Raw genomic sequence first — 57,254 nt, forward strand, 5'->3', positions numbered from 1 at the left:
CGCTGGGAGAAGAAGGTCGCCAATTATAAAGCCTTGCTATTTCTGGCCTGTGCCCACATCGTTTGGAAACGCTCAATCATTTTCGGATAGGCTCTAAGTTCGTTCCCACTCATTCTCAGCGTTATCCATGAAAAATACCTGTCTTCATCTAGCTCTACTAGCCTCGCTCATCAGCGTACCGTTCCTAACGCAGGGTCAGGATTCGCTGGCTGTACCCACTCCGTTTCGGCCCGTTCATACGGTGTTCGCCGGCGTTCAGATTCCGCTCAACTACACCCTCGGCTATCGGTATCAGTTCAGCCGACGGTTGTCGGTTCAGGCGCAGGGCGGATTGATTGCAGCGCCTTTCGAGCGATACACACTCAAGTTGCTCGAAGGATTTGGCCTGGACCCGAATCTAAGTCGGGTCATCGATCGCTCCTTTGAGCAGGGTAGTTCGGTAAGCCTGGGTATCTCTGTACACGCCAACTCGCCCTGGTACGGGACGCTGTATGGCCAGTACATTCATTTCGCAGCGGGACCAATCACACCGGCAGATGGCCTGGGAATTTATTTCAACCGGGATTTCTCCGGTTTCAACCTGCTCAATTCGCCAGCTTTTGTCTTCAACCTACAGTCGAACGTCTGGGTAGCCGGCCTGCGGGTAGGGCGCTCGTTCCAGTTTACGGATTCTCGTTTTGGCTTGAACACGGAATTGGGGCTGGGTAAAATCCTGACCACGAAAAACACGTTTTCGTCTAACCAGCCAGCCGTCGATGCCCTCGGCGTCACCCAACGGCTGTACGGCAATCTGGACAACGAGATCGACACCAAACTCCGGCAGTATGGCTATTTACCGACGCTTAACGTACTCCTCACCTATCGCTTGAACCAGTAAACACAACACTCACGTACAACTATGCGACACGTTATCACCTCAATTCTGTTCGTTACGACATCGCTGCTCTTTTCCCAGTGCGGCATCAACCGGCAGGTTCAGCAGGCTAAAGGCTTGAGCAAAAGCAAATACGCTATCCGCTCGGCCGACAACATGACAATTGCCGGGTATGACATCCGGGAGTTCAAAGACATGCGGGGACTGGAAGACGTCAACCCACTCAACTACCCCCGAATTGCCGCTGGCCTGGTCAGTCACGATGTTCCCTTCCGGACAAACCTCAACGTAGAGATTACGAACCCGGCCAACGACGTAGCCGCCATCAATCAGTTCGATTACAAGCTGTTACTGGCGGGCAATGAGCTGGCTTCGGGTACGGTCGATCAGCGGGTCGAAGTACCGGCGGGTGGCAAAACGATCGTACCTATACCCGTAAACGCGAACGCGTACAGCCTGATTAGCAGTTCATCGACGCGGAACGCATTTGTCGACCTCGTTCGTAGTCTGGCCGGCAGCGATCAGGTTTCTCCATCGCGCGTTACGCTCAAAATAAGGCCAACACTGATGCTTGGCAACAAGGAAGTCAAATACCCCGGCTACATCGATATCGACAAGGAGATTACCCGCGATATACTGTCGCCGAACAACAAACCGGCACCGTAAGCGACACACAAATGACCGGAGGATTTCTAGCCATAACCCGACAAGCGACACCAAAACGGCGCGAGTCGGGTTATGATTGCAGATGACGAATGACAACAAACTTGTCCGGATTGCGCTGTCGGGGCCGAACGCGAAGCCACTGTCGAAAGCGCAGAAGGAGTTCAACCGGTTGTCGGCCCGCGTGGCGGAACTGGAGAAACTGCTGACCGACTACCAGTCCAGCGTCGATGCAGTTCAGCAACGTATCCAGGCCGACTACATTCCGCTACTGACCGCCTACAACCAGGCCCGCGCCGATCTGGTGCGGTTGTTCGACCGCTTCTACGACAACCCCGAGGCCACCCGCTCCGAACGCCGTAAAATCGCCCGGCTGATCGTTGACATGGGCGAAGACTTACTCTTCCGGCATGGGTTCGCCGACCTGCGCGCGATCGTCGGTAAATACAGTCAGCAGGACCTGGACGAAGCCGATGATGCCGCCCAGCAGTTGGAGCAAATGAAGCAAACCGCTGCGGCCACCTACGGCCTCGATCTGGATGATATTGATTTTCAATCGCCCGATGAGTTGATGGCCTACATCGAGCAGCAGGTGCGCGAACGACAGGCGGAGCAGGAACGACGCAACGCACGAACCGAACAGTCAAAATCGAATCAGCAACAGGCCGATGAAGCCAAGCAGGCGGCCAAACTGCAACAGACCACGAAGACGATCCGAACGCTGTACCGCGAACTGGTAAAAGCCTACCACCCCGACCGCGAGCTTGACGAAGCGGAAAAGGGCCGCAAAACGGCGATCATGCAGCAGGTAACGGAAGCGTATGAGAAAGGCGATCTGATGGCACTGCTCCGGCTACAGCTTACGCTCAACGAACTCGATCAGGCGCGTGTCAATACGCTGGCTGATGAGCCGTTGCGTCATTACAATAAGTTGCTGAAACAACAGATCGACCGGCTGACGGACGAACTGACGGAGCGGCAGCAGTACATGGCATCGCTGCTGGGTCGTCCACTGACGAGTGTACAGTCGACATTCGGGCTGGAAGTCAGCATTGGCGAAGCAGTCAATTCACTGAAACGCGACGTAAAAGCCATCAAACAGCAACTCAAAAGCCTGACCCAGCCCGCCTTTCTGAAAGCGTGGCTACAGGCATACTATGGGTAGAAGACGAAAGAGGATAGAGGAAAGAAGAAAGACCGTTTCCCCGAGGTCTGTGCCTTCATAGACCCGTTCGCGTCAGCAAATGGGTTTTGCAGCGTTCAACCGTTGTAGGTCTTAGCTGACGCAAAAAGGGCTGTCACCGTAGCACGGTGATAGCCCTTGGAGTGACGTTATACGGCGAGACAAAGCGTAGACGCAAGAGAAAAGACCGTTCACTGACTAGTCTTTTCTCTTGCGTCTATCCTCTTTCTTCTACTTCCTACCCCAGAATTTTCATCTTGACCGGGTCCCAGCCGACGATTTTCTTCTGGAAGTAGCTGATATTGCCGCACTGCGTCGGACCGCAGGCGCGCAGGCCGAAGGTTGCGTCTTCCACGTTCGGCGTCTTATTACGGATCGAACTGAAGAAGTTGGCGAAGTGCTCGTAGCGGTCGCCTTTGTAATCCTTCGGAAAGGTGTACTTAAATTCTTTCGGACCGTCCAGTTCGGGATGCGACGGATATTTAGCCGCGTACTCCTTCAGGTACAGCTCTTTCTGATCTTTCGGGAAATTGTCGATCGACAGACCGGGTGCTTTCGGAAATTTGTTCCGGCGCACGGTCAGCGAGTCGAAACCCAGCGACAGATCACCTTCCGTACCAACGATCCGAACCAGGTAACCCCCGCCCCCACCGTCAACAAAATTCGAGCGGGTTGTCAGGTTGAACTCCGGGTGTTCAGCCGTTTTGGGGTAATCGTAAATACTCAGCTGAATGTCCGGCACGTCGCGGCCGTCTTTCCAGTAACGGGTACCACCGCTCGAATACACACGGGTTGGCCCCTTCGAACCGGTAATCGAGTGCAGCGAGGTCAGCAGGTGAACATACAGATCACCGGCGATACCGGTACCGTAGTCCTGATAGTTACGCCAGCGGAAAAAGCGAAGCGGGTCCCACGCCCGCTTGGGGGCCGTTCCCAGATACGTGTCCCAGTCGACGGTTTGGGGCGATGCGTCGGGCGGAATCGAGTATTGCCAGGCTCCCATCGCACTGTGCCGGTCGTACTGTGCCTCGGCAAACACCAGCTCACCAATGTCACCGGCTTTCAGCAGTTCGCGCGCTTTGGCGACGATAATCGAACTACCGAACTGACTACCTACCTGGAACACTTTGCCGGTTTCCTGCGACACCTTGATCAGCGTATGCCCGTCCTCGACCTTCTGCACCATCGGCTTTTCGCAGTATACGTGCTTGCCTTTGCGCATGGCATCCGACGAGATTTTCTCGTGCCAATGGTCGGTCGTCGCGTTGATAACGGCATCGACGTCCTGCCGGTCGATGATCTCGCGGTAGTCGCGGGTAACGGTCAGGCCATCGCCCCACAGTTCTTTAGCCCGGCGCAGGCGACCATCGTATAAATCACAGGCCGCGACCATTTCGATGCCGTCGAGCATCAGCGCAGTCTGCGTATCGCCGATTCCCATACCGCCGGTACCGATCAGGGCGATGCGAATTTTGTCGTTGGCGGCCGTACTGGCGTGGTTACGAATCAGATTGAGGTACTGGGGTGCGGCCACGGGCGGGCCAGCCAACGCGGCCGGAGCGGCAGCGGCAGCCGTTCCGGCGATACCCAGCGTCTTGAGGAATGATCGACGCGAGGAGTTGCCAGTCGGCTGTTCGGAATGTGTTTCGTTCATGCGGTTCGAGTAAGGAAACCTAAATATACGAAACTGTGTGTGACAGGATTACAGGATAAACAGGATTTTGAGTAGCGCCTGTATGCAGCCAGCATCTTAGACAGGATTACAGGATGGGCAGGATTACAACAAAAAGCAAATCCTGCCCATCCTGTAATCTTGTCTAAAAATACTGTCTAAAATCCTTACTCGACCGTAAAGCGGAGAATCCACTGCCCAACGGTGCTGTTGGTGACGTTGAAAATAAGGTTGGGATACAGGCCCAGCACCAGCGACAACAGCGCCAGTGGAATGAGCAGCAACTGCTCACGCGTTGTTAGATCAGTCAGGATATGATGCGCATCGGTCGTCGTCGTTTCGTGGCGCGACCAGAACCGGCCGAAAAACATGCGCTGCATGGTCCAGAGGAAGTACGCAGCTGCCAGGCCGATACCCAGCACCGACACCGCCGTGATCCAGCCCGGTAGCCATACCGACTGGAAACTACCCATCAGCGTAAACAACTCGCCGACGAAGCCGGAGAAACCCGGCAAGCCCAGCGACCCAAAAAACGCGATGGCCGTCAGCACCGCATACCGGGGCATAGGCTCGATCAGACCCCGGTACGAATCGATACGGCGGTCGTGCGTACGGTCGTAAACCACTCCGGTCAGGAGAAAGAGCATGGCCGACAAAACGCCGTGGCTCACCATCTGGTAAATAGCGCCGTTGACCCCTTCGGCGGTCAGCGACGCGACTCCCAGCAGGACGAAGCCCATGTGCGACACCGACGAGTAGGCAATCATCTTCTTGAGGTCGTACTGTGCCAGCGCGTTTAACCCACCGTATACAATCGATACAGCGCCCAGTCCGGCCAGTAGGGGCGCGTACTGTGCCGCTCCATCTGGGAAAAACGACCAGGCAATCCGCAGAAATCCGTACCCACCGATTTTGAGCAACACCCCTGCCAGCACGACCGATACCGGCGTCGGTGCTTCGACGTGCGCGTCGGGCAACCACGTATGCAAGGGTACGATGGGTAACTTGATGGCAAAGCCGATAAAAATGGCCCAGAACGCCAGCATCCGGGCGGGTAGTCCCAGCACAATCGGTTCAGCAGCCGGGTTTAAGAAGGCATCCGGCAGGTAATTGGCCCCGTCGGCAAGGTAGCGCATGTCGAACGTATGGACGATCTGCGCCGGATTGAGCTGCCCATTCTGCATATGGCCTTGCACGATTCGCACAACCTCCGGCGTCACCTCCGACGCGTCAGTGACGAAGCCAGCCAGCACTGCCGTACTGACCGGGTCCATAGCCGATAGGTACAGACCGATCATAACCAGCAGGATCAGCAGCGATCCCGCCAGCGTGTACAGAAAAAACTTGATCGATGCGTATTCCCGCCGTGGACCACCCCACAAGCCGATCAGGAAGTACATCGGCAGGAGCATAAACTCGAAAAACAGGAAGAACAGAAAGAAATCGAGCGCCACGAAGCAGCCCATAATCGTTCCGGTCAGTAACAGATAGAGCGCGTAATAGGCTTTGAGCCGCTGCGTCATGTGCCAGGACGACACGACGCCCACCAGCATGACCACCGCCGACAGGACGACCAGGGGCAGGTTCATACCGTCGACACCAACCAGGTAGTCGATGGAGGCAACACCCAGGTTCCCCAGCGGCAGCGTGATCCAGTCGGCCTGTTCAAGCCATTGGTAATCAGACCGGGTCGTGTCGAAGCCAGCCGCCAGCAGTCCGGCCAGTACCACCTCGACCAGTGTTACGCCCAGTGCAATCCAGCGAAACCGCTCCGCCTGCGACTCAGGCAACAGCGCGATCAGCAAGGCGCTCAACAACGGTATGAATATCAGTAACGAAAGCAGCATTTTCTTTTCGGTTTTCGGTAGTCGGTTTACAGTCTACGGTAAGTTCACTACGGCAGTGGTTCCTAAATCAACCCGCCGAAAACCGTATACCGCTACAACACCCACCACAGCACCAGCAGCAGGCCAACGACGGCGGCCGTGATGTACGACTGCACGCGACCGTTCTGCACGGAACGTAGCAGCTGACCAGTTCGTCCGGCCAGCCAGGCGACCCCATTGACGATTCCGTCGACACCGAAGCGATCGGTCAGACTCATCAGATGGGCCAGCACAACCGTACCGACGCCCGCCCCGTTGACGACGCCATCGACCGCCCGCTGATCCGTCCGGTTCAGCAAAGCCGCCAGTTTAAGCAGTGGGTTGATAACTATGTATTTGTAAATCGTATCGAGAAAGCCGTATTCCACCGACAACGGCACGTAGCCTTTGTCGTGTCTCGGCTCCTTCAACCGGAATCCCAGCCAACCACCTGTCAGTACCAGCCCAATCGATACGGGTGCCAGCCAGACCAGCGTCGGTTCTTCCATCGGCGGCAGAATCGACCAGAACCAGCTGTGGTGCGCGCTGAGTGGGTTGACCGAAAACCAGACAAACACCGACAAACCGGCCAGCAACAGCATCGGTCCGCGCATGAGCCAGTCCGCATCGTGTACGGCCGACAGCGGTACGGTTGACTGACGATAGTCGCCGAAGAATACGAGTCGCAATTGCCGGGCCATGTACAGTGCCGTCAAGCCAGACGACAATAGCAGCAGCACCGGTATTAGCCCGGCTAGGCCACCCTGTTGGATTGCCCAACCAAACGCCCCACCGATGAGTGCTTCCTTCGACAGGAATCCGGAGAAGAACGGTAAGCCCGCCAGTGCCGCCGTGCAGATCGTGTAAACAGCAAACGTAACCGGCATGGCCCGACGCAGCCCACCCATCTGTCGCATATCCTGCGTGTGAACGGCGTGAATCACGGCTCCGGCGCTCAGAAACAAACCAGCCTTGAAAAACGCGTGAGTCAGCAAATGAAACATCGCCCCACCGACATTGCCCGTACCCATACCAGCCACCATCAGGCCCAGTTGCGAGACGGTCGAGAACGCCAGGACCTTTTTGATGTCGGTCTGAAACAGGGCCGCATAGCCGCCCCAGAGCGTCGTGATGGTGCCGACCAGCGTGATAACGACCAGTGCGTCGGGGTTGAGCAGCGGATGAATGCGAGCCAGCAGAAAAATGCCAGCCGCAACCATCGTGGCCGCGTGCAGCAACGCCGAAACAGGCGTCGGACCTTCCATCGCGTCGGGGAGCCAGGTCAGCAACGGGAACTGCGCCGACTTACCGACACAGCCCATGAACAGACAAAGCCCCGCCACCGCCGGTAGCGGACCAGCCGCCGTCGCCAGGTCAAGGTCGAGCGAGCCCGTCCAGATATAAGTCAGGAAAATGCCAAGCAGAAAACCCATATCGCCAACGCGGTTCATCAGAAACGCTTTCATGGCTGCCTTACTAGCCGATGGTCGGTCGTTATAAAAACCGATGAGCAGGAACGACGCCAGCCCGACAAGTTCCCAGAAAATGTACAGTACCAGCAGGTTACCGGCCAGCACGATACCCAGCATAGCCCCGACGAACAGTTGTAGATAAGCGAAATAGCGGGCTTGGTGGGGTTCGTCGTGCAGGTACGACAGCGAGTAAATCTGTACGAGCAGCGCGACGAAATGCACCAGGCCCAGCATCAGCAGACCCAGTCTGTCCAGCCGAAACGATAGATTGAACGGTGTCTGACCAAACTTTGCCCAGTCGAACCGGATCATCAGCGGCTCGGCGAGGGCGTCCATAGCCAGCCAGCCGGTCGTAACCAGACCGATTGCCGTCAGACCGATTGCCAGTCCGCCCGCTACCCGCCGACTTGCCATACTCGTCGCCAGCGCGCCCGCGAAGGGCAACAACAGAAGGAGCAGCAAGGGCGTAGCAAACGGCATGAGTGGTGGCAACTGTGGCCGCAAATATCCCTATTCCGGCGTGGGGAAACAAACCAACGCTGGAACAAGTCTAGATAACACGCTTCCTACCCGTAGGAAATAATCAGCGTGTCTTCAGCCAGCCCGTGAGGCTGAGTCGCTCGCGGGTGGCGGGACGGACTTCATGTTCAAGCCGGTCACTCTCAAAACAGACCAGCCGACCGCCGATTGGGGCGACCAGCTCGGTACGTTCGGAACCATCGTCCTGGGGGAGAAACAGGGCCAACTGACCGCCGTCGCTGTCCTGCCAGTCGGTGTTCAGGTAACAGATCACCGACAGTTTCCGGCGGGAGTCGCTCCGGAACCGGTCGAGGTGGCGTTTGTAGCCCGTACCGGCGGGGTAGAGCGCGTAGTGAAACTCGCCCTCCTGTAAACCAAGGTAACAGGTGCGGTTTACGTAGGCGATAAACTGGTCGATCCGGTCGAGGAAAGCAGCTTCGTCGGACGTGGCGGTGGCCTCATCAATCCAACGAATTTCGTCGCCCCGGATACTTGTCTCGACCACGACCGACTGATTACCGATGGCAGCCTGCCGGAACTGACCGGCTTCGTGCCGGCTGCGTAACTGACGAGCCAGTGCAGCGGTTTCGTCGGCCGATAAAAACAAATCGACGATACCATAGCCGTTGGCCAGGATACCGTCGATGATAGGATCAAAGTCAGGAGTCATACGCCTGACGAACGCGGCCATTACTGCTTGAGTTCGTTCAGATCGTCGAGTTGCGCAGTTCGGAAATGCCGGTATACCTGCAACACGATCGCCAGCGCCACCGCCGACTCTGCGGCCGCGACAACCATGACGAATAAACTCAGCATCTGCCCCTGCAACCGGTTCGGGTCGTACTGACTAAACGCTACCAGATTGATATTGACCGCGTTGAGCATCAGCTCGATACCCATCAGTACGACAATCGCGTGCCGCTTGACCAGCACGACGGCCAGCCCGATACTGAACAGGGCGGCCCCGACGATCAGAAACAAATGGCTATCTACAGGCTGCATAACGGTTTACGGTTTACAGTGTTCGGTTTACGGTTTGCCGTACTAACGCGCGTCAGCTACTGAAAACTGAGTACCGTAAACCGAATACTTTGCTCCCGTAAAGTTACACATCACAAAGCAGAACGGCTTCTTTCAGGCTTTTGAGTGGATCGCGTTTGGGAATAAACTCCTGCGACACGTAGCCTTTGTAGCCCGTGTCGACAATGGCGCGCATGACGGCCGGGTAGTAGATCTCCTGCGTTTCGTCGATTTCATTCCGGCCCGGATTACCGCCCGTATGGTAGTGGCCGATGTACTGATTGTACTTGCGGATCGTGCGGATGATGTCGCCCTCCATGATCTGCATGTGGTAGATGTCGTACAGCAATTTGAAGTTGTTCGACCCAACCCGCTGACATAGATCGGCTCCCCAGGCAGTATGGTCGCACATGTAATCTTTGTGGTCGACCTTGCTGTTGAGCAATTCCATAATCATCGTGATACCGTATTTCTCGGCACTTGGCATCAACCGTTTCAGTCCGACAGCACAGTTTTTCAGCCCCTCTTCGTCGCTCATACCCCGGCGGTTGCCCGAAAAGCAGATGATCGTGCTGTAACCAGCTTCTTTCAGCTTCGGAAAAATCGCTTCGTAGCTGGCAACCAGCTCGTCATGGTATTTGGGGTCGTTGAATCCTTCCGTGATCCCTTTTCCGGCACCCTGCGGCAAAGCCGATGTCAGGCCGTGCTTTTTCAGAATCGGCCAATCCTGCGGATCGACCAGTTCAATCGACTTGATACCCATACCTTTAGCCGCTACGCACAATTCTTCGAAGGGAATTTTGCTGTAGCACCAGCGGCAGAACGAGTGATTGATGTTTCCTTTCAGTTTTGGCGCAGCGTCCATCGGATTTGCGGTAGCCAGTGTCGTTGTCAGGGCGGGCAGTGCGAGGGCGCTACCCGTAAGCGTTTTCAGGGCCGAACGGCGGGAGGGTTTCATATACGTGTTGAAGGATGGAATGATTGAGTGATTGAATGACAGAACAATTGCGTAAAAGGCTGACGCCCGTGCATTCAATCATTCTGTCACTCGATCATTCAAACTTTATAATTCGCGGATGCGGATGTTGCGGAACCACACTTTGTCGCCGTGGTCCTGGAGTGCAATATGACCGACCGGGTATTTGCCAAAGCCTTCCCAGGTTTTGAACTTACTGTCGGCTACCATTTTGTCCCACTCGGGGCCGCTGGTCGGATAATCGGCAATTTTCTTACCGTTCAGGTAGTGCTCGGCGTGTCCCTTGCTGATAATCAGCCGGGCTTTGTTCCATTCACCGGCAGGCTTGGCTGCGTTGGGCGTAATGGGCTTTTGCAGATCATACAGTGCACCGGCGGTACGGTTTCCGTCTTTACCCTGCTTGGCATCAGGATGGCGCTCATTATCAAGTACCTGCATCTCCGGACCAGTCCGGTAGGTAGCGGGGTACTTCGGATCTTCGTTGACGTGGAAGATAACGCCACTGTTGGCTCCTTCGGCAACCTTCCATTCCAGTTCGAGTTCGAAATCACCGTACTCCTTGTCGGTAACCAGATCACCGCCACCACGACCTCCGGTATAGTGAATCGCACCATCGTTGACAGCCCACTGGTCGGATACGGGCTGACCCGCTTTCAGGTAGGTGTGCCATCCTTTCAGGTCTTTGCCGTCAAACAGATTTTCCCATTTGCCTTTGGGTGGTTTTACGGTTGTAGTAGCCTGCGTCGTTTGGCTAAACGTAAGTGCCAGCGCCAACAGGCCAGCGGCAGATAAACGGAAGTAGTTCATGGTAGTTTAACGGTTGAGATTGACGGTTTATGGTTTTCGACAGTCGGTGTTTCAGCTAGCACACCGAAAACCGTGAACTGTAAACCGAAAACCCAATAAGGTTTATTCGGCTAAAATCTCCTTTAGGAAGGTGCGAAACTTGTCGGCGAACTCCGGTCGTTTGAGGGCAAATTCGACGGTTGTTTTCAGGAAGTCGAGTTTGTTTCCAATGTCATGGCGCTTGCCTTCGATACGGTGCGCGTACAGGTTTTCGCGCCGGAGCAACAACAGCATGGCGTCGGTAAGCTGAATTTCATTGTTCTTGCCAGCGGGCGTCTGATCGAGCATGTCGAAAATGTCCGGCGTCAGGATATAACGGCCGGCAATAGCCAGATTCGAGGGCGCTTCACTGAGGGCCGGCTTTTCAACCAGCGTGTCGAGTTGAAGAATACGATCGCTCAGCGTCTTCCCCCCAACAATGCCGTAACGGTTGACTTTGTCGTGCGGCACCTCTTCCACGGCAATCACCGACCCGCCGTACTGCGCGTACGTATCGATCAGCTGTTGCGTAACGGGAATTACCGCATCCATGATCGTGTCGCCCAGCAGCACCGCAAACGGTTCGTTGCCGACGTGGTGGCGCGCGTACCGGATCGCATCGCCCAGGCCGTTGAGTTCACGCTGCCGAACGTAATGCAGGTTCGCCATGTCCGACAGGCGACGCATCTCGTCGAGTAGCAATTGATCTTCCTTTTCTTCGAGTCGGGTTTCGAGTTCGTGGTTCCGGTCGAAGTGGTCTTCGATGGCCCGCTTGCCTTTTCCCGTGATAATCAGGATGTCTTCGATACCCGAATCAACCGCTTCCTGCACCACATACTGAATGGTCGGTCGGTCGATGATCGGTAGCATTTCTTTCGGCTGCGCCTTGGTAGCGGGCAGAAACCGGGTGCCAAACCCAGCGGCAGGTATAACGGCTTTTTTTATCATTGTTGAATGATGGAATTATCGAATGATGGAGTGATAGAATGATTGAATAGGCTGGCGCAGCACTCATTCAGTCATTCCATCACTCCGTCATTCAACATTAAACTACATATGGCTTTATAACGCGGGCGTTTATTTTTTTGAGGCTGACAAACAGGCGGTTCAGCATCGCATCGTCGCGGTAGATACCGATAATCGTACCACCCGATCCGGCAAACGAAGCCGATGCACCACAGGCGCGCGCCGTATCAATCAGGCTACGGTTGCGTTCATTGATGGTATAGATGCGCGTGCGCAGGTCGAAATTATGGTTGACGAGCTCGTTCAGCAGCGGGATATTTTGTTCGGCGATAGCTTCGCGTCCCTGGCGGGCCAGATCGGCGATTTCAGCCAGTGTATCCACGACGAGTTTTTCGCCTTTCAGCCACCGCGCCCGCACGTCGTTGTGAATCCGGCCCGACTGTTTGCTCAGGTCGGTGTTGTAGGCGATATACAGTTTGGGTAGCAGTCGTGAATCGAGCGACTCATAGGTACCGTACCCCTGCTGGTCCATAATCGATCGATCAAAATTCATGTACACGCAGCCTTCGTAGCACTGGATGACACGGTCCTGCAAGCCCGCCGTAATACCCAATTCCTCTGACTCCGTGGCTAACACCAGGTTTGGCAGGATAGGCAGTGGAATCTCGACCTGATAAAACTGCATCAGCGCCCGGAAAGTCGCGACGATAATCGCACTGGACCCCGACAGGCCAACCTGACGCGGAATCGAGGTATTGTATCGGATGGAAAAGTTGTGATTAGGTAGCCGGATGTGCTCCGCTTCGCAATACTCCGCGAATTTTTTGATAGCGGCCTTAACCAGTGGTACACCACCATGATACCCCAGCGTACTGACAGCGTCGCGCAGGTGGTGCAAACTGCGGAATACGCTGCCGTCCTGCGGCTGCGGTTCGATGTGCAGTTCGGGCGATGGATAGAGCGTAACCGACGCGCCGAAGTTGCGCACCGAGACAGCAATGGTTTTACCAAAAAAACCGTCGGACGGGTTGCCTAACAGCCCGGCACGGGCATAGGCACGAGTTTCAATCAGCACTGGCGAAGCAGAAAAGCGGGGTTATCCGCGCGAAGAACGGGTCAAGTTTACGAACAAAGACGGACAGGATGGGTAGCTTACTCAAAAAATAAGCGACCGGAACATAGGGCTCCGGTCGCTTTCTCTAGTAGCTGGATGGTAATGCTATTGTACTTCTTCTTTGTCTTTGCCGTCGTACCCTTTGTGGTGGGGGTCGTAGCCTTCGTTCGGATTATCGCCCTGCTCCAGGTACGTTGCGTCGGCCCGATGCAACAGCGCGTCATCCGATGGGTTTTCCGCTACAGAACCGAGCTTTTCGGCTGCTTCGTCGCTCATCATGTGCCCTTCCGAGCGGGGTTTCACGGTTTCGGGAACGTCCCACTCCTGCGATACAACTGACCCCGTCGAACTCACCGCGTTACCGGTGCTGCTTCCATAGTCCGGTGCGCCTGTAACATCACCGCTATTGGAATCGGGGGTAGCTGCGTTGGGCTGGGATATAGTCGCTTGATCGGGATCGGCTATACTGGCACTCACACCGGCCGATTCATGCCCGTAGTCGGAACTACCGTGCTGATTCGGGTCGCGCGAGTAAAATTCGGAATCTATTTTATCGGGGTCGAATGGTGATGTCGTTGCCATAGTTGTCAGGATTCGTTTCAGCTAGTAACCGGAAAAGCGGGCCGGTTGTTTTTCGCGACCCACTACTACCCTTGCTGCCGCAATTGCTCGATTTCGGCCCGCAGCAGGTCGTTGGTCTCCTGCAACAGCGCCATTCGTTCGTTAAGCTGAAACAGCAAAAACTCCATGTTTCGCAGGCGCTCCTCCACCGTGATCGCGGCCGAAGGCGAGTCGAGCACTTTGAACATCATACCCTCGCCACGCAGCAACCAGTCGCCGTTGATCTGTGGGTACGCCAGCAGAATTTTTTCCAGCGTATCGTAGCGGGGTTTTAGCCGTCCGTGCAGAATGTGGTACACTTTTTCGCCCCGATGTTCACCCAGTTTGCGGGCGAATTCGAGCACACTCACGTTGAGTGCATCGATCAATTGTTGAATGCGGCTTTCAATCATAACGGACAGACCCAAACGCAACATCATAGTAGCCGACCAGGCACGGATCGGGCTAAAATAGGATCATAAATTCCTGTTTGAGTGCTCAATAGCGACGCCATCGAAATAGTCGCTATTTTACATAATAATGCGTAAAAAGGGACTTATTTGAGCCGCTAAAACATTTTGTTTTTACGCGAAACTGTGTAATTTTAAGACAGTAAACAGCACCCCTTTAAAAGGCAAAAGGGACCGCAAAACGGACCCCCTGCTTGAACAGTAAACAACAAATACTAATGAACACACAAAACAAAAGCCAACTTTCGACAAATCAAAGCGGGAGCGCGTCGAATGCGGAGCAATTGCCCCAGGTGATCGAGGCAAATCAGCCCGTTATGACTCGGCGATACAAGTATCTCGAAGGTCACCCCCGGCAATATCGGTTCGATGCCAAGGAAGGCGTGTTCAATATCAATGGTTCAGAAAAGTTGGGGCGCACGCTTACCTTTCAACCCATTGCCTGGCGTATTTTCACCGACAATATCCTGAACATGGGTACCAAAAACTGGGCGGAGCTTTTCTTTATTGACGAGAAAAACTGCGTGTCGGCGGTGCTCTTCCACGGTTATTCGGTCGACAATATTTTCCGGCTGATCGAACCGCTCTACTACGACGATCAAACGCTGGCCGACGTCGTCATCACGGCGGTGGCCGAGAAGAAAGAAAACACCAAGATTCAGCCCAAGGGCGTCTACTACATCGCCAACTTCTCGTACAAACCCAGCGACCCGGCAAAGACCGCCGAGCTGAAGCGATTCGCGCAGGAAGTAAAGATCTTCCGGCAGGAAACCCTGACCGATATCGCGAATATCAAAACGGCGATGAACTATTACAATCCGTTTGCGCAGGTAGCCGACGAAGCGCAACTGCTGACGGCCAATACGGTGCTGGTCTGATGCGGTAGCCGCTTCGCCCGGACAGATCGTCGTGCGGAGCAGTTGCATCGCTGCTTGTGTTTTTCTGACTTTATCCCCCTTTCCATGCTGACTACTGCCGACGAACTGTACCGGTCGTTACCCCGCGTGTCAAATTCTGATCTGACCCGGTTGAAAGAAGAACAGTTAGGGTATGGCGACGCCAACACGACGGGCCGCGCTACTACCGAACGGGCAAAGGTTTTTGGCCGGGCGTTTCACCAGCACCTGCTCGAACCGGAGTCGATCGGGATGGTGATGCATCAGTTACTGCCCGATCTGACGTCAACGTCACTGGAGCCAACCCAGGCCAGCGAACTGGCTATGCTGATGGCCACCATTCGTAAAGACCCGTTTTGTCGCCGGTATCTCCGTCAGTCGGAGCGTGAGCGTGTCGTGCTATTCACCGATCCGGCGACGGGTGTACCCTGCAAGACCCGGCTCGATATGGTTCACACCAGCCCGAAGCGACGCAACGCGCTGATTATCGATGTCAAGATGACATCGGCCTGCACGCCAGCGCAGTTTCTGGAATCGTGCTATACCTACGATTACGACCGGCAGGCTGCGTTTTATCTCGACAGCCTGCGGTTTTCGGACTCAGGCGAGTGGACTGATACAAAGCAGTTCAACGTTGTTTTCATTGGTATGATGAAACAGCAACCACACCGCCTGTTTGCGATCGATACCACGTCGATTCCGGGCTTCATCGACTATGGCCGGAAAAAGTACCGCTTCTGGCTGCGCAAGTGGCGGGAAGAGCAGGAAGGCCACCGGTTAGTGCCGACACCCGCCTGGCAACTCAGCGCCTGAGCGCTTTATTACCGGGGTTATCACCCTATGATTAAACCAACCTAGTATCCACGTATGAACGCTTCTTTGATAACGCTCACCCCCAGTGAGCTGCATTTTGACTGGGGCACCGACGGGCTGGTACTCTGGATTGAAGAACTCGATGGGGCAAACAGCCTGGCCAGTCAGCTAAACGAAGTTATGGACCGCATCGCGTTTGCCATCGAACTTCAAACAGGCTGGGATCACCGTTCCGACGGGCATACCTTACATCCGCTGTATGGCTATCGCCTGCTACTGCGCGATGCGACGGGACTATGGCACGCCGTCCGGACGAATCAGACGGGTCATTTTGATAGTCTGGTGCCCCTCGAAGAGATGGATTATGAAGTTGCCTACGAAAAAGTAATGTGGCTCGACTGAGCTACGATTCGCGATAACTCACCACAGGAGTCTGGTGTGCGTATACAGCGCGCGCGCCGGACTCCTTTTGTATATACAACTGATAATCAGTTCATCACTTTTTAAGACGGACAATTTGCAACATTCCAGAATAAAGTTGCATCTTTATACACGTTAGCCTGTCTGCTCTATGAAAGCCTACTTTTTTAGCCTGCTCCTTGCCTTCGTCAGCACTGCTCCAGCCTGGGCCCAGTCGACCACCATCAATGCCAATGATCTGGTAGCCCGGATCAATAAGGGCGAATCGATTTCCTACAAGAACGCTACCATCGTTGGCGACCTGGACTTAACCGAACTGGCCAACAAGCAAAAGATCAAGAATTGTAACTGGGGCAGCACCGAGCAATTCGAATCAAAGGTGACGATGCCCCTTCTCTTCGACAACTGCCGGTTTACGGGTAAGTTTATTGCCTGCAAATACGACGAGAAGATAGGCCGTAATGGCACGACGTTTACCGCCAACTTTCAGGAGCCAGTAACGTTCACCAATTGCACGTTCGACGGCGACGCCGGGTTTAAATACACCAAGTTCCAGCAGTTGGCAGTTTTCAACGGCAGTCGTTTCAACGGTGAAGTCGTATTCAAATACACCAAGTTCCTGGCGGCTGTTGATTTCAGCAACACGCAGTTCAAGAAATACGCTGATTTCAAGTACGCGCGTATTAGCGAATCATCCTCGTTTCAACAGGTGATGTTTGCCCAGTACGCCGATTTCAAGTATACTCAATTCGACGAGCCAACCGATTTTCAGGGAACGCGCTTTGTGAACACGGCTGACTTTAAATACACACATTTTCCGCGCGGCTCGCGCTTCGACAACGCCCGCTTCGACGGTGGTACGGAATTTAAATACACCACCCTCGACGGTCAGCAGTTTGCACCGGCTAAACGCTAAACCCGTACGGTATCGACCCGGGTAGCCCCACCCCGGCGTAATGAATCTACTGAGGCAGGCCGGTTTGGTCTGCCTTTTTTCGTGTCGGTCGTATCAGGGGCGGTTTTTTCCTGCGTAGACCGGTTTGGCCGACGAGGTTTTGGCTGCTGCATCAGCGGAACGGTATAGATTGATGTATTGGTAGTTGGCGCGTTCCAATCTAACTCGACGGAGAGCAGCGACAGCACGGTTGTTAACAGGATAGTAAGCATATGACAGAGTGCTAGGTAAGCGTTGTTCCATTGGTCCAATACGCTATCAACCAACAGGTCTGTTCGTTGTTTGGATACATAGACGGGTGGATTAAGTTTTAATTAAAGCCAGTGAATAGATAAGCTTGCTCTACGGCTGGGATCACTCTTGTAATACGGGTAGGCCTGCTTTACTTTTGATTATTCTGTCTTATCCATTATAATGAAACGTCGTCTTCTGCTTTACGCCTGGTGTACCGTCGTCAGCCTGCTGGCTTTCACCTGCTCGCGCGAGTATCCGGCAACAGCGCCTTATGTGCCGCCCGTTCAGCCGACCAACCCGGGTTCCCTGCCGCCCCAGACACAGCCTACGCCCCCGCAGAAACGACTTTTCTTGGCAAACGATAAAATACGGGTTGGCATCGACCTGAACATGGGCGGGGCTATCAACTACCTGGCTGAAGCCGGCACGAGCGAGAATATGATCAATAACAACGACCTGGGGCGTCAACTGCAAACATCGCTCTATGCCGGACCTTATCCGTATTCTGTCAATGGTAAAAACCCGGTTGAACAGTGGAAATATCTGGGCTGGAACCCAGTGCAGACGGGCGACTTTTACAACAATCCAGCCCAGGTCGTTAGTTACCAGCAAAGTGACAATCAGCTGTATGTCAAGACTGTACCACTCATCTGGCCGCTTCTAAACGAACCCGCCGACTGCGTGATGGAGCATTGGCTCAGTACGCAGGACAACACGGTCCACGTACGCTGTCGCATTACCGTTAACAGACGGGATACGACACATTACGAAGCTCGTACCCAGGAAACGCCCTGCGTCTATGTCAACAGCCCCTGGTATCGCATGGTACTTTACACGGGCATGCAACCGTTTACAAATGGCACTGTCTCAGAATATACCGATCAGAATATCGTAACACGGTATGCAACCGAAAACTGGGTAGCCCTGCTTAATAAGGAAGGCCGGGGGGTTGGCTTATATCGCTCTGGTGAGTTCCGGTACCGCACGGCTGGTTTCGGACAACCGGGCGTTGGGGGTGAGTTCGACGTTACCAGCACGTATACGAATAGTGACAGCTTTATTCAGATTGACCACAACGGCGTTTACGAGTACGAATACACGCTGATTCTGGGTACGGTATCCGACATTCGCCAGTTTGTCTACGCCCAGCCACGTCCGGCGACAGGACCGAACTTCCGTTTCACACAAGACCGACAGGGTTGGTATTACTCTAATGTCCGGGACCGGGGCTGGCCCATCAGCAATGAATTGGCAATAAACTGGCAACGGACAGATACAACACGATCTGATTTTCGGGTTGTCAGCCCAATGGTGTACTGGCGGGCAGCTGACGTATCGACTATCTACATTCAGGGGGCTTTTACAACGAAGGCGACCTCTATCCGGCTGACGTGGCGCAAACCAGAAGATCCGGACTTTTACGGCATTGATACCCGCTACGTCGACGTACCGATAACCGGCGACGGCCAGTTTCGTACGTATAGCGTCAATCTGACTGGCCGACCGGGTTGGGATGGGGTTATTACGCAAATTAGTTTAAACACCGCTCCGGATCAGCGACAATTTGAAAAGGGGTCATTAGCCCGCATTCGAAGTATTACCGCTACCCGCCCATAACAGAAAAGGCAACCCACACGGGTTGCCTTTTCTAATTGCAAGCTATAAACTACCGATTCAGTGACTTGATGAACGGACCAGCAATGGCAAGTACCTGCGACATGGTCAGTGGCTCGTCGAACGCTTCAGTGATGCGGTTTCCGCCAGGGTACTGTGGGAACGCTACTGACAGGTTTACACCACCCTGGATAACGTTGTCTTCGCCAGCATAAATCGCTGCTGGCAGACCCGACGCTTCGGATTTGGATATCCAGCCGTTCTGTCCACGCAGGAAACGAATCCGTGCTGCGTGGCGCGCTTCTACCGAGTGGATTTGCAGGGCTACCGTCAGAATGGCCGGTGCCGACATCAAAGCCGTTGCCTGACCTTTGTAGGCCCGTACCCCGGTGTCTTCAAACGCCTGAGCCAGCGCATAGTTGGTCTCTGTGCTTGAAAACACCGTTCCGAACATACCACCAGCGGTGAAGTCGAACGTTGGCTTAGGTACGGCAGCACTACCAAGTGCTGACTTCAGCAGGGCAACGTGTGCATTTTCGTGGTTAGCAATCTGCTGATAGTAAGCCCGTGCAGCACTTGGGATCAAACCCGGTGTAGCCAGACTCATGTTGTAGAACTCTGCTTCCAGATATTCGAGCGTCAGTGCGTAGTTGAGAACGTCAGCAACTGAACTGTTTTGCGCATATGTTTGATTAAGAACGCCTGCAAATGCTGCAGCGCCTGCGCCAGCGACGGTCTTTTTCAGAAGGCTCTGAAAGATGCTGCGACGCGACATGTGTTCGATACGCGCGAGGGCATCACCGTCCACTTTTTCAATTTCACTAAGGATATTTTGGAGATTCATTGCCGTTGTGGTTTAAGGGGTGATTACCGACGTCCGCTACCGTTTCTACCGTTCAGGAACTCGGCAACATACGGCCGAACGAGCGACAGCACTTCTTCTGGGTTCCGGATTTCCTCCAGTCCAGAGTTGGCATACACCACTGTGTCGGGAGCGAACAGCGTAGTCATCGGCTCAAGCAGTGTGGCGATGATAGATGCGTGGCGCGCTTCTACCGACACGATTTTACCCGCCAGCAGCAGATAGTCGGCGCTACGGATGTACTGACCGGCTCCATTGTAGGCCGATACACCAATGTTTTCAAAAACGCGGGCTGTACCCAGTACACTAGCCCGGCTGCTGAAGTTGATGCTGCTGAAATTAGGTGTCAGCCCAGGAATGGCAGCACTACCCAGCGCGGTTTTGAACAGATCACGGTGAATGATTTCGTGGTCCCGGATTTCGGTCAGAATACGACGCTCTTCTTCCGTAATGCCCGAGTAAGGGGTCATAACAGCCTGCATGTAGAAAGCAGCTTCCAGTTGCTCCAGCGCATAAGCGAAGTTCAGAATGTTGACATCTTTTTCGCTGATGTCACCAAAATCGATTGCATCGCCGGCGCGGCCCGAGCCAGTAGTACCTGGATCGACAAGTTCGCTATGGCAGGCACTTAGTGCAACACCGGCTGCTGCTGTTGCTCCAATATACCGCATGAACACCCGGCGCCCTAAAGCGGCCGACGCTTTGCCTGACAGCCCCTCTACAGTAGCCATCGGGTCGGTTTGTGGTTTTTCCATTGAGAAAAAAAGTTTGGTTTGATGCTGATCCTTGTACCAGAGCAAGCAGACTAACTACGCGCTGAGGGGTGAAAAGGATTTTCGTTTTGGCATTTTTTTTTCCTCATGTCACTAGAATTGAGCCAGCGGCCAGAAAACGCCCGTTTACTCAATAATTCAGCATCATTTCTTCTCAATCTGACATCTTCTCTTATCAATCTGACATCTTCGATATGCCCTATATCGCATCAAAATAATTCTATTTAAATACCCATGCATACGTAAATTCGGCTAGAAGATGCCCATTCCGACAAATTCGGTCGCAGGTAAACAGTCGTGTTCGAATCATATAAATCACTAAAAAAAGCCGCACAGCTGGTAAGAGGCTGTGCGGCTCGGTAGTTGGTAGACCGGTTTCCAAAACCTGTCAGGTCTATCGCTCAAACGGCTTGCATGGTCGTCAGCCGGCGGTAAAAGCCTTCATCAAGCGTTACCAGTTCGTCGTGACGGCCCCGCTCCACGACCTGCCCCTGATGCACGACCAGAATTTCGTCGGCATGCTGAATTGTACTGAGTCGGTGTGCAATCACTAACGTTGTTCGGTTGGCCATCAGTCGGGTCAGGGCTTCCTGTACCAGCTTTTCCGATTCCGTGTCGAGTGCCGACGTAGCTTCGTCCAGAATCAGGATGGGCGGATTGCGTAGGATCGCGCGGGCAATGCTAATCCGCTGCCGCTGCCCACCAGAGAGTTTCCCCCCCCGATCGCCAATCATCGTCTGATACCCATCGGGCTGCGCCATGATAAACGCATGCGCGTTGGCAATGCGGGCAGCTTCCATCACGTCAGCCTCCGTAGCATTATTGCCGAAGGCGATATTGTTGAAAATCGTGTCGTTGAACAGGATACTTTCCTGCGTAACGATGCCCATCTGTTCGCGTAGCGAGCGTAACGAACAGTCGCGCAGGTCGACGCCATCGATTCGAATGGTACCAGCCGTAGGGTCGTAGAAGCGCGGGACCAGATCGGCGATCGTCGATTTACCGCCCCCTGACGAGCCAACCAGCGCAACGGTCTTGCCTTTCTCAATGTCGAAGCTGATACTGCGCAAGACGGGTGTATCGGACGTGTAGGCAAACGATACCCGATCGAATACGATGCGGTCGTTGAAGTCGGCTAGTTGAACAGCACCGGGCTTATCCTGCACCAGCGGTACAGCATCGATCAGTTCCAGCACGCGCTCGCCCGAAGCCAGACCACGCTGGGTACTGCTAAACGCATTGGAGATATCTTTTGCCGGGCGCGTCACCTGCGAGAAAATGGCAATGTAAGCGATAAACTCAGCCGCTGTCAGATCCGATTGGCCATTCAATACTAGTGTACCACCGTACAGCAGAATCCCGGCCACAACCGTCACGCCCATGACTTCCGAGAAAGGCGACGCCAGTTCGCGCCGATACGCCAGCGACCGCACAGCATCCCGGTAGCCATCGTTTTCACGCCGAAACTTATCCAGCATAAACCCTTCGGCAACGAAGCCTTTGACAACGCGCATTCCGCCGAACGTTTCGTCGAGCAGACTAACCAAACCACTCAGCCGCTGCTGCCCGGTCTGTGCATCGCGCTTCATCCGCCGAACCAGCGTGGCAATGAAGCCGCCCGAAATGGGGATAACGATCAGGGCAAACAGGGTGAGCTTTACCGAGATGCTCAGCAGCGCGATGATGTAGCCGATCAGCAAAAACACTTCCTTGGAAGCCGCCGACAGTGAATTGGCAATCGAGTTTTCGACTTCCTGCACGTCGGTCGTGATGCGGGAAATCAGGTTTCCCTTCCGCTCGTTCGAGAAAAAGCCCAGGTGCAGGTTCAGCGTTCTGTCGAATACGGTTTCGCGCAACTTCGACACCATCCGCGCTTTGAACCCTTCCAGTTGCCGTACCGACAGGTATTTGAACACATTGCTCAGCAGCACCGACACCACGATTACCCCACACACGAACTGTAGCGCACCGATCTTACCGTATTGCTGAAAGACCTGCGCGAAATAATACTGAAACGTATCCGTCGGTGAGGTCGTCAGTGAGGGAGCGGGGCGACTCAGGAATGCCTGCATCTGTACAGCGTTCACCTTGTCGAACAGGATACTCAACAGCGGAATCAGCAGCGTGAAATTCAGTACACCAAACACACTGGCCAGCAGCGACGTCAGTACGAATGGCGTCAGGAAGCGGCCCAGCGGTTTGGCGAACGATAGTAGGCGGAGGTAGTTTTTCATCGGTCCAGTAAAGGTACAACCGTACAAAAATTTTAATACCTAAGACTTCTAGGTATATCCGTTTTTAGGTACGTTTACGGCATGAGCACATCCCCAAATTCGCAACTACTAAAAGGCAGCCTATCGGTCATGATTCTCCGGCTTCTCGAAGGTCGGGAACGCATGTACGGGTATGAAATTACGCAGAAAGTGAAGGAGTTGACGGCGGGTGAAATGACAATCACCGAAGGCGCGCTGTACCCGGCGTTGCACAAGCTTGAAGCCGAAGGGCTGCTGACAACCGAAACGCAGGTGGTCGACGGACGGGCACGCAAGTATTATTCGCTGACAAAGATCGGGCAGACCGAAGCCGCCGGACGCATAGCCGAACTAACCGCCTTTCTTGACAACCTGAATCTGGTACTTAACCTCAAACCAAGTCTGTAATCATGCTCCTCACCACCGATCAGCTTACCTCCCTCCGGTCCGATCTGCAACGCCTGGCTGACATCAAATACGACCCCGTTCTGAACGAGTTACTCGATCACTACGCTACTCTGACGGAGCAACGCATGGATACGGGTATGCCCTTCGAAGAGGCCAGCAAGTGGGCATGGAACGATCTGGGGCAGGGCGAGGGTATTCAGCAAATTCAGGACGATTACATCGCCAACGTACAGCAGCAGATCCGCAGTCGGCACCTGGTCATTATTAAAAGCTATTTTCGCTGGCCCACTTTTCTGATTACCGCGTTGGTGGGCCTACTGGTTTACTTGACCGTACCGCTCATTCCGTTCAACTACGTCGTTACCCTGCTTTACGCGGTTATACTAGTTCCATCAGCTGTTATGTTTTGGCTGGAACGGAAACTAAAAAACGAGCCAACCAGTCAGCAGGCGCTCGTATTCGAGAATGCGGCTAAGTACCGCAATCTGCATCTCAACGCGGTAATCTTTGTTTCAAACTTTCTGATTTCGTCGGTTGGCGATGAGAGCCGCCGTTTCTTACAGATTCACAGCACGATTACCGTCGTCATGTGTATGCTGCTACTGCTGTATGCCATTAGCTTCATGCAGTTACTGAACGAACGATTCGATTTCCGCACCAAACTCGCCTGATACTATGCTCACTCCCGATCAGCTCAATCAGATTGACCAGCATCTGCGTAAAGAAAACTGGCTGATCAACGAAGACTTGATTGCCGAACTAACCGACCATTATGCTGCGGGTATAGACGAACGAATGGCGCACGGACTGTCGTTTACCGACGCCCTCTGCGCCGTCCACACTGATTTTGGCGGTCGTAAGGGACTACTAAAGATGGAAGAAGAAGCTCAGAAGCAGCAGGCGAAGAAATACTACCGGCAGGAATGGCAGTTGATTCGCTCGTTTGTACAGGGACCACGCTGGTTCATGGCTGCTGGCCTACTAGCAGGTATGTTCCTATTAAACGTCGTTTTCGGCCAGTACGATCAATTAAAACTAATTTACAATTTTGGTTTTGGCTTTGTCGGTAGCGCCATAGTTGGCCATATTCTGGCACAACCAATTCTGGCATTTCAACATCTACGAGCAGGTTCTTCGCTTCAATCAACCAGTTCGCCCGTATTCATCAGTCTCTACGTACTAACAGCCGGACTTCTGTTGATAAATAAGTATGTACTACCGGCCTATAACCTGACGTTGCCAACTGACCTTATTGTCGTGCTGGTCACGATCATCGAAACACTCAGCCTTGTTTATCTGCTGGCCAGCCTTGTGCTCATTCGGCGGCTAATCCGCAACGAGCGTAATCGGCGGACGTTAAAATCGGCCTGACCACTACTGCGCCAGTCGCTGATAGCGTTTCCAGTAGTCGGCGGCCACGGCGGGCCAGGTAAATAAAGCCGCCTGTTTCTTCACCGCTGACTCGCGCAGCAAATCCTGCCCGAAATGATGCAGGCCATCGTGCACCGTTTTGGCCATACTCTCCGGTTCGAAATTCTCGAAATAGTAAGCTACCTTCCCCCCTACTTCGGGCAGGCTGGTCAGCGTCGAACTGAACACGGGCTTGCCGAACGTCATGGCTTCAGCGACGGGCAGGCCAAATCCTTCCGACAGCGAGGGAAACAGAAATGCGTCGCAATGCGCGTATAGCCACAACTTTGTCGACTCATCGACTGCACCGGGCATAAACAGCCGGTCGGCAACGCCCAGTTTGTCGGCCTGTTCGCGGATGTGCTGCGCGTAGGGATGCTTATCGGGTCCGGCCAGTACGAGCTTGTAGTCGGGGAAGGCTTCGAGCAGCGGCAGCAGCGTGTGCACGTTTTTCTTCGGGTGAATAACGCCCACAAACAGCAGGTACGGCGTATCAGCCAGACTGGCCACGGCAGGTGGTGTCTCAACAGGCGCTTTCGCCGGGTCGACAGCCAGGCCCGTATAAATCACGTCCAACGGCACATTCGCCGGTACGTTCAGGTGCGACCGGACTACGGAAGCGGTGTACGCCGAGCCGGCGGTGATCAACGTCGCCCGGTCGATCTTGCGTTGCAGCCGCGCCAGTTTACGCGCTTTCTTGGCGACGGAATAATCGGTCCGCTCCAGAAAATTCAGGTCGTAGATGGTCAGCATCAGCTTGCTGTTCCGCTGCCGGATCGGACTGGGTAAGTATGTCGAATCCTGATGCAGACAATGCCAGACGTCGTACGAACCGGGCACCCACAGCTTGCGCATCGCTGATGCTTCGATGTACTGCACATCCGACCCGAACACGCCCGTTTGTCCTTGGGGCACCAAAAACGTGAGCGTCCAGTCGGCGGGGCGTTGCCGAACCAGTTCCTGACTCAGATGCAGACAAACCTGCCCCAACCCGCTGTTGAGGTCCCGCATCCGCTCTGCATCAATAAAAAGAGAAGGCATTGATAAGAAAAGGTATAGACAGGATTACAGGATGAACAGGATTTGAAAAGCATCATCCTGTCAATCCTGTAATCCTGTCGAAAAAACTAGTTACCGCCGGAAAGCTTACCTGCTTTTGGTGCTACGCCCGGCTGCGTAATTTCAAATTTTTCGGTTGCCTTGGCGTCGGCCACGATTTTGCGGACGTCAGCCAGCAGTTTTTTAGCGTCGTACACCACACCGTCTTTTACCGTGTACGTAACCCCGCCCACACGCTCGACTTCGTTTTTCTCGTTGAGGTGGATAGCGCCCGTTCCGTACAGCGTTTTCAGATTGGCCAGTGGGTTTTCCTTGACGATCACAAAATCAGCCAGTTTGCCCACTTCCACCGACCCGATCTGATCGGCCATACCCAGTGCTTCGGCCCCTTTGATCGTAGCCGCCCGCACCACTTCGAGCGGATGAAAGCCCGCTTCGCGCAGGAGTTCGAGTTCGCGAATGTAGGCAAAACCGTAGAGTTGGTAAATAAACCCGGAATCCGAGCCCGTCGTGACGCGGCCACCCCGGTTTTTGTAGTCGTTGATAAAGGCCATCCAAAGCTGGTAGTTCTTTTTCCAGGCCACTTCCTGCTCCGTTCCCCAGTTTTGCCAGTACGATCCGTGCGAAATCCGACTGGGTCCGTAGAAGCGCCACAGACTAGGCAGCGTATAGTCGTCGTGCCACTCCGCCCGCCGGGCCAGCATCAGTTCACGGTTCGCTTCGTAGATGTTGAACGTCGGATCGAGCGTGAAGTCGAGTGCGATCAGCTCGTCCATCACTTTGTTCCAGCGGTCGGTACCGGGTTTGGCGGCCTGTTGCCAGAGATTCCCCGCTTCCGTAAACCGGTCCTGCTCATTGTTATAGTTATAGGTAGCCGGATAGTTCTGCACGGTTTTGTCTTCGAACAGGGCTTCGGGCAGACCGTACCAGTGCTCCATCGACGTCAGTCCCGCCTTGGCCGTTGCCAGCGCATTCATCCGGGCCACTTCCAGCTGCGCATGGTGGCAGGCCGACCGCAGGCCCAGCTTCTTATTTTCTTCCAGCGCGGCCCGGAACACCGTGGGTTCGGCCCCGAAAAACTTGATTCCGTCGGCACCGCGTTTGGCGTTCTGCTGCACCCACGCCCGTGCCTGTTCGGCTGTCGTGATCGACTCTTTGGCCCCCTGCCCGAATACGGTATACGCTTTGATACGCGGGGCTATGATTTCGTTGCGATCGCTTTTCGCCCGCTGATCGAGCACCCAGTCGAGACCATTCCCGCAGCTTGGGTCGCGAATTGTCGTGATACCGTGTCCCAGCCAGAGTTTGAACACATAGTCGGCACTGGCACCCTGCGCCTGCCCGCCGATGTGCCCGTGCATGTCGACAAAGCCCGGCATCAGGTACATCCCGTCGCAGTTCAGTTCTTTGTCGGCTGGTCCGGATGTCGGTCGGCTTTTCGGGTCGACGGGGACACCTGGATAGCCAACCTGTTTGATCTGGGCAATCCGATTTTTCTCGACCACAATATCGACGGGCCCCATCGGGGGTGCCCCGGTGCTGTTGATGAGCGTAACGCCCCGGATAATCAGCCGGCCGAATGGCCCGTCGCCCTGATTACGCGCCGACGCTTTGTCGACCTGCGCCCGCACCAGCTGACTATTGACAGCCAGCAACAAACAACCAACGATCAGTTTTCGTATAACTTTTGGCATCGCAAACAACGTTAGAAGACTAAGCTAGTCAGCAAGATACACAGCCGTCCACTAGATTTGACAAAAATTAGCCCTGTTATGTCCACAGTCATCATTCATGTTCCAGATGAGAAGAAGGATGTGCTTATTAATTTCCTTCGCTCAGTACCATACGTAACGGTCGAAAACGACCAACCAGTGCCGACCCAAACAACGGATTGGCAACAGCTACGAGGTGCGTATGCGCACGTGGGAATTACGTCGGCTATGTTGGCGCAGGAAAATCAAATTGAAAAAGAGCGCGAGCGTAACCAGCCATTCCCTCAATGACTACTTACGTTTTAGACACTAATGCAGTACTGGCTTATCTGGTGGGCGAACCGGGCACCGACGTAATCGAAGCCCTGTTTATCCGCGCGGAAGCTACTTTGTGCCAACTATACATGCACGCTATCAATGCATACGAGCTGTATTATCAGTTTTATCGACATAAAAATGAAGACGAAGCAAATCAGCTTTGGCGCAATATTCTTCAATTGCCGCTCACTGTTTTGTATACGTTTAATGAGGAAATTGTAAAAACGGCAGGTCGGATGAAAGGAACATTTAACTTGTCTGTTGCCGACTCGTTTTTACTGGCGCAGGCCATCCTACTCGATGCCACCGTCGTCACATCCGATCACCACGAGTTAGATACTGTCGATCAAACGGGTACTGTATCTTTTCACTGGTTCCGATGAAAGCCTTCGTCACGAAACACTTCCTGCTCCTCGTCATCGTCGCGGCTATCGTATTTGCCCTGGCGATGAAAGCAACCATCTTTCAGCAGGCGACGGTTCACGACGTACCGATGACCGAGCCATCTGCCTCCTTTCGACAGTACTGGCTCAGCGGTAAAGCCGAGTTGAACCGCTATAGTCTGGAACAGGCGCAGTACGGCGCGCTGAACGCCGGCGATGCGATGCTGATTTTCGCTACCGAAGATTTTCGGACCGATCTGCACGTCAAAGCAGAAACGCCCGAAAGCCGCGACAAGGCCGTGCCGGTGCTGAAAACGAACCTGGTCAAACGCTTTACGACCGGCATTTACGATTATTCGCTGTTTACGTCGGTATTCACCCCTATCAACAACCCTACGTTTCCGAATACACTGAAAGTCAGCACCTCGGAACAGGACTGGCTCGGGCACAGTTACCTGCAAATCGACTATGGCAACAACGGCTATCAGATCGACGGCCGATCGTATCTTGAAAAGGAAGTCCACGACGCGTACTCCGTGCCGAAGGTCATGCTGGAAGACGAACTCTGGAATCGCATCCGGCTCGATCCGGGCAAGTTGCCGACAGGCTCGATCAAGCTGATTCCGGGAACGATGACGGCTCGACTGCGGCACAAGCGGCTGGACCCGCTCGACGCAACGGCCAAACTCGACGATTACGAGGGCGTACTGTTTCCGGGTCGCAACCTGAAAGCGTACCGACTCGAATACCCGACCGACGAGCGTAATCTGATGATTGTGTTCGAATACGTGTTTCCCTACAAAATCGTCGGCTGGACGGAAACCTATACAAGCAACGACAACCTTCTGACCTCCCGTGCCGTTCTGAGAACAACCATTCAGTCGGATTACTGGAATCATAATGCCCCGGCCGACAGTGTGCTGCGCGACACACTGATGCACTAGTCGCCCCCAACCCAATCCTGTATGCGATTTATTCCCCTCCTGCTCCTACTTTTTCTGGCTGCCTGTTCGTCGAACAAAGACAAGCCTACTAAAACTGACGAGCCTACGTTCACCGTCATTTTTCTGGACAAAACCCGCTCCGTGAACATCAACAAGGCGTTCGTCGCCCGGAAATATCAACAGGCTATCAACGAGATCATCGAGCAGAATATCCACCAGAAAGGCGACCGGCTGGAGGTGTATTTTATCCACGAAAACACGGCGAAAGCCCGCGCCCTGAACCTGACCGTACGCAGCGAGATGGAGGACGTATCAGCCGCCAGTCCGACGGATCGTGAAGCGGCCGAAACAGAATTTACCCTGCTGCTGAACCGGGAGAAAGCGCAGATGCGCCAGCGCGTGTTGCAGGAACTGGCCGAGCAGAACACCGGCTCCTCGAATCAGGCAACCGACATCTGGGCGAGTTTACCCGTACTGGCCAAAGCCAACGAATCGGGGGCTACGGTCAAGGCGTACTACCTCAGCGACATGGTGGAAAGTGTTAAGGGAAGCAACCGGCGCGACTTTCAGGTGAAGCCTCCGAAAGACAACGCACAAGCCGAAGACTGGGCCAAAACCGATGCCAAATCGCTGAAACGGTACGAGATCGGTAGCCCCGACATCACGATGATTTTACCCTTCGAACCCAACGCGTCGGTAAAGCAAAACAACCCTACCGTGACCCAGTACTGGCAAACACTATTCAACGAGCTGGGCGTCGCCAGCGTTGAAGAACAGTAGGTGGTTTACCCCCGGTCCCTGAAGGGGGAGGAACTCCCTTTTGGCTCCTCCCCCTTCAGGGACCGGGAATAATCAAGTTATTCCGTCGTTGCGGAAGCTACTTCCGTACCGATCGAGAATTCATAGCCAACGCTGAAACCAGAAAAGTCGCGTTTCAGGCAGTACGATGTCAGTACCAGTCCGTCGCCGTCGCGCCGGACGGAGAGGTAATGAAACATAGGTTTGTACTCCGTAGCCAGATCGGGCAGGCGGCTGGGCGACGTGTTCAACGGTTGCCGTAGTCCCCCCCCGCCACCAATCACCAGGAACGTTTTGCCCTCAAATTCGTAGCGCTCGAAGGCGTGCGAATGGCCCGTGATAAACAGTTTTGCTTTTGGCGACGCAATGTAGGCGGGTACAAAACGCTGTTGCACCAGTTTCGATGAACCTACCAGCTTGCTGTTCGAATACGGCGCGTGGTGACAGGTAACGATAATGACATGGATAGCCGGGTCGGCATCGAGCACAGTCAGTATATCTTCGTACCACGACTGCTGCTTTACAATCTCGTCGCTCGACATGGTACTGAAGTTAGAGTTCAGCATGACAACGGCAATACCGTCGGTCACCTGCACGTAGCCGGTATTGACGTGATCCGGGAAGCGCAGCTGAAAATTACGGGCACCTTTGCGGGGTCGACCCATGACGTCGTGATTGCCCATAATGGCATACACCGACGTACCGACCGAGCGGCACTTCTCCAGAAACTGATCGATGGTGCGCCATTTCCGGGTCCGGAAACCCAGCGACACAATGTCGCCCAGCCAGTACAGGACCGTAGGGTGTAGTTTGACGATATGGTCCAGAATCGTCTGGGTTGCTTTGGTATTCTGGTGCGTCCGCAGTACCAGCCGTTCGACAAACATTGGGGCCTGCGTATCACTCAGGAACAGAATATCGGGATGTTGTTCGGTGTCGTTCATGCGTAGTTATCATTCACTTGTTACCAACGTATCAGCCGGTAATTCAGTTGTAGCTGGGCGGCAAAAGCTGCGTTTTGCGACGCGACGGCATCGTACCATTTCAACTCGCCCGACACCCGGAAGCGGGGACCAAGAGGTTGCGTGTAGGAAGCAGCGGCCATCCAGCCCAGACTGATCGTGCTGGTCTGTACGATACTTTCGTAATCGAGCCGGGAATGAACGATGTAGACGCCCGTCCCACCCGTTACGGATAAGCGCCGGGCAATACTGCGTTCGTTGCCACTGAGCCAGGCTAATGGCATCTGGAAAATAGCCAGCGTGGGAATAGCCGACACGTAGACGCGCCCTTCCGTATTATTGACGCGACCCCGGTACGAATACATCGTCGTCCAGCCACTTTCCAGGCCCAGCCGCAGCCGGTGATCGGGTACCCACAGTGCCCGGACCGTCAGGGGAACGCCAAAGCGGCTAAGCTGTGTGTTGGATAGCGTAGCGGGAACGCCTAAGTGTGTCGAGTAATAGGATAAGCCCCCACCCACCGACAGGACAACGGAGTAAGGCCCCCGCGTCCGGCCCGTATCGGCCACCGCCCGTTTTTGGGCCAATGCTGGTGTTGCCAGTGTACCGAGTACCAGCAAACCCAGCGTAAATTTGACTACGTAGTTCATGGCTTACTGTTGTATGTAGTGGTAGTAGGCAACAACGCAGGGGTAATTCGACAGAATACCATCGAAACGGGTGCGGTCGATAAACTCCTGAATGAACTGCGGCTCGTCCAGGGTCCACACAAACACGGACCGCCCTTCGGCTTTCATCACGTCCACTTCCGCTGACTGATCGCCCAGTGTCCAGCGGGGAGCCCAGATGTTGGCGTTGATACTACGAGCGATACTGGTATCAAGCTCGCACAGCACGGGTGTATCGGCTTTTTCGGGTAAATCCCGGTAAAGCGAGACAGCTTCATCGCTTGGCAGACCAATCACAATCTGCAAGGACCGGCCGGCGGCTTTCGCCCTTTGCATGTACGTACGCTGAATGGATTGTACCTGCGTCATCGACCGCACGTATTTGGTATCGAGCCAGACAAAACTCAGGTCGGTATTGTTGACCACCGTTTCCAGTGCTTCCTCCAGTGTTGGAATCTTCTCGCCGTTCACCAGTCGTACGAACGTAGCAAGCTGTTGATAGGTATACGATTCGATAGCCCCGGCCAGCCCGTTTTTCTGGATCAACCGCAGGTTCAGCGTATTGTCGTGGTACAGAATCGGTATGCCGTCTTTCGTATAACGCACGTCGACTTCGATACCTGTCGCCCCCAGCCGCGACGCCATTTTGATGATTTCCAGTGAGTTTTCCGACGCGGGCAGTAAATCGGACGTTCGGCCGCCTGCCCGGTGCGCAAGAATCGAGAACGATCGCGAATTCAGTGGTCGGGTGTAGGTCATCGTCAGCTTCTTGCTGGGCAAAACTCCGTCGTTACCATACGCCCCACTGATTACGAGCGTGTCGCCGGTGGCCAGCGACCCTGAAAATGGGCTGACAACACCATTCCGCCGAACATTTACCGTCAGTTGCACCAGGCCGATCTCCGTATTTTGCAGCCGACGCCAGTATCCAGACACGCCCAGACCGTTGAGCTGTTGCTGCGGCTCCATGTCAAAATACCCAACGTTCGACGTATACACGGACAGGTGGTGCGACGTGTCGGCTCCGTTGCGGATGTACGTCCACTTCAAAACGACCTGCGGACCAAATACGTCGGAACCATCGGTAACCGTATAGACGCCGTTAATGGCCTGTCGAACCGACGTCGAGAAGCGACCCGCTCCCGTAGCGGCCGAAAACGTGTACGGCACGGGGGCGTCGTATTCCTTACGGCACCCCGTCAAGGCGGCTATCAATAGCCCGAACAGAAGTAGATAACGTGTCATCACAGGATGAAGCCGAAGATTAACTGGGGGTAGAACAGATTACGGTCGAACGTGTCGTAGAGCGACCAGAGCTGCCAATTGAAACTGGAGTAAGCCGCCCGAAAGCCTAACGTCACATGTTTTTTGTCGTACAATGGTTGCTCGACGGCGAAGGTCACAGCCAGGCCGTTATAGCGGATCGCATTACGTTCAATCGAGAGGTTGCCTACCTGCGACTTGTAGTACGCGTCGATGATGGCTTCTCCCTTTATCGTTGCCTGGATATCGCGCGTAAAGCGATACCCAACCGACACGTTCGGAAAATTCTGCATCCCGTGCGCCTGACTGTCGAACACATCTTTTATCTGTAGAGCCCCAAACCAGACATGCATGTCATCGCCCGCCGAAACGAACAGTCGATCCGTAATGGGCGCTGCATAGCGTACGCCGATTCCGACGTTACTCTGTACAATCTGTGTCTGAATACGACTGTTGATAAACCAGTGTTTACTGATACCACGCTGGAGATTGAAATCGATGGCAGGTACGCTGACACGGATCTCTTCAGTTAGTTCGGGCGGGGTGGTTGTGAAGACGGCACCTATCGAGTAGCGCCACCGTCCCGGTATGGGTGCCTGCGGAAAGTAAATCCCCGGCCGACGTACCCCCGGCTGGATGGCCCGTGGATGATTTTCCGGGAGCGGTTGCCGCATACGCCGGGCCGACGAACGGGGCGCGGTCGAGTCCGCAGATACCTGCCGCCGTTGTGCATGTACCGACAACCCGGCAAGCAGTAGCCCGACCGTTAGCAGCCCCGTCAAACGTATCGGTAAACCAGAAGAGATCATTGTAGCCAGCGTGTGAGATCAGAAGACATAAACCACGACGACCGGATTTATGTTGCGACGCGCACGTTCAAGCGGCACTACCGATACCAAGTAGGGCTACACTAACTCAGCTACGACGCCAAACCAGCGATTTCAGCATCTGTCGACTCATTCCGTACCAGCACAGATTCGGTTGTCTGACTCAGTATATGCCATGCCTCTCTATAAACAGCTGATCGGGGCTTACGCTGCCGTTTGTCCGATTCTACCAAATGGATTTCCGAGCCATACGCGATAAAGTCCTGCACAGGTATGACGTAGAAAACATGCAGGGAATCAACATAAACAACGGCAAAGTCGAAGTCGGTCAGTTGATACACTGCGCGTACCATCACGCGTCGATTCGTCTTTGTACGCCGGGTATCGACGACAAAATTTCCCCGCTTCTCATCGAACCAGGCACTCTTGACCTGAATACGTACCAACTGTCCGGCAATATCGAAAACAAGGTCATAAGGTAATCGGTCACCTATTGGTTTGCATACCCCCCAGCCGAGTTTGAGCGCCTTAAGAATCACGGCCTGCTCGGCAATATCCCCTTTCTGTTTTGTCAACATGTGATGTGGATTGTCGCTAGATAAGCTGTAAAACGAAAAACCCCACTGAATTTCAGTGGGGTTTTCTTAGTAGCGGGAGCTGGACTCGAACCAGCGACCTTTGGGTTATGCTTACTACTACAGTTTTCACTGCCTCTGCCTTCGCAGCGTTTGTAGTCTGGACTGTCTCTTCACCCTCGTCTAACTTCGTTAGGGTGCCCACCATTCAGTCTCTACACCTTCCAAAAGTTTCCTTTTGGCTTGGCTCGGGATTACCGCACTACCGGCTTCCCCGAATTTGGCAGGTTAACATACTGGTGTTTCCCCCAGTACCGCCCATGAATTACAAAACTTGGATTTTCATCCATCACACGACAACGTGCTTATCGTGCGATCAGGTCTTGCAATTACCGTTATCATTTTACTGATAACCTTAAGCCCAACGAGCTACCAACTGCTCCATCCCGCGGTGTTGTGAGTGCAAAAGTACGACAGCTTTTGAGAATTACAACTACCTTTGTCAAAAAAAAAGTTTGCGGCTCGCGGAAACGTTTTTAAAAAAGCCGCCGTTGTTTGCAAAAGCCGCTGACAATCAGTCAGCGGGATCACCTACGAATGAATACACAAGTCATAGAAAATTCGCCGGCCGACCATAAGGCCGGCTTCGTCAGTATTGTCGGCAAGCCTAACGTCGGCAAATCCACCCTGATGAATCAGCTCGTTGGCGAGCGCCTTTCCATTATCACGTCGAAAGCCCAGACCACCCGTCACCGCATCATGGGTATCCTCAACGGTACGCATGAAGGTCAGGAGTTTCAGCTCGTTTACTCCGATACGCCGGGCATCATCAAGCCGCTGTACAAGCTGCATGAGTCGATGATGAGTTTTGTGCGGGGTTCGATCGAAGATGCCGATGTGGTTCTGTTCGTAACCGATATTTTCGAACAGCACGACGAAAACGACGTCATCGAGCGCCTGCAAAAGTCGGAAGTACCGATCCTGCTGCTAATCAACAAGGTCGATCAGGCAACGCAGGAACAGGTGCAGGAAAAGATCGAGTACTGGAGCAATCACTTCCGGGCCGACGCGATCATCCCCATTTCGGCGCTGAACAATTTCAACATCGACCAGGTGTTCGATGCCATCATCACGCGGCTTCCACAGCACCCACCTTATTTCCCGAAAGATGAGCTGACCGATAAGCCGGAGCGCTTCTTCGCGTCGGAAATCATTCGGGAAAAGATCTTCCTGAACTACAAGAAGGAAGTGCCTTACAGTAGCGAAGTCGTTGTGATTGGTTTCAAGGAGAAAGACGACATCATCGTCATTCAGGCTGAAATTCTCGTCGAACGGCCTACGCAGCGGGCGATCCTGCTGGGTGAAGGCGGTAAGATGATTAAGAAAACGGGCATTATGGCTCGTGAAGAACTCGAACGGTTTTTCGGCAAAAAAGTATTTTTAGAACAGTTCGTCAAAGTAGAGCCCGACTGGCGTCAGAAAGATCGCATGCTGCGCCGACTCGGTTACGACGAATAAACGGAAGGAATGCCGTAGCAAACCGGCAGGCCACCCGTCATACCCGCGCTGAAGCCTGCTCGTGCCGTTTCGTTCTTTCCCCTTCAACTCATGGCAAATATTGTAGCAATCGTTGGCCGCCCAAACGTGGGTAAGTCCACGCTGTTTAACCGTCTGACGGAACAGCGCCAGGCCATTATGGACAACCAGAGCGGGGTTACCCGCGACCGCCATTACGGTACGGCCGAGTGGAACGGTGTTTATTTTACCGTTATCGATACGGGCGGCTATGTCGTCGGCTCGGAAGACGTCTTCGAAGAATCGATTCGGGAGCAGGTCGAAATTGCCATTCAGGAGTCGACCGTACTGCTGTTTATGGTTGATACCCAAACGGGCATCACCGGGCTTGATGAGGATTTTGCCAACGTGTTGCGCCGGTCGAAGAAGCCGGTATACATCGTGGCAAACAAAGCGGAATCAGCCGAGCGTTCACAGGGCGCGGCTGAGTTCTACAGCCTGGGCCTGGGTGACCCCTACGCGATTTCGTCGATGACGGGTTCGGGTACGGGCGATCTGCTCGATGAGGTCGTGAAGCACTTTCAGGGACCGGGCGTGGAAGACCCTGATGCCGGTATTCCTAAAATCGCTATCCTCGGCCGACCGAACGTGGGTAAATCGTCGTTCCTGAACGTTCTGACCGGACAGGAACGTAGCATTGTCACCGACATTGCCGGAACAACCCGCGACGCCATCAACACCCGGTACAAAGCGTACGGTAAAGATTTCATTCTTACTGATACGGCTGGTATTCGGCGCAAAGCCCGGGTGCAGGACAACATTGAGTTTTACTCGACACTGCGTTCGATAAAGGCGATGGAAGAGTCGGACGTTTGTATCGTCATGCTCGACGCTACACGCGGACTGGAAGCGCAGGACCTGAACATCATCGGGCAGGCGGTGAAAGCCAAGAAAGGCGTTGTCATCATGGTCAACAAATGGGACGCCGTGGAGAAGGATCACCGCACCGCCGACGTACTGCGGAAGGAAATGATTCAGCGGATGATGCCGATTGACTACGTCCCGATCATCTTCGCGTCGGTTCACGAGAAGCAGCGCATTTTTCAGGTGATGGAAAAAGCAATGGAAGTGTATGAGAACCGGGGCAAGAAAGTGACGACGTCGAAACTCAACGACGCGCTGCAACCCGACATCGAGAAATTCCCGCCCCCATCGCTGAAGGGTAAAATGATTCGGATCAAATACATGCTACAGGTACCGACGCCCTCACCGACGTTCGTCTTTTTCTGTAACCTGCCGCAGTATGTACAGGAATCGTATCAACGGTTTCTGGAAAACCGAATTCGCGAACATTTCGACTTTACCGGTGTACCGCTAACGCTGTTCTTCCGACAGAAGTAACGGCTTCGACTACTCGTTCAGCACTGATGCGACCGGAGTCTGTCGCGTCAGTGCTTTTTTGTGTTCATCAACAGCGCAGACATGGAAAATCGTGGTCATTATTGGGTAGGGGTTGGTTTTGTGCTGCTGTCGGCGTTCTGCTTTGCCTGTAAAGGCATTCTGATCAAGCTGGCCTTTCGTTACCCGATCGATCCCATTGCGTTGTTGACGTTGCGCATGGCGTTCTCGCTGCCTTTTTATCTGGCTATTGGTCAGTACCTAAACCGCGCAGAGGGCCCGGTTACGCTCTCGCGCCGGGAGTGGCTGACTCTGGCGGCTGTCGGTATTACCGGCTATTATTTCGCCAGCCTGTTCAACTTCATTGGCTTACTATACATATCGGCCAGCCTGGAGCGGATACTGCTGTTCGTTTACCCAACGTTTGTGCTACTGCTAAATGCGATCGGTTTTGGTCGCCGGGTAACCCGCCAACAGCTACTAGCGCTGTTGCTGACGTATGCCGGTATACTACTGGCGTTTGTCGGCAACATTCGCCTGTCGACACAACAGGACGTAGCTCTTGGTGCCTTCTGGGTAATATTGAGTGGGCTGGTTTACGCGCTGTATCTGGTCGGTAGCGAATCGGTTATGCGTCAGCTTGGCTCACAGCGATTTACCTGTTACGCCATGATAGCCGCTACCGTTCCGACCCTTATTCACGGTACGATAGCGTCGGGTACTGCCCTGTTTCATTATCCGACGACTGTCTATTGGCTGGGCGTACTGATGGCGCTCTTCGTTACGGTTTTACCGACGTTCATGATGGCCGAAGGCATCAAGCGGGTGGGTGCGAGCAACACGTCGATCATTGCCAGTATCGGCCCAATTTTCACCATCGGGTTATCCACCACAATCCTGCACGAAGCCATCAGCTGGCAGCAGCTCGTGGGTACAGGTCTGGTTCTGTCGGGCGTCTTTTTAACCAGCTGGCGCCGAACGAAAAGATCGACGTATGTACCCGACTAGGTATGTTTTTTCAACCGCTTGATTGTGAGTCGCTAATTTACGAAGCAGTTAATTTGCTGACTTATAAACCTGTTTTCATTCCTAAATAGAAAGTAATCGGACCTTTGGATAAATTCATATATACCTTTAGTCTGTTAATCATGTCTATTTTATGGGTTTGCCACTAATTTCACCGAGTAAGCTTCCTCGTATTTTCTCTCAATGGTACCCAACACAGTTATGGAAAACGATAAACAGATCGACAAAGCGGCCTACGTCCTGAAAGCCGTTGCTCATCCGCTCCGTATTCGGATCATTCAAATGCTCAATGAAAACACGGAGCTGAATGTATCGACGATCTACAAAAACCTGAACGCTGAGCAATCACTGATTTCCCATCACCTGATCAACATGCGCGACAAGGGTATTCTGGATATCCGGCGCAGCGGCAAGAATATTTTCTATTTTCTTGTCGATACGGCCGTTGCTGAAATTATCGAATGCATTTACAAGAGTAAGATCGTTCAGTAGCTGATTCGTTCAAAAACGGGCTGTCCCGACCACCGCTAGCGTTCGACGCAGATCGGTGATCGGGACAGCCCGTTTTCAGCTAATTAATTGAAGAGTTCGCCGGGCCGCATGGGCGGCATGACACCCAGGTGGTGGTAGGCTTTCTCGGTCGCTTCCCGACCACGCGACGTACGCTTTAGAAAACCTTCCTGAATCAGAAACGGCTCGTACACTTCCTCGATCGTTTCCGACTCCTCTCCGCAGGCGGTGGCAATCGTCGTGATGCCTACCGGTCCACCTTTGAACTTCTCGATGATCGTCGACAGGATGCGGTTGTCCATGTCATCCAGCCCGTTCTGATCGACGTCGAGCGCACTCAGCGCGATTTCGGCAATGTCGACGTTGATAATGCCATTTCCTTTCACCTGTGCAAAATCGCGGGTCCGGCGCAGCAGGTTGTTGGCAATACGCGGTGTACCCCGGCTCCGACGGGCAATCTCGAAGGCTCCGGTTTCGTCGATGGGCGTACCCAGGATAGCCGACGAGCGCTGAACGATACTGGTCAGTAGTTTTGCGTCGTAATATTCAAGCCGGCAGCTGATACCGAATCGTGCCCGCAGGGGCGACGTCAGCATACCTGCGCGGGTTGTCGCACCGATCAGCGTAAACGGATTGAGCTTAATTTGTACCGTGCGCGCATTCGGCCCCGAATCGAGCATGATGTCGATCTTGTAATCTTCCATCGCCGAATACAGGTACTCCTCTACAATGGGATTGAGCCGGTGAATCTCATCGATAAACAGCACGTCGTTTGGCTGTAAATTCGTCAGCAGGCCGGCAAGGTCGCTGGGTTTGTCGAGTACCGGGCCGGACGTCATTTTGATGTTGGCGTTCAGCTCATTGGCGATGATATGCGAGAGTGTGGTTTTGCCTAATCCCGGCGGGCCGTGGAGCAACACGTGGTCGAGCGCATCGCCCCGCTGCATGGCTGCCCGCACAAACACTTCCAGGTTTTCAAGCACTTTTGCCTGCCCCGTAAAGTCTTCGAACGACAGCGGTCGTAGTGCCCGTTCGATCTCTTTATCGGTGGCCGTCATGCCCTCACCCGATCCTTTCAATACGTCGTTTCGCATGGCTTTTTTATTGGTACGGAATCTACCCTAAAACGGCCTTAGAAAGCTATTTTCGGCAGATTCGCTTCCTTCAAATTTACGAAAAAATACCCGGAAAATCAGCGATTTCGCCGGCTTTTCCCCGGTCGTACGTAGCAACTTCCTGCGCATAAAAAAAGCCCGAACAGTGACTCCTGTCCGGGCTTCCTGACAATCGTTCCTACTAGCGAACCAGCAGTACCGACCCACGCTTGACAAGCTTTCCACGATCGGGAAATGACTCGCTTTTATAGGTGAGTACGTACGGATACAACATCGACGGATAGTCGGACCCACGGTAGGTGCCGTCCCACTTCTGCTCCGGATTAGTCGACACGAAAATCACCTCACCCCAGCGATTATAAACCCGCATCTCGTAGTCGGTGATGTAGTTACTGAACACCTGGAACTGATCGTTGATACCGTCATTGTTGGGCGAGAACGCGTCGGGTACGTTCACACGGGGTTCGCACTGGTTGATTACGCTGGCCGTAGCTGAAGCAGTGCAGCCAAGCGGATCAGTAACCCGCAGGATGTAGTTTCCGACCTGGCTAACGGGTAGTATGCGAGCCGTATCGGCCAGGGGTCGTCCGTCGCTACCTAACCATCGAAATTGCAGGCCAGTAGCTCCATTGGCTACCAGTTGCGTTCGGCCCTGATCGCCGACACACAGAGCCGCCTGCTGCGTAAAGGAGAAGTTAGGTGCGGGTCGATCGGCAACCTGTACGCTACTGCTCCCCTTACACCCTGTCTGCGTATTGGTTACCGTGACGCTGTACGAACCCGGCTGACTGACGTTGATGGTCGGTGATGTGGCCCCATTGCTCCACTGATACACGTTTCCCGTCAGGTCGCCCGTTACCAGCGACAACGATACTGCCTGACCGATACACTTCGGTGGCGCAGCCGCCAACCGGGCAAATCCGGCGCTGTCTAGCCCAACTACGATACTGTCCCGATTAGCTTTACAGCCGTTGGCATCCTGCACCTGTACGTTATACCGCCCCGGTGCGGCTTTGTCGAAGATGGGTGTCGAGGCAATCAGGTTATTGTTCTGGTCGAGCCAGACGTAGGCCACCGCTGTTCCGCCCGTTATGTTCAGACTGATCGTGCCACTATTCGGTATGCTACAAAGCGCATCGCGCACAGTCGGCGTCAATGCCAGCTGGTTCGCTGTCGATTTGAGCTGAAACGCCGAGTCGACCCGGCAGGTGTGCACGCTATCGGTTACGCGCACGCTATACCGCCCTTCGACTAAGTTTGTCAGCTGGGCGGTTCCCGGTAGTACAGCACCGTCAGTTCGTGTCCAGGCGTACGTATACGTGTAGCTGCCGGCTGGCGTAACCGTTAGCGCGATGGCTCCATCGGCCGACGTACAGGAGCGTGGACCAGTCAGCGCAGCCCGCAATTGAATTTTAGGCAGTTCGCTGACCCGAATCGTATCGCTGTTTTCACAGACAGCATTATCCGTTGGGAATGTTGCCGTCACACTATATACGCCAGCAGCTGTCGTGGTAATCGTCTTCGTTGTGGCTCCCGTATTCCAGCGGAAGTTTCGCCAGACCTGCTGTGGTACGGTCAACTCAATAGTCAATTTATAACAGGTTAGTGTATCGGGACCCAGATTGAGCGAAGGCACTGGCCTGATCTGCACCCGAATCGTATCGCTCTTATAACACTCACCGTTCGAGGCAAAACCGATAGCGTAATAGAAACCCGGTTGGGTAAACGTAATCGTCTTCTGTCGCCCCGCCACAGCGCCGTTGACCAGCCAGACGTAGTTGGTTGCCGGTACTTTCAGATCGAGCGTAATACCTCGTCGGTTACAAATCACTGTGTCAGGCCCCAAATTCATCTGCTCGGGCGTTGCCAGAATCGTGATTGTCCGGTCAATAATTGTATCCTTACAAATCCCGCCCGTGCTGTTTTGTGTCACGATATGAAAGCTAACCTTATACTGCCCCGGCTGCTGATAGGTGTGCCGTTGTGGCTGCAATGCCGTCGTCGACACGGGCACGCTGCCATCACCGAAGCTCCAGGTGTAGGTTTCTTTCAGCTTGGGACAGTTTGGACTTCCCTGAAACACGGTTGGCTGACGGGCGCAGGTATCCGAGTAGGTAAAGCCCGGCCCACTCGACTGATCGTTAAAGTTCGACACCAGGTTGGGCAAACCCAGTTGGCTCGTCTTACCACCCAATGACTGACCCGCCGGATTGAAGCGTAGACTGTCGAGCAAACCGCCATTCGGATTTTCGATGGTCCCCAGGGTATTGCTACCTTTCACCGCTACATAGATTCGTCCGTCCGGGCCAATCTGTATCGACCCATACTGACGGGTTGAACTACTATCAATTACCGTTCGCGATCGGGCCAGGAGTGAGTCGGGCTGGTTCAGATCATAGCTAACGATGTAGGATAATCCTTTCTGACTACCGTCGCTGTTTGTGTCAGCCAGCATCGTTATGTACAGACTCTTACCGTCGGGCGAGAATTCGACACCGTACGCTTTCGGCGGGGCCGGCCCCAGGTCGATCGTTTTATTGTACGTAAGTGCGCCCGTTGAGTCATTGAAGGTAAACAGTTCGACGGAGTTGCGGGGTGGCCCCGGTACAACCACGGCCATCGGCCTGCTGGCACCGTTAACGCTGGCCGTATCCGCCGGGCCGATCTTCATATAGCCTTCACCGTTCACAGTCGCCGTAGCCGATGTGCCGCCGGTAATCGTCGTCGCCGATGATGGATTATCAGCCTTCGTCAGGTGGCGCACCTGATACTGGTTCGTACCGAAAACACGGTTGATTACCCAGAATGTCGAATCCCGTTCGTTCTTGACCGAAGCCGACTGCTCGGTGCCCTGGCCGGGCGCGTTGATGGGAATATTTTTTTGAATAACAGCACCTTTACCCTTCTCCTGGCGCATATCGACAATGCTGTAAGCCAGTTGCTTGGTGCCGTTAATTTCGGTAGTCGTGTATACGTAATAGAGATACTCACACCCACGACAGGTCGGTTTCGGCACGATCAGCGCCGATTGTGTGGAGCGCCTGTTTCCGCCCAGCCTGATTGGCGTAGCCGTAGCCGCAGAGTCTCTGGGGTCCAGCGATCTCAGAGGTTTGCCATCTTTCCCGTAGATGGTTATTCCGTCCGTGTAAAACAGCAATTGACCCTTCGTATTCGCAATTGAAGACGATCCTTCGATCGTGCTAAGGTTCCCATCTGTAATCGGTTTCGGGGTACCACCACCACCAAAATCCAGACCGGCGTTCTGGCCAAAATACCACTTTACCCCCTGCGACTCTTTCTTCTCACCGCAGACGTCTACGTTTATACGATCCTGGTACGTACAGCCGCTTTGGTTCGTCACTTCAACGGAATAGCAACCCGAACTGTCAACATCGATCGACTGTGTCGTCTGCCCTTTCGGGTACCAGAGAAAGGTCAGTCCTGACTGGGGGGGGCCGCTCGCATACGGGTCAAGCGTAATACGTTCGCCTTGACAGATAGTGGTATCCGTTCGCCAGCCAGCAAACGACTGCGGCCGGTCGAATATGGTAACAAACTGGCTGGTTGTTACCGTAGTCGCGCTAGTTGTTCTGGTTAACGTTACGGTATACGTACCCGCCTGCTGGAATACGTGATTAACCGCCGAATCAGCTACTGCTGTTTTCGTTACCGCGCTACTGCCATCGCCGAAATTCCAGACGCGCGTTGTTACGCCGGTGCGCTCCAGATCAACGAATCGAATCGAATCCGCGCCACAATCCCGATCGGGCACGCAAAACTTCTGCGTCGTCACGGTAAAGCTCTTTGGTTCCGTCTGTGCCCACGCGCTGCCAGCCCCCAAAAGCAGGCACAGCAGCCACAGCAGCCACAGCAACCCCGTTAAATGCGTACACTTTGTAAAGACTTTCATGGAACTGGCTGCTACCTGTATTCTCCCGCACAATTTCGCTCCTGCACATATCATACTATGGGAGCACTACGTTAGTATAAACGATGTTGAGGTACTAAAATTTTATCCGCCCGGCGGAGGAAACAGCACGGCAAAATCCGTTAGCTTTAAGGCTGGTCTGTTGGTTATCTATACCAACTTATGTTGACTAGTGTTGCAACCGCGAAGTTGGTCCAACTGTTGCTTTACGACTTCTTATGTTTAAGAAATACCTGTCTGTAGTACTGTTTTTTGTGTCGGTTCGGCTCGCCATAGCGCAGGACCCACAGTTTACACAGTTCTATGCAGCACCCCTTTATCTCAACCCTGCCTTCGCCGGATCGGCTTACGCACCACGCCTGACGGCAAACTACCGGAATCAGTGGCCGGCCATCACCAGCTACGTCACGACCATGGTTGGCTTCGACCATTATTTCGATCGTATCAACAGTGGCGTGGGCCTGATTATCAATAACGACAATCAGGGACAGGGCCGCATTCAGGCTACCGAGATAGGTCTGCAATATGCTTACCAGTTTCAAATCAGCGAAACATCGACCGTACGGCTTGGCCTACAGGGATCGTATGTTAACCGGAACATCAACTATTTTGGTCTGACCTTCGGCGATCAGTTTAACGACAGAGGGTTCATATCGGGTAGTGTCACAGGCGATCCGATAGCGCAGGGCGGCTTTCCCAAGAACAAATACCTCGATTTCTCGACGGGTGGGCTGGTTTTTTCCGATTGGTATTGGGTTGGCGTATCGGCGCACCACATCAACCGGCCCGATCAGGGCTTCTTTGTCAGTGGCCGGAGCCGCCTGCCGATGAAAGGGAGTATTCATGCCGGGCTACGTATTCCACTCAACGGTGTTACAGGCCTCTCCGACGAACTGGACCGGGAGATTAGTATTTCGCCGGTAATTCTCTACAAGTTTCAGGGCAAGTACGATCAGCTTGATCTGGGGGCTTATCTGACGTATTCGCCCATCACCATTGGTGCCTATTACCGTGGTATTCCCTTCAAGAAATACGAGCCAACGATCAACAACAATGATGCAGTAGCCCTGCTGGCAGGTTATCGGGTCGACAAGTTTTCGATCGGCTACAGTTATGATGCCACAATTTCGTCGCTGAGCGGTAGCGGTGGCTCGCACGAACTGTCGCTGTCGTACATTTTCGACAAGCCCGAGCGTCGTACCGGTGTCCGCCGGCGCGACAAAAAGCTGCCCTGTCCAAAGTTCTAGAAACGGTTTTCGGTTTTCAGTATACGGTTCACGGTAACGTGTACACGACCAGCTACTGTAACCCGTATACTGGAAACCGAACACTGACCTAAGCTTCTTTCACCACCAGTTGCACCGTATACCGGCTTTTCTGCTCCAGCAACAGGCGCTTGTTGACCAGTACCCGGTCGATCGTGCTTTGGTCATAGTAGCGAATCGTGATCAGCTCCAGGCCGTCGTTGTAGCTAACCTGGAAATCCTGTCGGAGCATGTCGAGCAGGGATTTGATGCGAGTTTGATCGTTATCAACGACGACCGAGAAGCTGATCGCTGTATTCTGCATCAGATTGATCTTCACCCCCGCCTGCGCAAACCGACCGAAGATTCGGCTTAGATTATCTTCGGCAATGAACGAGAAATCGGTCGGGTGCAGCGAAATCAGTAGCTGATTGACCTTGAAGATAAACGACGGGGTTGTCAGGTGCTGCCCGATATCACCGATCATCGTCCCCGGTGCCTCGGTGTCGATGAATGAACGGACGTAGAGCGGAATATGCTTGTTTTGAAGCGGCTTGATCGTCTTGGGGTGAATGACCGTTGCCCCGTAATACGCCAGCTCAATGGCATCCTGATAGGTGATTCGCTGCAACAGTACGGTATCGTCGAACCACTTCGGATCGGCATTCAGTACCCCCGGTACATCCTTCCAGATCGTCACGCTTTCCGCGTTTAGACAGAAAGCGACAATAGCCGCAGAATAGTCGGACCCTTCCCGCCCCAGCGTCGTAGTTCGACCGTCAGCTGCCTGCCCGATAAACCCCTGAATAATGGAGACCTGCTGTTTATCGACCGCGTCGATGATCCGCTTCTTCGTCTCTGTCCAGTCGACTTTACCTTCCCGAAACGTAACGTCGGTACGGACGAGCTGACGAGCATCCAGCCACCGGGTCGGTATGCCCGCACGTTGCAGATGAGCCGCGATGATCTGGGTCGACAACACTTCGCCGAGCGACACGATTTGGTCGTATACCTCATCGGTACCGCCAGCAGGGGCCGACGTCGTCAGCGACTCAAGACCAGCCAATGTTTGGTAGACGGCCGAAAAATCGCCGGTTAGTCCGGCCATGATTCCTTCGTGATAGGCCCGGACCTGCGTCAATTTGGCGTCGACCGTTGGACGCTCGTTCGCAATCCACGCCCAGACCAGTTCTTCCAGTGCGTTCGTCGTCTTCCCCATCGCCGACACGATCACCGCCGATTTCATACCCTGTTGCCGAACGATTCGAGCCAGATTCTGAACGCCCGCAGCATCCTTCACCGATGCCCCACCAAACTTGAATACTTTCATATATCAACAAAACAAAGACAGGATTACAGGATTGGCAGGATGATATTTTCAAATCCCGTCAATCCCGTAATCCTGTCAGAAATCGTTTATCAGATTACTACCGTGCGGCCGGTAAATATCAGTTCGCGAACGGCATTCGCTATACCTTGTGGATCGAAGCCGCACTCGTTGTGAAGCTGAATCTGCTCGCCGTGTTCAACGACGGCATCCGGAATACCGAGCCGCTTTACCCGAGCCATATAGCCGTGATTTGCCATAAACTCCAGTACAGCGCTACCAAAACCACCCATCAGACAGCCGTCTTCTACGGTCAATACCTTGTCGAAACGGCTGAAGATCTGATGCAATAGTGCTTCGTCCAGCGGTTTCACGTACCGCATATCATAATGAGCTGGCTGAATACCTTCTTTTGCCAGCATCGTAACAGCGTCCACCGCGTAATTACCGATGTGGCCAATGGTCAGTATCGCAACCTCTTCGCCCTCACTGACTAGTCGGCCTTTACCGATTTCCTGCGCTTCGAACGGTGTTTTCCAGTTGGGCATAACCCCTTCGCCACGGGGATAACGAATTGTGAACGCATGTTTACCCTGCTGTACTTTCTCCGACTGGGCCGTGTACATCATGTTCCGCAACTCCTGCTCATTCATCGGCGCAGCGACGATCATGTTTGGAATGCAGCGCATGAAGGCGATGTCGTAGGCTCCGTGATGCGTCGGCCCATCGGCACCGGCAAAGCCAGCCCGATCAAGACAGAAGATCACGGGTAACTCCTGAATGCAGACGTCGTGAATGACCTGGTCGTACGCTCGCTGCATAAACGTCGAATAGATATTGCAGAACACAATTTCGCCCTGCGCAGCCATACCGGCCGAGAACGTAACGGCATGCTGTTCGGCAATACCTACGTCGAACGCCCGCTTCGGCATGACTTTCATCATGATGTTCATTGACGAACCCGACGGCATAGCTGGTGTCACGCCCACGATAAGTGGGTTTTGCTCTGCCAGCTCGACCAGCGTATTCCCAAACACATCCTGGTATTTGGGCGGCTGGGGTGTGTCGTACACTTTCTTCTGAATGACCCCCGTCACCTTGTCGAACAGACCCGGCGCGTGCCATTTGGTCTGATCTTTTTCGGCTGGCGCGTACCCTTTCCCTTTTACGGTCAGTACGTGTAGCAGTTTCGGGCCGGGAATTTTTTTCAGATCGTCCAGCACACTCGTCAGATGATCGATGTCGTGACCATCGATCGGGCCGAAGTACCGCAGGTTCAGCGACTCGAACAGGTTACTCTGATCCAGCAGCGACGATTTGATGCTCGATTCGACCTTCGATACGATCTCTTGTGCGCTCTTACCGAACTTACTCATTTTACCGAGCAGGTTCCACACTTCCTCCTTGACCTTGTTATAGGTTTGCGAGGTCGTAATGTCCGTCAGGTACTCACGGAGAGCGCCTACGTTTGGGTCGATGCTGATGCAGTTGTCGTTGAGAACGATCAGCAGGTTACTGTCGGTAGCACCAGCATGGTTCATTCCTTCAAACGCTTCGCCAGCCGTCATGGCACCATCGCCAATTACGGCGATGTGGTGCCGCTCGTGATTACCCTGAAGCTGGGAAGCTACAGCCATGCCCAAAGCCGCTGAAATCGACGTCGACGAGTGCCCTACGCCGAACGCGTCGTACTCGCTTTCCTTGCGTTTGGGAAAGCCGGACAGGCCTTTATAGAAGCGGTTCGTATGAAATTTCTCCCGCCGACCGGTCAGGATTTTATGCCCGTATGCCTGATGACCAACGTCCCAGATGAGTTTGTCGTCGGGCGTGTTGAACACATAATGCAGGGCGACGGTCAGCTCAACTACCCCTAGACTGGCCCCAAAGTGCCCGCCGAAGACAGACACATCATCGATAATAAATTGGCGAAGCTCGTCGGCGAGCTGGAACAAACGGGATTTATCGAGTTTGCGAAGGTCGTCGGGCGTGTTGATGGTGGCCAGTAGTGGGCCGGGGGTGATCAGCATGATACGTGACTAATAAGTATCTGTGTGACAACAACAACCGTTTGGTTTGCAATGTTCACCACGACGGATTTGCCGTGTTGTTGGCGTAACGAAAGTAGTGCAATTTCCGGAATATATAAATAAACGAAGCCCTCACCCGCCTGGATTCGCGCAAACGGTGTGAGGGCTTATCTTATTTTAGTACCGATCAGTTGCGTTGACTGGCCCGGAATAACTTCTGCTTTTCTTCCCGGGTCAGACTTTCGTAGCCCGATCTGGAAATTTTGTCCAAAATCATATCGACTTCGTCCTGATCGGGCGTGTTAACCGAGGTGCTGGTGCTTCCGGCGGCATAGCTACTCGTAGCAGCACCGGCGCTACTCCGCTGCCGGTACGATACACGCACGGGTGGCTTGGGCCGTACCAGATTGTTCCAGGATTCCATCACCCAATAAATTGGCCGGCCAATGTCGGTTCCGTTCTGAAGCATTTTTACGTAAGCGAAGCCGAGAACGGCCCCACCCAGATGGGCCAGGTGCCCGCCCGCGTTAACCCCAGCTGTTTGCGCAAACGACAGAATAATAAAGAAGAAAACGATGTATTTAATCCGAACGGCTCCGAGAAACAGCAGGTGAAATGTGTAATTCGGCAACAGGGTTGCAGCCCCAACAGCGACCGCATACGCAGCCCCCGATGCACCCAGCATCAGTGCGGTATCGGCCTGGTGCTGAAAATACGGAACCGTGTTATAAATAGCCAGGTAAAGAACCCCGCCGGCCACACCGCCCATAAAGTACAGCCCGACCAGCCGCCGGTTACCCAGATATTCGTCAATCAGCCGCCCAAACCAGTACAGAAACAGCATGTTGTACAGGATATGGAAAATATCGTCGTGGGCGAAGAAGTACGTAAACAGCGTCCAGGGTTTGTGCAGAAAGGCCTGGATGCTGCCGGGAATCATGATTTGCTGCCGGATCAGGTAATACATCCCCTGATTGTCGGCCATCATGAATCCGATCTTAGCCAGCAGCAGCAGTAAAAAAACAACTGTATTGACTAGTATGATCTGCACCAACGTGTTGTTGGGCTTGTTGAATTCGCTCCGAAAATCATCAAACAACCCGCTCATTCTTAGTAAAACGTTTTCCGTTGTGAATTCCAGTATTTAACCAGTATATACGCAAATAGCATTCCACCGATATGGGCGAAGTGTGCTACGTTATCGCCTGACTGCTGATAGACGCCCGAGTACAGTTCGAATGCCCCGTAAAGGATAACGAAGTACTTCGCTTTGATTGGTATAGGCGGAAACAATAAAAGTAGCTCAGTGTTTGGAAACAGCAGCCCAAACGCCATCAACACACCAAATATCGCACCCGACGCGCCAACCATCGGCTGATCGACCTGCTGCCCGAACAATTTATTGACGATTTTCAGGCTACCCTGCACGTAGTCAGGGTTTGTCGGCTGTGCCTGATAGCTATCAATGAACTGAGACAGGTTGTCGTAGTAAACACCCGCATGTTCCGTAATAAACGCCGAAAAACCGTCGGGAGTCGGGTTGGCCCGGTAGTCACGCACAGCTTCATATACGGCAGATACCTCGTAATAGTTAACCCCGGAGAACAGCAGGGCCGCCCCCAGTCCACAGAAAAAGTAAAAAAACGTAAAGCGTCTCGGCCCCCAGTAGCGCTCCAGCATCGGCCCGAAAACGATCAATCCGATCATGTTGCTGAAAATGTGCCCCAGTCCGCCGTGCAGAAACATATGGGTCAGCAACTGTATGGGATTGAACAGGTCGGACAGAAACGAGTGAAGCCCGTACAACTCTACAAGATTCGGGTTAAAAGACGTAATCATATACGCGATTACGTTCAGAATCAGGAGTGCACGAACGACTGGGGTAATATTATTGAACATTCCGTTTTAGTAAGACAATGTACTTCTTTTAACTTATTTCAACGCGAACAGTCCCGCAATTTTATCTAACGACAAGACCGTCATGATGGATTCCCCGCCGGGCGTATAACTTGGATTGGCAGACGCAAACAACTGATCGACCAGCGCGCGTCGTTCGGGTACACTCAGTCGAATGACGTGCCGTTGAGCCGACCGCCGGGCCAACGACCGGGCCATCGACTCCTGCCGGTTGAGTTTGAGCCGGCCGGTATCTTCGCGCAGTTGCGCCAGCAAATTAGCAAACAGTTCTTCCTCTTTCTCACCCGTCGTCTGCGTCGGCACCCCCCGAATGATAAACGTGTTATGCCCAAGTTCATCGAACTGAAAGCCAAGACTGGTCAGTTCGTCGCGCAGATCGAGCGCCAGTTGAAAATCGACCGGCGATAACGAAATCGTTTTGGGAAACAGGAGTTGCTGCGACGAGCCATTACGCTTGGTCAGCGACGCGTGGAACTGATCGTACAGTATCCGTTCATAAGCCCGGCGCTGATCGATCAGCATCATCCCTGATTTGACCGGTGCCAGCAGGTAGCGATTTTGCACCTGTACAATCGCTTCGTCGTCGACCATGTCGGGCGCAACCTCCTCCCGCTGATTGGCCCGACTACCAATGCGGATCGGCTCACTAACGGGTTCGGGAGTCGACGCTGTCGGCATTGGCGCAGCGGGCTTTGTGGATACAGGCCCCAGCCAGTCACCAGTCGCTGTAGTTTCCTTCTTCGGATTTTTGTCGGATACGCCTTCGAACAACGCCTGCCAGTTATTGACCGACGGTTTGGGCGGCACATCGGCCTTGCGTGATGGCATATCGAAGCTTCGCCCGGCGGCCGTATCGAGCGATTCGTTGCGCAGCGGCTGGGGTTTGTCGGTTTTCTCCGCCGGTTGGCTGGCGGGTGCAGCCGTTCCCGACATCCACGACGGCGTGATGGGTTTCGGAGCTGCGTCAGGCGTATCTGCCGATCCGTCCTTCGGTCTGGCCCCCCGACCACCCGACAGGAAGTTGACGTCGGAATCGAAGTCGAGCGATGGTGCCAGGTTGTAAACGCCAACCGCTTTTCGAACCGCTGCCATCATAATAGCGTATACCGACCGCTCGTCGTCAAACTTGATCTCCGTTTTCGTCGGGTGAATATTGATGTCGATGTGTGACGGGTCGATGTCGATGAACAGCACGTAGAACGGATGACTGCCTTCGGGCAATGTGCCCTCATACGCGCCGATGACGGCGTGGTGCAGGTAGTTGTGTTTGATGTACCGGTTGTTGACGAAGAAGAACTGTTCGTTGCGGGCCTTCTTCGCCGATTCGGGCTTACCGATAAACCCACGCACGGTCACGTACGGTGTCTGTTCCTCGCACTGATTGAGCTGCTCCCGGTAGCTCTTCCCGAACATGTCGATGATGCGACGGCTCAGCTTGCCAGCGGGCAGGTTGTAGATTTCCTGGTCGTTGTGAAACAGCGAAAACGCGACTTCCGAGTTAGCCAGCGCAACCCGCTGAAATTCGTCGATAACGTGCCGCATCTCCACCGAATTCGACTTTAGGAAGTTGCGCCGGGCCGGTACGTTGAAGAACAGATTTTTGATCAGCAGATTGGTACCGGGCAGACAGGAAATCGACTCCTGCGCTTTGATGTCGGAGCCTTCGATTCGGATGAGCGTACCCAGTTCTTCCTCCGCCCGCCGGGTACGCATCTCCACCTGCGCAACGGCTGCAATCGACGCCAGTGCTTCCCCCCGAAATCCCATCGTCTTGATCCGGAACAGATCGTCCGACGAGCGTATTTTCGAGGTAGCGTGCCGTTCGAAGCTCATGCGGGCGTCGGTTTCGGTCATCCCCAGACCATCGTCAATAATTTGGATCAGATTACGTCCGGCCTCCCGAATGATGACCTGAATGGATTTCGCCTTGGCGTCGACCGAATTTTCGAGCAGTTCTTTTACCACCGATGCCGGGCGTTGCACCACCTCCCCGGCCGCAATCTGGTTGGCAATTGAATCGGGCAGGAGTTGAATAACGTTCAGCATAGCGGTCGGTCGGCAGCGCAGGGTGGTTCTGCGTTATTATCGTACAACAAAATTACGCGAAAAAAAAGCCCTTGCCCAACGTAAAATCGAGGGCAAGGGCTTTTCGGTGGACAGTAATCAGTATTCAGTTTACGGTATCGCTCAGACGGCACCCACCGTAAACCGAAAACTGTAAACCGTTACAAGTGTATCGCTTCGCCGTAAGCGGCTTCGGTAGCGTCTTTGATGGCTTCCGACATGGTCGGGTGTGGGTGGACGGCTTTCAGGATTTCTTCGCCCGTCGTTTCGAGCTTACGGGCCGCTACCACTTCGGCAATCATCTCCGTAACGTTGTTACCGATGAAGTGAGCGCCCAGGAACTCGCCGTATTTAGCGTCGAAGATGACTTTCACGAACCCTTCCGGTGTACCGGCCGCTTTCGCTTTGCCCGATGCCGTAAACGGAAACTTACCGACTTTCAGCTCATAGCCCGCTTCACGAGCCGCTTTTTCGGTATAACCCACCGACGCGATTTCGGGCGTGCAGTACGTACAACCGGGAATATTATTGTAGTTCAGCGGTTCGACGTGCGGCAGTCCGGCAATTTTTTCGATGCAGATAATCGCTTCGGCCGAGGCTACGTGCGCTAATGCCTGCCCTTTCGTGCAGTCACCAATGGCATAGTACCCCTGCACGCTGGTCCGGTAGAAATCGTCGGTTACGATTTTACCTTTATCGACGTTGATACCGACCTCTTCCAGACCAATGTTTTCAATATTGGCGACGACACCAGCAGCCGACAGTACGATGTCGACGTCGAAGGTTTTCTCGCCATCGGGCGTTTTGACAAACACCTTACAGCCCTTACCCGCCGTATCGACTTTCGTCACTTCCGACTTGGTGAAGATGTCGATGCCCAGCTTCTTGTATTGTTTGGCCAGTTCTTTCGAGATGTCCTCGTCTTCGACCGGTACTACGTTGGGCAGGAATTCGACAATCGTCACTTTCGTCCCCATGCTGGCGTAGACGTAGGCAAACTCAACGCCGATAGCACCCGATCCGATGACAAGCATCGACTCCGGCCGCTTTTCGAGCGTCATGGCCTTCCGGTATTCAATCACTTTTTCGCCGTCGATGGGGACAGCTGGCAACTGACGGGCTCGCCCACCGGTAGCAACAATGATGTGCTTGCCTTCGTAGGTGGTGGTTTTACCGTCCTTGTCTTTTACGTCGACTTTTTTGCCGGGCTTTACCGTACCGACACCACTGATGATGTCGATCTTGTTTTTCTTCATCAGAAACTGCACGCCCTTGCTCATGCTGTCGGCAACGCCCCGGCTCCGTTTGATGACGGCACCGAAATCGGCCTGTGCTTCGCCCTGTACGGTGATGCCATAGTCGGCCGAATGTTTGATGTATTCAAAAACCTGCGCTGATTTCAGCAGGGCTTTGGTTGGGATACAGCCCCAGTTAAGGCAGATACCGCCGAGGCTTTCGCGCTCAACTACGGCTGTTTTCAACCCCAACTGCGAAGCCCGGATAGCAGCTACGTAGCCTCCCGGTCCGCTACCCAAAACGATTACGTCGTACTGTGAAGCCATTGATTGGTTTTAGTTAGTCTCGGGGTGATTGTCAGCCGACAAGCCAGCCAACGCCCCTGTTTGATGAACGCAAAGGTAGGTCTAAAAGTTGATTTGCCCGGCTTAGGCCAGATCGGCTACCTCACGTACGAGCCGGATGCCTTCACCAGCGCAGGCGTCCACAAAATCAGCGTCGAAACTGGCTACGGCCGGAATCTGATGCAGCTTGGCGGTGGCGATGATGAGCGCATCGTTGGGTAATAGGTTATACTGCTGCATCAGGTCGAGGTAGAGCGGCACGATGCGGTCGTCGGACGGCAGGACTGTAAATTGGCTTAGAAACTCTGCTGGCGGACGATTTATCAGCACAGCAGGTATACGCCCAGCCTGTTGTATGGTCCGGGGTGCCTTCCCCCCGTAAAGCGCAATCCAGTGGAACGTGCATTCACTCAAGACAGTCGAATTGACACATAACTCATACGCATCGTTTTTAGCTAGCCAGTCGAGGAGTTCTGTCTTATTTTGTTTAATGTACTCGACTAGTATCGAACTATCCAGCATGATCCTACTGGTCATATACGTCGTACTTATCTACTTGGTACGTAGAGTTCTTGAAAATACCTTTGTACCGTTGAATAATCTCTAACCGCGACGGTTTGGGCTCGTCTGCCGGTTTGTCGTGCAATGGCCGGATAGTAACCTCTACCTCGGCTTTGTCGACCCCCTCGGGCAGGTCGATGATGAGCTGCGGATTTTCGGTGCGCTCGATGGTTTTAAAATAGTGTTGTACCGCTTCCATAGTCCTGTTGTTTTCAAACAAATATACCGATTCCCCGGAAACGCACTCGCCCGGTGGCTTTGTTCTATCTTTGCGTATTCGTAAACACAGAGAACACGAAGCATAAGCACAGAGATACAAAGCGTTATTCTTTATTTTCTCCGTGAATCCTCCGTTGCTCCGTGTTTAAACCCATTTTCAATCAATCAAGACAAGTTCATGACAACTGATCAGTTGACCGACTTGAGAGCCAGAGTAGAGGCTTTGAGGGGGTATCTTTGACTACGATAACAAAAAGGCACAACTAGCCGAACTCGAACAGCAAACGTTTCAGCCCGAATTCTGGACCGATGCCGCCCGCGCCGAGGGCGTGATGAAGCAGGTTCGGTCGCTGAAAGGCTGGACGAGCGGGTACGAAAAGCTGAATAGTCAGTTTGGCGATCTTGAAACACTGTTCGAATTCTACGAGGCCGGCGACGTTACCGAAGAAGAAGTCAACGCCGAAGGTCGGAACGTGAGTGAAACGCTCGACGAACTCGAACTCAAGAAAATGCTCGGCAACGAGGAGGATCAGCTCAGTGCCGTTCTCGAAATCAACGCCGGTGCCGGCGGTACAGAAAGTCAGGACTGGGCCGACATGCTCTACCGGATGTACATGCGCTGGGCCGAAAAACATGGTTACAGTCTCAAACAGGTCGATTATCAGGAAGGCGATACGGCGGGCATCAAATCGGCAACGATCGAGGTCGACGGCCCACTGGCCTATGGCTTTCTGAAATCAGAAAATGGCGTTCACCGGCTGGTACGCATCTCGCCTTTCGATTCCAACGCCCGACGGCACACGTCTTTTGCGTCGGTATTTGCCTACCCGCTGGTCGATGATACGATTCAGATCGACGTCAACCCGGCCGATATTCGCTGGGATACGTTTCGGTCGGGCGGAGCCGGTGGTCAGAACGTCAACAAAGTCGAGACAGCCGTCCGGCTTCATCACCAGCCGTCGGGCTTGGTCATCGAGTGTCAGCAGGAGCGCAGTCAGCTACAGAACAAGGAAGTAGCGATGCGGCTGTTGAAATCAAAGCTGTACGAGATTGAGGTGCAGAAGCGTAATGCCGCTCGTGCCGAAGTGGAAGCGGGTAAGCAAAAAAACGAGTGGGGGTCGCAGATTCGCTCATACGTGCTAGACGATCGACGCGTAAAAGACCACCGTACCGGCCATCAAACCTCTAACACCGACGCAGTCCTTGATGGCGACATTGACCCATTTATCAAGGCGTTTTTGCTGGAACAGGATGTATAATGTAGAGACGCAATCCGTTGCGTCTCAGCGTGCGACAGCCAGATTCGTCAGACAGACCATCCGGCGGTGAGACGCAACGGATTGCGTCTCTACAAAAGAAAACAGCACCTCGATAGGGTGCTGTTTTTTTATGCTGTCACTGAATTTTGACTAATCGAAGCGGGCGAGGACTTTTTCGGAAACGGTTTGTCCGATGGAAAGTGAGGACGTTGCCGCTGGCGACGGCGCGTTGATGACGTTGATCGCTTTGTCGTTTTCCAGAATGGCGAAGTCATCGAGCAGGCCACCGGTGCGGTCGCAAGCCTGGGCCCGTACCCCCGCGCCACCATCTTCCAGGTCACCTTCCTGAATAGCCGGAATCAATCCCTGCAACGCTTTCGTGAAGGCGCTTTTCGAGAACGATCGGTACATTTCACCAAGGCCCGTCTGCCAGTATTTAGCAGCTACTTTCTGGAAACCGGGCCACGCCAACGTTTCAAAAAACTCTTTCAGATTCACATCCGACTTCGTGTACCCTTCCCGTTGAAAGGCCAGCACAGCGTTTGGCCCCGCTTCGACACCCCCGTGCACCATGCGGGTAAAGTGAACGCCCAGGAACGGGAAGTTCGGGTCAGGAACGGGGTAAATCAGGTTTTTGACGAGATATTCCTTTTCCGGTTTTAGCTTGAAATATTCACCCCGGAACGGCACAATCCGCACGTCGACGGGATCGCGCTGGGTTAGCTGCGCGATCTTATCGGAATACAAGCCCGCACAGTTGACGACGAGCCTGGCTTCGTAGCGATTTTTGTTGGTCACGACTACGGTCAGGGTATTGCCGGGGGTTACCTGCTCGACACGTTCGGCCAGCCGGATTTCGCCACCCAGCTCCCGAAACTTGTCAGCGTAGCGTTCCGACACCTGCTTGTAATCGATGATTCCTGTTTGCGGTACGAACATACCGGCGACACCGGTGACGTGTGGTTCGATTTCGCGCATCTCCCCGACCGACAGTTTTTTCAGACCCGTCAGCCCATTCTGCTGCCCGCGCTGGTGGAGTACGTCGAGTTGCGGCAGCTCCTCCTGCTTCGTCGCGACCACAATCTTGCCGCACAGGTCGTACGGAATACCTTCGGCGTCGCAGAAATCGATCAACATACGGTACCCGCGAATGCAGTTGGTCGCTTTCAGGGAGCCGGGTTTGTAATAAAGGCCGGAGT

At 53.8% G+C, this 57,254-nt stretch carries 54 protein-coding genes (1 of these 54 running past the window's edge); 21 read left to right on the forward strand and 33 right to left on the reverse strand.

Features of this window, described 5'->3' with window-relative positions; genetic code table 11:
- Positions 1–127 precede the first annotated feature (127 nt).
- The 3 genes from CLV58_RS14855 to CLV58_RS14865 all read left to right on the forward strand — a co-directional run bounded on the left by CLV58_RS14855 (position 128) and on the right by CLV58_RS14865 (position 2,702).
- A complete protein-coding gene (locus CLV58_RS14855) occupies positions 128–877 on the forward strand; it encodes a hypothetical protein (protein ID WP_106138623.1) in 750 nt (249 codons plus the stop codon).
- Positions 878–898: 21 nt separating this feature from the next.
- Entirely contained in the window at positions 899–1,540 is a 642-nt protein-coding gene (locus CLV58_RS14860) for an LEA type 2 family protein (protein ID WP_106138624.1), read from the forward strand.
- A gap of 82 nt (positions 1,541–1,622) precedes the next feature.
- A complete protein-coding gene (locus CLV58_RS14865; protein WP_106138625.1) occupies positions 1,623–2,702 on the forward strand; it encodes a J domain-containing protein in 1,080 nt (359 codons plus the stop codon).
- Positions 2,703–2,958: 256 nt separating this feature from the next.
- Here CLV58_RS14865 and CLV58_RS14870 read toward each other — a convergent pair whose 3' ends face one another.
- The 11 genes from CLV58_RS14870 to CLV58_RS14920 all read right to left on the reverse strand — a co-directional run bounded on the left by CLV58_RS14870 (position 2,959) and on the right by CLV58_RS14920 (position 14,162).
- Positions 2,959–4,374 carry a Gfo/Idh/MocA family protein gene (locus CLV58_RS14870; RefSeq protein ID WP_106138626.1) on the reverse strand — a complete coding sequence of 472 codons (1,416 nt, stop codon included), beginning with the start codon at positions 4,372–4,374 and terminating at the stop codon, positions 2,959–2,961.
- Positions 4,375–4,559: 185 nt separating this feature from the next.
- Positions 4,560–6,239, reverse strand: a complete 1,680-nt coding sequence (locus CLV58_RS14875; RefSeq protein WP_106138627.1) for a complex I subunit 4 family protein — start codon at positions 6,237–6,239, stop codon at positions 4,560–4,562.
- A 92-nt stretch (positions 6,240–6,331) separates the two neighbouring features.
- The gene (locus CLV58_RS14880; protein WP_106138628.1) at positions 6,332–8,209 is read right to left on the reverse strand and encodes an NADH-quinone oxidoreductase subunit 5 family protein; all 1,878 of its coding nucleotides are present in this window, start codon (positions 8,207–8,209) and stop codon (positions 6,332–6,334) included.
- A 103-nt stretch (positions 8,210–8,312) separates the two neighbouring features.
- Positions 8,313–8,918, reverse strand: a complete 606-nt coding sequence (locus tag CLV58_RS14885) for a 2OG-Fe(II) oxygenase (RefSeq protein WP_106138776.1) — start codon at positions 8,916–8,918, stop codon at positions 8,313–8,315.
- A gap of 20 nt (positions 8,919–8,938) precedes the next feature.
- Positions 8,939–9,250: an NADH-quinone oxidoreductase subunit NuoK gene (gene nuoK, locus CLV58_RS14890; protein WP_106138629.1), complete on the reverse strand. Its 312-nt coding sequence runs from the start codon at positions 9,248–9,250 to the stop codon at positions 8,939–8,941.
- A 103-nt stretch (positions 9,251–9,353) separates the two neighbouring features.
- On the reverse strand, positions 9,354–10,226 hold the full coding sequence (locus tag CLV58_RS14895) for a hydroxypyruvate isomerase family protein (RefSeq protein ID WP_106138630.1): 873 nt from the start codon (positions 10,224–10,226) through the stop codon (positions 9,354–9,356).
- A 105-nt stretch (positions 10,227–10,331) separates the two neighbouring features.
- Positions 10,332–11,051: a 3-keto-disaccharide hydrolase gene (locus CLV58_RS14900; protein ID WP_106138631.1), complete on the reverse strand. Its 720-nt coding sequence runs from the start codon at positions 11,049–11,051 to the stop codon at positions 10,332–10,334.
- Positions 11,052–11,153: 102 nt separating this feature from the next.
- A complete protein-coding gene (galU, locus tag CLV58_RS14905; protein ID WP_106138632.1) occupies positions 11,154–12,017 on the reverse strand; it encodes a UTP--glucose-1-phosphate uridylyltransferase GalU in 864 nt (287 codons plus the stop codon).
- A gap of 97 nt (positions 12,018–12,114) precedes the next feature.
- Positions 12,115–13,110 (reverse strand): mevalonate kinase family protein, encoded by a 996-nt coding sequence (locus CLV58_RS14910; protein ID WP_106138633.1) that lies wholly within the window; start codon positions 13,108–13,110, stop codon positions 12,115–12,117.
- Positions 13,111–13,254: 144 nt separating this feature from the next.
- A complete protein-coding gene (locus CLV58_RS14915) occupies positions 13,255–13,731 on the reverse strand; it encodes a hypothetical protein (protein WP_106138634.1) in 477 nt (158 codons plus the stop codon).
- A gap of 65 nt (positions 13,732–13,796) precedes the next feature.
- A complete protein-coding gene (locus CLV58_RS14920) occupies positions 13,797–14,162 on the reverse strand; it encodes a helix-turn-helix domain-containing protein (RefSeq protein ID WP_106138777.1) in 366 nt (121 codons plus the stop codon).
- Positions 14,163–14,437: 275 nt separating this feature from the next.
- On the opposite strand from CLV58_RS14920, the gene CLV58_RS14925 reads away from it, so the two are divergent.
- The 4 genes from CLV58_RS14925 (at position 14,438) to CLV58_RS14940 (ending at position 17,264) form a co-directional block, all read left to right on the forward strand.
- Positions 14,438–15,097: a hypothetical protein gene (locus tag CLV58_RS14925; RefSeq protein WP_106138635.1), complete on the forward strand. Its 660-nt coding sequence runs from the start codon at positions 14,438–14,440 to the stop codon at positions 15,095–15,097.
- 84 nt (positions 15,098–15,181) lie between these two features.
- Entirely contained in the window at positions 15,182–15,928 is a 747-nt protein-coding gene (locus tag CLV58_RS14930; RefSeq protein ID WP_106138636.1) for a PD-(D/E)XK nuclease-like domain-containing protein, read from the forward strand.
- Positions 15,929–15,982: 54 nt separating this feature from the next.
- On the forward strand, positions 15,983–16,330 hold the full coding sequence (locus CLV58_RS14935) for a hypothetical protein (protein WP_106138637.1): 348 nt from the start codon (positions 15,983–15,985) through the stop codon (positions 16,328–16,330).
- A gap of 169 nt (positions 16,331–16,499) precedes the next feature.
- On the forward strand, positions 16,500–17,264 hold the full coding sequence (locus CLV58_RS14940; protein WP_106138638.1) for a pentapeptide repeat-containing protein: 765 nt from the start codon (positions 16,500–16,502) through the stop codon (positions 17,262–17,264).
- Here CLV58_RS14940 and CLV58_RS14945 read toward each other — a convergent pair.
- Positions 17,261–17,515 carry a hypothetical protein gene (locus tag CLV58_RS14945; RefSeq protein ID WP_106138639.1) on the reverse strand — a complete coding sequence of 85 codons (255 nt, stop codon included), beginning with the start codon at positions 17,513–17,515 and terminating at the stop codon, positions 17,261–17,263. The genes CLV58_RS14940 and CLV58_RS14945 overlap by 4 nt on opposite strands.
- Before the next feature lie 202 nt (positions 17,516–17,717).
- Between CLV58_RS14945 and CLV58_RS14950 the strand changes: the two genes are divergently transcribed.
- Entirely contained in the window at positions 17,718–19,154 is a 1,437-nt protein-coding gene (locus tag CLV58_RS14950) for a hypothetical protein (protein WP_106138640.1), read from the forward strand.
- A gap of 49 nt (positions 19,155–19,203) precedes the next feature.
- Here CLV58_RS14950 and CLV58_RS14955 read toward each other — a convergent pair whose 3' ends face one another.
- The 3 genes from CLV58_RS14955 to CLV58_RS14965 all read right to left on the reverse strand — a co-directional run bounded on the left by CLV58_RS14955 (position 19,204) and on the right by CLV58_RS14965 (position 23,020).
- Positions 19,204–19,995 carry a ferritin-like domain-containing protein gene (locus CLV58_RS14955; RefSeq protein WP_106138641.1) on the reverse strand — a complete coding sequence of 264 codons (792 nt, stop codon included), beginning with the start codon at positions 19,993–19,995 and terminating at the stop codon, positions 19,204–19,206.
- A gap of 23 nt (positions 19,996–20,018) precedes the next feature.
- On the reverse strand, positions 20,019–20,768 hold the full coding sequence (locus tag CLV58_RS14960) for a ferritin-like domain-containing protein (protein ID WP_106138642.1): 750 nt from the start codon (positions 20,766–20,768) through the stop codon (positions 20,019–20,021).
- A 419-nt stretch (positions 20,769–21,187) separates the two neighbouring features.
- Complete coding sequence (locus tag CLV58_RS14965; protein WP_106138643.1) at positions 21,188–23,020, reverse strand: ABC transporter ATP-binding protein; 1,833 nt, start codon at positions 23,018–23,020, stop codon at positions 21,188–21,190.
- 81 nt (positions 23,021–23,101) lie between these two features.
- Here CLV58_RS14965 and CLV58_RS14970 point away from each other — a divergent pair, with 81 nt between their 5' ends.
- Genes CLV58_RS14970 through CLV58_RS14980 form a run of 3 tightly spaced genes read left to right on the forward strand, consistent with a single transcriptional unit; the run spans position 23,102 to position 24,817 of the window.
- Positions 23,102–23,446 carry a PadR family transcriptional regulator gene (locus CLV58_RS14970; RefSeq protein WP_106138644.1) on the forward strand — a complete coding sequence of 115 codons (345 nt, stop codon included), beginning with the start codon at positions 23,102–23,104 and terminating at the stop codon, positions 23,444–23,446.
- Between the two features lie 2 nt (positions 23,447–23,448).
- The gene (locus CLV58_RS14975) at positions 23,449–24,117 is read left to right on the forward strand and encodes a hypothetical protein (protein WP_106138645.1); all 669 of its coding nucleotides are present in this window, start codon (positions 23,449–23,451) and stop codon (positions 24,115–24,117) included.
- A 4-nt stretch (positions 24,118–24,121) separates the two neighbouring features.
- A complete protein-coding gene (locus CLV58_RS14980; protein WP_106138646.1) occupies positions 24,122–24,817 on the forward strand; it encodes a hypothetical protein in 696 nt (231 codons plus the stop codon).
- A gap of 3 nt (positions 24,818–24,820) precedes the next feature.
- On the opposite strand, the gene CLV58_RS14985 is transcribed toward CLV58_RS14980, so the two are convergent.
- Together CLV58_RS14985 and CLV58_RS14990 are read right to left on the reverse strand one after the other, a co-directional pair.
- Positions 24,821–25,897, reverse strand: a complete 1,077-nt coding sequence (locus CLV58_RS14985) for a glycosyltransferase family 4 protein (protein ID WP_106138647.1) — start codon at positions 25,895–25,897, stop codon at positions 24,821–24,823.
- Positions 25,898–25,983: 86 nt separating this feature from the next.
- On the reverse strand, positions 25,984–27,609 hold the full coding sequence (locus CLV58_RS14990; RefSeq protein ID WP_106138648.1) for an amidohydrolase family protein: 1,626 nt from the start codon (positions 27,607–27,609) through the stop codon (positions 25,984–25,986).
- Between the two features lie 78 nt (positions 27,610–27,687).
- On the opposite strand from CLV58_RS14990, the gene CLV58_RS14995 reads away from it, so the two are divergent.
- From CLV58_RS14995 to CLV58_RS15010, 4 genes are read left to right on the forward strand one after another with little or no spacing between them, the layout of a single operon-like run.
- Positions 27,688–27,918 (forward strand): hypothetical protein, encoded by a 231-nt coding sequence (locus tag CLV58_RS14995; protein WP_106138649.1) that lies wholly within the window; start codon positions 27,688–27,690, stop codon positions 27,916–27,918.
- The gene (locus CLV58_RS15000) at positions 27,915–28,328 is read left to right on the forward strand and encodes a type II toxin-antitoxin system VapC family toxin (RefSeq protein WP_106138650.1); all 414 of its coding nucleotides are present in this window, start codon (positions 27,915–27,917) and stop codon (positions 28,326–28,328) included. The genes CLV58_RS14995 and CLV58_RS15000 overlap by 4 nt, the downstream gene beginning before the upstream one ends.
- Positions 28,325–29,272, forward strand: coding sequence for a hypothetical protein (locus tag CLV58_RS15005; protein WP_106138651.1), 948 nt, complete (start codon positions 28,325–28,327; stop codon positions 29,270–29,272). The genes CLV58_RS15000 and CLV58_RS15005 overlap by 4 nt, the downstream gene beginning before the upstream one ends.
- Positions 29,273–29,293: 21 nt before the next feature.
- Positions 29,294–30,052 (forward strand): hypothetical protein, encoded by a 759-nt coding sequence (locus CLV58_RS15010; protein WP_106138652.1) that lies wholly within the window; start codon positions 29,294–29,296, stop codon positions 30,050–30,052.
- A gap of 77 nt (positions 30,053–30,129) precedes the next feature.
- On the opposite strand, the gene CLV58_RS15015 is transcribed toward CLV58_RS15010, so the two are convergent.
- The 5 genes from CLV58_RS15015 to CLV58_RS15035 form a co-directional block, all read right to left on the reverse strand.
- Entirely contained in the window at positions 30,130–31,014 is an 885-nt protein-coding gene (locus tag CLV58_RS15015) for a metallophosphoesterase family protein (RefSeq protein WP_106138653.1), read from the reverse strand.
- Between the two features lie 20 nt (positions 31,015–31,034).
- The gene (locus CLV58_RS15020) at positions 31,035–31,682 is read right to left on the reverse strand and encodes a hypothetical protein (RefSeq protein ID WP_106138654.1); all 648 of its coding nucleotides are present in this window, start codon (positions 31,680–31,682) and stop codon (positions 31,035–31,037) included.
- 3 nt (positions 31,683–31,685) lie between these two features.
- Positions 31,686–32,945, reverse strand: a complete 1,260-nt coding sequence (locus CLV58_RS15025; protein ID WP_106138655.1) for a glycerophosphodiester phosphodiesterase — start codon at positions 32,943–32,945, stop codon at positions 31,686–31,688.
- Positions 32,945–33,745, reverse strand: coding sequence for a hypothetical protein (locus CLV58_RS15030; protein ID WP_245882337.1), 801 nt, complete (start codon positions 33,743–33,745; stop codon positions 32,945–32,947). Before CLV58_RS15030 ends, CLV58_RS15025 begins: the two co-directional genes overlap by 1 nt.
- Before the next feature lie 137 nt (positions 33,746–33,882).
- Positions 33,883–34,368: a group I intron-associated PD-(D/E)XK endonuclease gene (locus CLV58_RS15035; protein WP_106138656.1), complete on the reverse strand. Its 486-nt coding sequence runs from the start codon at positions 34,366–34,368 to the stop codon at positions 33,883–33,885.
- Between the two features lie 594 nt (positions 34,369–34,962).
- Here CLV58_RS15035 and era point away from each other — a divergent pair.
- From era to CLV58_RS15055, 4 genes are all read left to right on the forward strand, one after another.
- Complete coding sequence (gene era, locus CLV58_RS15040; protein ID WP_106138657.1) at positions 34,963–35,883, forward strand: GTPase Era; 921 nt, start codon at positions 34,963–34,965, stop codon at positions 35,881–35,883.
- Between the two features lie 90 nt (positions 35,884–35,973).
- Complete coding sequence (der, locus tag CLV58_RS15045; protein WP_106138658.1) at positions 35,974–37,281, forward strand: ribosome biogenesis GTPase Der; 1,308 nt, start codon at positions 35,974–35,976, stop codon at positions 37,279–37,281.
- Positions 37,282–37,362: 81 nt separating this feature from the next.
- Positions 37,363–38,286 carry a DMT family transporter gene (locus CLV58_RS15050; protein WP_106138659.1) on the forward strand — a complete coding sequence of 308 codons (924 nt, stop codon included), beginning with the start codon at positions 37,363–37,365 and terminating at the stop codon, positions 38,284–38,286.
- Positions 38,287–38,505: 219 nt separating this feature from the next.
- The gene (locus CLV58_RS15055; protein ID WP_245882338.1) at positions 38,506–38,796 is read left to right on the forward strand and encodes an ArsR/SmtB family transcription factor; all 291 of its coding nucleotides are present in this window, start codon (positions 38,506–38,508) and stop codon (positions 38,794–38,796) included.
- A gap of 83 nt (positions 38,797–38,879) precedes the next feature.
- Here the strand turns inward: CLV58_RS15055 and ruvB are convergent, their stop codons facing one another.
- Positions 38,880–39,908, reverse strand: coding sequence for a Holliday junction branch migration DNA helicase RuvB (ruvB, locus tag CLV58_RS15060; RefSeq protein WP_106138661.1), 1,029 nt, complete (start codon positions 39,906–39,908; stop codon positions 38,880–38,882).
- A gap of 202 nt (positions 39,909–40,110) precedes the next feature.
- Positions 40,111–43,839, reverse strand: coding sequence for a PKD domain-containing protein (locus tag CLV58_RS15065; RefSeq protein WP_211300860.1), 3,729 nt, complete (start codon positions 43,837–43,839; stop codon positions 40,111–40,113).
- A 236-nt stretch (positions 43,840–44,075) separates the two neighbouring features.
- Here CLV58_RS15065 and CLV58_RS15070 point away from each other — a divergent pair, with 236 nt between their 5' ends.
- Positions 44,076–45,104: a PorP/SprF family type IX secretion system membrane protein gene (locus CLV58_RS15070; RefSeq protein WP_106138662.1), complete on the forward strand. Its 1,029-nt coding sequence runs from the start codon at positions 44,076–44,078 to the stop codon at positions 45,102–45,104.
- An 88-nt stretch (positions 45,105–45,192) separates the two neighbouring features.
- Here the strand turns inward: CLV58_RS15070 and CLV58_RS15075 are convergent, their stop codons facing one another.
- The 8 genes from CLV58_RS15075 to CLV58_RS15110 form a co-directional block, all read right to left on the reverse strand.
- The gene (locus CLV58_RS15075) at positions 45,193–46,431 is read right to left on the reverse strand and encodes an aspartate kinase (protein ID WP_106138663.1); all 1,239 of its coding nucleotides are present in this window, start codon (positions 46,429–46,431) and stop codon (positions 45,193–45,195) included.
- Between the two features lie 89 nt (positions 46,432–46,520).
- Entirely contained in the window at positions 46,521–48,455 is a 1,935-nt protein-coding gene (dxs, locus tag CLV58_RS15080) for a 1-deoxy-D-xylulose-5-phosphate synthase (RefSeq protein ID WP_106138664.1), read from the reverse strand.
- A 187-nt stretch (positions 48,456–48,642) separates the two neighbouring features.
- On the reverse strand, positions 48,643–49,563 hold the full coding sequence (locus CLV58_RS15085; protein ID WP_106138665.1) for a rhomboid family intramembrane serine protease: 921 nt from the start codon (positions 49,561–49,563) through the stop codon (positions 48,643–48,645).
- 2 nt (positions 49,564–49,565) lie between these two features.
- Positions 49,566–50,294, reverse strand: a complete 729-nt coding sequence (locus CLV58_RS15090; RefSeq protein ID WP_425443527.1) for a rhomboid family intramembrane serine protease — start codon at positions 50,292–50,294, stop codon at positions 49,566–49,568.
- A gap of 93 nt (positions 50,295–50,387) precedes the next feature.
- Positions 50,388–52,418 carry a DNA mismatch repair endonuclease MutL gene (gene mutL / locus CLV58_RS15095; protein ID WP_106138667.1) on the reverse strand — a complete coding sequence of 677 codons (2,031 nt, stop codon included), beginning with the start codon at positions 52,416–52,418 and terminating at the stop codon, positions 50,388–50,390.
- Positions 52,419–52,597: 179 nt separating this feature from the next.
- Complete coding sequence (lpdA, locus tag CLV58_RS15100; protein ID WP_106138668.1) at positions 52,598–53,998, reverse strand: dihydrolipoyl dehydrogenase; 1,401 nt, start codon at positions 53,996–53,998, stop codon at positions 52,598–52,600.
- Positions 53,999–54,100: 102 nt separating this feature from the next.
- Positions 54,101–54,553 carry a type II toxin-antitoxin system VapC family toxin gene (locus CLV58_RS15105; protein WP_245882339.1) on the reverse strand — a complete coding sequence of 151 codons (453 nt, stop codon included), beginning with the start codon at positions 54,551–54,553 and terminating at the stop codon, positions 54,101–54,103.
- Positions 54,543–54,776, reverse strand: a complete 234-nt coding sequence (locus CLV58_RS15110) for a hypothetical protein (RefSeq protein ID WP_106138669.1) — start codon at positions 54,774–54,776, stop codon at positions 54,543–54,545. The genes CLV58_RS15105 and CLV58_RS15110 overlap by 11 nt, the downstream gene beginning before the upstream one ends.
- A gap of 198 nt (positions 54,777–54,974) precedes the next feature.
- Here CLV58_RS15110 and prfB point away from each other — a divergent pair.
- A protein-coding gene (prfB, locus tag CLV58_RS15115; protein WP_146141442.1) for a peptide chain release factor 2 occupies positions 54,975–56,055 on the forward strand; the annotation gives its coding sequence in 2 pieces (ribosomal slippage) (positions 54,975–55,034 and positions 55,036–56,055; 1,080 coding nt in all).
- 150 nt (positions 56,056–56,205) lie between these two features.
- Here prfB and lhgO read toward each other — a convergent pair.
- On the reverse strand, positions 56,206–57,254 hold the 3' portion of the coding sequence (gene lhgO / locus CLV58_RS15120; RefSeq protein WP_106138671.1) for an L-2-hydroxyglutarate oxidase. The gene runs 151 nt beyond the window's last position; 1,049 of the gene's 1,200 nt are visible here — the last part of the coding sequence; the start codon falls outside the window, past its right edge — the gene reads right to left on this strand; its stop codon occupies positions 56,206–56,208.

The organism is Spirosoma oryzae (genome assembly GCF_003002825.1).
In the GTDB taxonomy this organism is placed as follows: domain Bacteria; phylum Bacteroidota; class Bacteroidia; order Cytophagales; family Spirosomataceae; genus Spirosoma; species Spirosoma oryzae.

What these genes read in the sequence shown, in the direction of transcription:
- CLV58_RS14900 (WP_106138631.1), bottom strand. Translation starts at nt 11,051, where the DNA reads ATGAACTACTTCCGTTTATCTGCCGCTGGCCTGTTGGCGCTGGCACTT.
- CLV58_RS14970 (WP_106138644.1), top strand. Translation starts at nt 23,102, where the DNA reads ATGAGCACATCCCCAAATTCGCAACTACTAAAAGGCAGCCTATCGGTC.
- CLV58_RS14955 (WP_106138641.1), bottom strand. Translation starts at nt 19,995, where the DNA reads ATGAATCTCCAAAATATCCTTAGTGAAATTGAAAAAGTGGACGGTGAT.
- CLV58_RS14985 (WP_106138647.1), bottom strand. Translation starts at nt 25,897, where the DNA reads ATGCCTTCTCTTTTTATTGATGCAGAGCGGATGCGGGACCTCAACAGC.
- CLV58_RS14930 (WP_106138636.1), top strand. Translation starts at nt 15,182, where the DNA reads ATGCTGACTACTGCCGACGAACTGTACCGGTCGTTACCCCGCGTGTCA.
- dxs (WP_106138664.1), bottom strand. Translation starts at nt 48,455, where the DNA reads ATGCTGATCACCCCCGGCCCACTACTGGCCACCATCAACACGCCCGAC.
- CLV58_RS15035 (WP_106138656.1), bottom strand. Translation starts at nt 34,368, where the DNA reads ATGTTGACAAAACAGAAAGGGGATATTGCCGAGCAGGCCGTGATTCTT.
- CLV58_RS15015 (WP_106138653.1), bottom strand. Translation starts at nt 31,014, where the DNA reads ATGAACGACACCGAACAACATCCCGATATTCTGTTCCTGAGTGATACG.
- ruvB (WP_106138661.1), bottom strand. Translation starts at nt 39,908, where the DNA reads ATGCGAAACGACGTATTGAAAGGATCGGGTGAGGGCATGACGGCCACC.
- CLV58_RS14940 (WP_106138638.1), top strand. Translation starts at nt 16,500, where the DNA reads ATGAAAGCCTACTTTTTTAGCCTGCTCCTTGCCTTCGTCAGCACTGCT.
- CLV58_RS14855 (WP_106138623.1), top strand. Translation starts at nt 128, where the DNA reads ATGAAAAATACCTGTCTTCATCTAGCTCTACTAGCCTCGCTCATCAGC.
- CLV58_RS14915 (WP_106138634.1), bottom strand. Translation starts at nt 13,731, where the DNA reads ATGGCAACGACATCACCATTCGACCCCGATAAAATAGATTCCGAATTT.
- CLV58_RS14880 (WP_106138628.1), bottom strand. Translation starts at nt 8,209, where the DNA reads ATGCCGTTTGCTACGCCCTTGCTGCTCCTTCTGTTGTTGCCCTTCGCG.
- lpdA (WP_106138668.1), bottom strand. Translation starts at nt 53,998, where the DNA reads ATGGCTTCACAGTACGACGTAATCGTTTTGGGTAGCGGACCGGGAGGC.
- CLV58_RS15010 (WP_106138652.1), top strand. Translation starts at nt 29,294, where the DNA reads ATGCGATTTATTCCCCTCCTGCTCCTACTTTTTCTGGCTGCCTGTTCG.
- CLV58_RS14965 (WP_106138643.1), bottom strand. Translation starts at nt 23,020, where the DNA reads ATGAAAAACTACCTCCGCCTACTATCGTTCGCCAAACCGCTGGGCCGC.
- CLV58_RS14945 (WP_106138639.1), bottom strand. Translation starts at nt 17,515, where the DNA reads ATGCTTACTATCCTGTTAACAACCGTGCTGTCGCTGCTCTCCGTCGAG.
- CLV58_RS14995 (WP_106138649.1), top strand. Translation starts at nt 27,688, where the DNA reads ATGTCCACAGTCATCATTCATGTTCCAGATGAGAAGAAGGATGTGCTT.
- CLV58_RS15070 (WP_106138662.1), top strand. Translation starts at nt 44,076, where the DNA reads ATGTTTAAGAAATACCTGTCTGTAGTACTGTTTTTTGTGTCGGTTCGG.
- CLV58_RS15020 (WP_106138654.1), bottom strand. Translation starts at nt 31,682, where the DNA reads ATGAACTACGTAGTCAAATTTACGCTGGGTTTGCTGGTACTCGGTACA.
- CLV58_RS14935 (WP_106138637.1), top strand. Translation starts at nt 15,983, where the DNA reads ATGAACGCTTCTTTGATAACGCTCACCCCCAGTGAGCTGCATTTTGAC.
- CLV58_RS15110 (WP_106138669.1), bottom strand. Translation starts at nt 54,776, where the DNA reads ATGGAAGCGGTACAACACTATTTTAAAACCATCGAGCGCACCGAAAAT.
- CLV58_RS15090 (WP_425443527.1), bottom strand. Translation starts at nt 50,294, where the DNA reads ATGATTACGTCTTTTAACCCGAATCTTGTAGAGTTGTACGGGCTTCAC.
- CLV58_RS14860 (WP_106138624.1), top strand. Translation starts at nt 899, where the DNA reads ATGCGACACGTTATCACCTCAATTCTGTTCGTTACGACATCGCTGCTC.
- CLV58_RS14920 (WP_106138777.1), bottom strand. Translation starts at nt 14,162, where the DNA reads ATGATTGAAAGCCGCATTCAACAATTGATCGATGCACTCAACGTGAGT.
- CLV58_RS14870 (WP_106138626.1), bottom strand. Translation starts at nt 4,374, where the DNA reads ATGAACGAAACACATTCCGAACAGCCGACTGGCAACTCCTCGCGTCGA.
- CLV58_RS14925 (WP_106138635.1), top strand. Translation starts at nt 14,438, where the DNA reads ATGAACACACAAAACAAAAGCCAACTTTCGACAAATCAAAGCGGGAGC.
- nuoK (WP_106138629.1), bottom strand. Translation starts at nt 9,250, where the DNA reads ATGCAGCCTGTAGATAGCCATTTGTTTCTGATCGTCGGGGCCGCCCTG.
- era (WP_106138657.1), top strand. Translation starts at nt 34,963, where the DNA reads ATGAATACACAAGTCATAGAAAATTCGCCGGCCGACCATAAGGCCGGC.
- CLV58_RS14990 (WP_106138648.1), bottom strand. Translation starts at nt 27,609, where the DNA reads ATGCCAAAAGTTATACGAAAACTGATCGTTGGTTGTTTGTTGCTGGCT.
- CLV58_RS15075 (WP_106138663.1), bottom strand. Translation starts at nt 46,431, where the DNA reads ATGAAAGTATTCAAGTTTGGTGGGGCATCGGTGAAGGATGCTGCGGGC.
- mutL (WP_106138667.1), bottom strand. Translation starts at nt 52,418, where the DNA reads ATGCTGAACGTTATTCAACTCCTGCCCGATTCAATTGCCAACCAGATT.
- CLV58_RS15105 (WP_245882339.1), bottom strand. Translation starts at nt 54,553, where the DNA reads ATGACCAGTAGGATCATGCTGGATAGTTCGATACTAGTCGAGTACATT.
- CLV58_RS14865 (WP_106138625.1), top strand. Translation starts at nt 1,623, where the DNA reads ATGACGAATGACAACAAACTTGTCCGGATTGCGCTGTCGGGGCCGAAC.
- CLV58_RS15065 (WP_211300860.1), bottom strand. Translation starts at nt 43,839, where the DNA reads ATGAAAGTCTTTACAAAGTGTACGCATTTAACGGGGTTGCTGTGGCTG.
- CLV58_RS14885 (WP_106138776.1), bottom strand. Translation starts at nt 8,918, where the DNA reads ATGACTCCTGACTTTGATCCTATCATCGACGGTATCCTGGCCAACGGC.
- CLV58_RS15000 (WP_106138650.1), top strand. Translation starts at nt 27,915, where the DNA reads ATGACTACTTACGTTTTAGACACTAATGCAGTACTGGCTTATCTGGTG.
- CLV58_RS15005 (WP_106138651.1), top strand. Translation starts at nt 28,325, where the DNA reads ATGAAAGCCTTCGTCACGAAACACTTCCTGCTCCTCGTCATCGTCGCG.
- CLV58_RS15025 (WP_106138655.1), bottom strand. Translation starts at nt 32,945, where the DNA reads ATGACACGTTATCTACTTCTGTTCGGGCTATTGATAGCCGCCTTGACG.
- CLV58_RS15085 (WP_106138665.1), bottom strand. Translation starts at nt 49,563, where the DNA reads ATGAGCGGGTTGTTTGATGATTTTCGGAGCGAATTCAACAAGCCCAAC.
- CLV58_RS14875 (WP_106138627.1), bottom strand. Translation starts at nt 6,239, where the DNA reads ATGCTGCTTTCGTTACTGATATTCATACCGTTGTTGAGCGCCTTGCTG.
- galU (WP_106138632.1), bottom strand. Translation starts at nt 12,017, where the DNA reads ATGATAAAAAAAGCCGTTATACCTGCCGCTGGGTTTGGCACCCGGTTT.
- CLV58_RS15055 (WP_245882338.1), top strand. Translation starts at nt 38,506, where the DNA reads ATGGAAAACGATAAACAGATCGACAAAGCGGCCTACGTCCTGAAAGCC.
- CLV58_RS14950 (WP_106138640.1), top strand. Translation starts at nt 17,718, where the DNA reads ATGAAACGTCGTCTTCTGCTTTACGCCTGGTGTACCGTCGTCAGCCTG.
- der (WP_106138658.1), top strand. Translation starts at nt 35,974, where the DNA reads ATGGCAAATATTGTAGCAATCGTTGGCCGCCCAAACGTGGGTAAGTCC.
- CLV58_RS14960 (WP_106138642.1), bottom strand. Translation starts at nt 20,768, where the DNA reads ATGGAAAAACCACAAACCGACCCGATGGCTACTGTAGAGGGGCTGTCA.
- CLV58_RS14980 (WP_106138646.1), top strand. Translation starts at nt 24,122, where the DNA reads ATGCTCACTCCCGATCAGCTCAATCAGATTGACCAGCATCTGCGTAAA.
- CLV58_RS14975 (WP_106138645.1), top strand. Translation starts at nt 23,449, where the DNA reads ATGCTCCTCACCACCGATCAGCTTACCTCCCTCCGGTCCGATCTGCAA.
- CLV58_RS15050 (WP_106138659.1), top strand. Translation starts at nt 37,363, where the DNA reads ATGGAAAATCGTGGTCATTATTGGGTAGGGGTTGGTTTTGTGCTGCTG.
- CLV58_RS14895 (WP_106138630.1), bottom strand. Translation starts at nt 10,226, where the DNA reads ATGAAACCCTCCCGCCGTTCGGCCCTGAAAACGCTTACGGGTAGCGCC.